Raw genomic sequence first — 57,671 nt, 5'->3', positions numbered from 1 at the left:
GACGTGACGCAGCCGCGACCGGTCATCGACACTCTCACCGGCGCGGGACACAAGCGCCTCGTCGAGATCACCGTCGCCGACCCCGGTGACGGCAGCCAGGGCTCGATCACCGCGACCGACAACCACCCGTTCTGGGTCCCGGACCTCAGGCAGTGGGTCGCCGCGGGCGAGCTGCACGCCGGCCAGTGGCTGCGTACCAGCTCGGGCACGTGGGCGCAGGTCAGCGCCGTCGAGGCGCGGACCGAGCGGGCCAGGGTCCACAACCTCACCGTCGCCGACGATCACACGTACTACGTCAAGGCGGGCTCCTCGCCCGTCCTGGTGCACAACACGACCTGTCCGACGTTCGTCATAACGGCGCTGACCTCGCTGCTGTCCAAGCGTGCGACCACCGGTCACCTCTTCAAGCCCGACGGCACCCGCGTCGGGCCGGAGATCTCCAGCGGCGACAACGATCCGGCCCGGCTCGCCATCGAGGAGTACCTGCGGGGCAGGCCCGGCTGGCCGAGCAACGGCGGATTCTGGTCGGCTGGGCACGCCGACACCAAGTTCGCCTGGTGGGCGCGGAACAATGTGGCGTACGACCCCGACACGCCGGTCGAGTTCGTCCTGGTGATCAACAATCCGGCCGGGCCGTGCCCGGGGACCTACAACTGTCCGGCTGCCATGGCGCAGATCCTGCCGGTGGGCTGGACGATGAAGATCTGGTGGCCGGGCACGACGGTTCCCAAGACCGTCATCGGAGCCGGCCCGCCGCCGCTGCCGTGAACTTCCGTGGAGCCGCAGTGACACTCAATGTTTGGATCCGCCGAAACTGGCATCACGCGGACACCTGGCCGCAGATGCAGGCCCTCATCAGCGAGGTGATGCACAACCTGAGGCCCGAAGGCGTCATCGACATCGGCGGGGTCGGCTACCCGACCGCAGGCGAGACCGCGCACTTCGCGTTCTCGGACAGGCGGCTGCTCGACGACGCCGACTGGCCCGCCAGTGACCTCTGCGTAGCCGTCAACACCGTGACGGGCTACGGCGGGCTCATCTGGCAGGCGGTCAGCACCGACCCCGAAAGCGGCGACATCGACCACCAGGTCTGGTTCTCGAGCAATCCCGAACCGCCGCCCTTCGATCCACGGGTGGTCGCCGACCCGCACATGCCCACGTTCCACCGTCCGAGCAACGTACTTCCCGCCGCGCTGATCCGGGCCGCCCTGGAGCAGTACTGCAGGACCGGCACCGGCGACCGCCCGACCTGCGTCGACTGGGTCCGTGCCGGGCACGGGCAGCGCCTGGACGATGGACCCTAGGGGGTAGCGAAACCTCATCGCGGATGTGCCGGCCTGGTGCGTCCGGTCGGCGGCCGTACCGCTACCGGACGCACCAGGCTTTTCGCGGCCCTGCCACCGGGCTGAGCCGTACGCGCAGCTCGCGGCCGCCCCGCCCCGCCGGCCGGGAGTCAGGCACCGGCGGTGGCGGTCAGCGCGTCGCCGAGCGGGGTCCGCCGGTAGAGCACCGACCGGCCGGAGCGGGCACGGTCGACCAGGCCCGCACGCAGCAGCACCGCCAGATGGTCTCCCACCGCGCCGGCAGCCAGGCCGAGCGAGCGCGCGAGCTGCGTCGTGCTGGCCGGATCGGCGAGCGCCTCCAGCAGCCGCGCCCGCGCCCTGCCGACCAGCGCGGCCAGGGCCTCGGCCGGTGGCGGGTCCGGCTCCCACAGCGCCGCCACGCCACGCGCAGCGTAGATGATCGAGGGATGCCAGGGCTGCTCGCTGTGGGCGGCCACGCCCGGCCAGATGAACACCGACGGCACCAGCAGCAGGCCCCGGCCCGCCACGTCGACGCGGGCGTCGAGCAGCTGCGGGATCTCGATGCCGCCCTCGTGCCAGCGCACCCGCGGCAGGCCGTCGAACGCGGCTGCCCAGCCGGACCGGCCGAGGTCGGCTGAGCGGCGCATTACATCGCGTTCGCAGATCACCCGCAGCCGCAGCCAGTCGGCGGCCAGCAGGTGATGCCAGGCCCGTTCCAGTACACCGGCGAGCAGGCTGGTGACGTCCGGGTCGTGCAGGACCGCCAGTGCGCCGGGATCGTGGCAGGCCCGCCAGGCGAGGCAGTCCCGGATGTCGCGGCGGGCCAGGGCCAGTGGGGTCGCGCGGACGGTGGCGAGGTCGTCGTCGATGGTCTGCGCCAGGCCTGCCGGGGGAGGGGCCAGGAAACCCGGTCCGCGGCGCAAGGAGTGCAGCGCCACCACGGCCCGCATCGCCGGGTCCGCCGACAGCTGCTCGTACGCCGGTCGCAGCCGCGCCGCCCAGCCGGGTGGCAGGCGCTGCTCGCGTGACAGGCCCGCCAGGATGCGGATGAGGCTGTCGAGCTCGAACAGCGGCGAGATCGCGAACCGGCTGTGCAGCAGGTCGTCGGCGGTGACCTCGAACCGGAGCATGTCCCGACCTTACGTCGCTGCACGAAACATTCGCCGGTCGACGCCCCGGTCCGCAACGCTCGCCCGGTGACGCAGACGAAGCAGGCCACGTACCGGGACGTGCTGGCCGAGCCGGTTTACCGCACCCTGTTCCTGACCCGGACGCTGTCGATCGCGGCCGGGTCGCTGCGGATCCTGGCCCTGTCCGTGCTCGTCTTCGACCGCACCGGCTCGCCCGTACTCACCGCGCTGACGTTCGCGATCGGGTTCGTGCCGCAGGTCGTCGGCGGGACACTGCTCGCCGCGCTCGCCGACCGGCTGCGGCCCAGGCCGCTGATCGTGACCGGATTCCTGCTCGACGCCGCCGCCGCGGCCGCCCTGGCACTGCTGCCGCTGCCGGTCGGCGCGAGCCTGGCACTGCTCGCCGCGGTGGCGGTGTTCGGCCCGGTGTTCAACGGGGCGTCCAACCGGCTGATCGCCGAGCAGCTCACCGGCGACGCGTACGTACTCGGCCGGGCCCTGTCCAGCGTGGCCTCCGGCGGCGCGCAACTGCTCGGGCTCGCGTTCGGCGGCGCGATCGTCGCCGCCCTGTCACCCGGCTGGGCGCTGCTCGCGGCGTCGGCCGGCGGCCTGGTCTCGGCGATCTGGGTGCGGCTGGCGCTGCCCGACTTCGCGGCGCCGCCCGCCGCGACCGGCTCGGCGGTCGGGCAGAGCTGGCAGGTCACCGCCTCGCTGCTGCGGGATCGTCCGGTACGCCGGCTGCTGCTGGTGCAGTGGCTGCCGCCGGCGTTCATCGTCGGGGCCGAGGCGCTGGTGGTGCCGTACGCCGCCGAGCGCGGCCACGGCTCCGCCACGGCGGGCGTGATCCTGGCGTGCGCGCCGCTGGGCATGGTCGCCGGCAACCTCGTCTACAGCCGCCTGCTGCGACCGGCGATGCGCGAACGGCTGGTCGCCGTGATGATCGCCGGGCTCGGCGGGCCGCTGGTGCTGCTGGCGGCCCCGGTGCCGGCGGCCGTGGCCATGGCCGTCATGTTCGCGGCCGGGGCGGCGTTCTGCTACTCGCTGGGTGTGCAGCGCCCGTTCCTGGACGCGTTGGCGCCGCAGGTGCGCGGGCAGGCGTTCGCGCTGCAGTTCACCGGCCTGATGACGTTGCAGGGCGTCGGGCCGGTGCTGCTCGGGGTGCTGGCCGAACGCACCTCGACCAGCACGGCGATGGTCGTCGCCGGAGCCGGGGCGGCGGCCGTCGGCGGCTGGTGGTGGCTCACCCGCGAGCCCACGCCCCCTCTTCCATGATCAAGACCCGGTCCTGTCGTCACGGGCGGCGGTGGCGGACGGGCGACACAGCCTGCCGGACGAAAACCTTTTCGGCAATCCTTCCGTGCAGATGGTGGGTCCGTTCAGATGTTCTGGCCGCTGCCGACCGATACATCGGTGTCGGGAGGAAGCCTGATCCCCTGGACCGAAATGATTTCGGCCGAGATTGGCACTGATTTTCTTCCGCCGGGTCCGCACACCCCTGACCACGCAACACTGCGCACGCGGACCCCACCGAAGCGCGATTGATCGATGATGGTGTATTGCCAACGGGTGTGTCGGTGGGTTTAATCGCTGGCGGGTAGGCGATCGTTCACACCTCGAAGGATGTGACCATGCAAAAGCCCGGACGTGTCCGCGCTCTCGCCTGCACCCTCGCCACGGCAGCCGCCTCGTTCGCCGTCGTCGTGTTGGCCGGAGCCCAACCCGCCCAAGCCGCCACGACCTTCACCTCGACCGCGGTGAACCAGAACGGCGGCAACTGCGCGACCCTGCCCAACAACAGCACCGCCAACGGAACCCAGCTCACCCAGTCGGCCTGCAACGGAGCAGGCAGCCAGAACTTCACGTTCACCCCGGTGAGCGGGACCACCGACCAGTTCGCGGTCGCGACCGCGGCCGCCGGCAGATGCGTGGACGTCAACGGGGCCTCCACAGCCGACAACGCCACGATCATCCAGTGGACGTGTCACAGCGGCACCAACCAGCGGATCCGCCTGGTGCCCGTCGGCATCGCCGGCACCGACAAGACGTTCAACCTGCAAACCGTGCACTCGGGCAAGTGCCTCGTACCCTCGGCCGGATCGGCGAGCGCCGGCGTCGGCCTCGTCCAACTGCCGTGCAGCTCCGCGACCTCGCGCGTATGGCGGCTGCCCAACCACACCAACGGCGGCGGCAACCCGACCACACCGCCGGAGAAGACCGTCCGCGTGTACTGGCTCAAGCCCTCGGACGTGGCCTACGACCAGCGCTGGCCCGACGGCATCGCCAACGTGATGCGCGAGGCCCAGCGCTACTACCGGCAGGAGCTGGGCAAGACGTTCACGCTGAACACCCAGGTGGTCGAGGTCGTCAACGGCGATCACGTGAAGTCCTGGTACGAGAACACGCCGAACGGCAGCGACCGCTACTGGTGGTCGGTGTTCAACATGCAAGAGGAGCTGCGGCGCAAGCTGTCCCTTCGCGCACCGGACACCCGCTGGATCAACGTCGGCCTCATCAGCGCGGAGGGCCCCGGAGCGGGCGGCGGCGGCGGTGGCGGCTGGGTGATCCTGTGCCAGCACGACGCCGACGGCGCAGCAGGCGTGAACGGTCCCATGAACCGCTGGTACGGCGGGATGGTCCACGAACTCGGCCACGCTTTCGGCCTGCCCGACTCGTCGTCGACCGATGGCACACCCATGTCGGCATCGTTCTACAGCTACCCGAACACCCACTTCAGCCAGGCGCAGAAGACCCAGATCCTCAACGGTCCGTACGGCACGTTCCTGTCGTGACCACCCAAGCGGTCGTGCGGAAGCCGGCAACGGCCGACTTCCGCACGGTCGTTTTCGTCTCTCGCTGAAGCCCGGCAGCTGCGCGTCCTCAGCGGCTTGGACGAAAGCGCGAACCGGCGTGGTTCCACCGGCGCTGCGCCACACCGGCGCGAACCGCATACGTCCGCAGGCGGGTGGCTCTTCGAACTTGATGGGGTCCGAAGGCGCCCGAGGTTGTCGGCGCGGGCACGGACAATCCGGTGGCTGGGCCCGCATCCGGCCGCTATTGTCCGCCGAATGCGACTGGAGAAGATCACCCCGAAGAACTATGAGACGGCTCTTGCGCTGTCTGTGCGCCCCGATCAGGAGGATCTGGTCGCGCCGGTGGTCAAGTCGCTGGCCGAGGCGTACGTCTTCGCTGACCGCGCCTGGCCGAGGCTGATCTTTGACGGCGACCGGCTGGTCGGCTTTGTGATGGCCTTCCTCGACATCCCATGGGGCAGCAATCCCGACGACCTGCGCTCCGGCCTCTGGCGGCTGAACATCGCGGCCGACGCCCAGGGAAACGGCTACGGTCGGTTCGCCGTCGAGGCCGTGTCTGAGGAGATCCGCGTACGCGGCGGCACCCGGGCATACGTCACCTGGGCGCCTCGCGCCGGAGGTCCAGAAGAGTTCTATCTCAAGCTGGGCTTCCAGGCGACCGGCGAGCAGAGCGGTAGCCAGACCGTCGGCGTCCTGGACCTTTGAAGATCCGGATCGAACCGCTGACATTGCATCGATCGCGGCTCGGCCTGTGTCTGCGGCGTTCACGCGAACGCGGCGACGATGTTGTTCCATCAGCCGCAACCGGTCGAGTGCCCATCTGGTTGTGATCCGGGTCACTCTCATGAACTTTCGTCCGCCGGCCACGTCTAGATCACCCGAGATACCCCTCGCGTTGATCTAGGAGAATGATGCGGTCAGTTCGCACGATATCGGCGCTGGCACTGCTGGTGCTGGGCGTCTCGGCGGTGGCCCCGGTCGGGTCGCCGGCCGCGGCGCAATCCCAGGCGCCGAAGCCCGCGACCACACCCCCGGTCGCGTCCAGCCCTCGGACGGTCACTCTGCTCACCGGCGACACCGTCCACGTCAGCACCGTCGACGGGCAGACCGCCGTCAACGTCGTGCCGGGCAAGGGACGGGAACGGATGCCGTTCCTCACCCACAGTGTCGGCCGGCACGTGCGGGTCATCCCCGCCGACGCCGTCGGCCTGCTCAACCGGGGCAAGCTCGACGAGCGGCTGTTCGACATCTCGACACTGATCGGCTTCGGTTACGACGACACCCGGGCCACCCTGCCGCTCATCGTCCAGCACACCGGCACCGCCCCCGCCGGCCTCGCCGGAGCCCGGACCACCCGGGAGCTGTCCGGGGTGAGCGCCGTCGCGCAGAACCGCACGGACGCGGTGTCCTTCTGGAACAGCATCACCTCCGCCATTGGCAGCGAACGGCGGCTGCGGGCCGGGTTCGACAAGATCTGGCTCGACGGGCTGCGCCGGCCGACCCTCGACGTCAGCGTCCCCATGACCGGCGCGCCGCAGGCCTGGCAGGCCGGCTGGACCGGAACGGGCGTGAAGGTCGCCGTGATCGACACCGGCGTCGACCAGGCCCACCCCGACCTGGCCGGCCGGGTCGCCGCCGCGGAGAACTTCACCGCCGAGACCGACGCCCTCGACCGGGTCGGCCACGGCACCCACGTCGCCTCCACCATCGCCGGCAGCGGGGCCGCGTCGCAGGGCCGCTACCAGGGCATGGCACCCGGCGCGACCCTGTACAGCGCCAAGGTCTGCACCGTGGACGGCTGCCCGGAGTCGGCGATCCTGGCCGGCATGACCTGGGCGGCACAGCAGGGCGTCAAGGTCGCCAACATGAGCCTCGGCGGCCCGGACAGCCCGGCGACCGACCCGATCGAGGCGGCCCTGGCTGACCTCACCCACCGCTACGGCATCCTGTTCGTCGTCGCCGCGGGCAACTCCGGCCTGGCCGGCGAATCCACCGTGAACTCGCCCGGCAGCGTGACCGAAGCCCTGACCGTCGGTGCCGTCACCAAGACCGGTGAGCTGGCCGAATTCTCCAGCCGCGGTCCGCGCGCAGGCGACGCCGGCATCAAGCCCGACATCACCGCGCCCGGCGTCGGCATCGTCGCCGCCCGCAGCTCGATCTCCGACATGTGGCCTGACGACGCCAACCCGCAGTACGCGAGCCTGTCCGGGACCTCGATGGCGACCCCGCACGTGGCCGGCGCGGCCGCGATGCTGTTCCAGCAGCACCCGGACTGGGCCCCTGAGCGGATCAAGTCCACGCTGATGGCGGCCGCGCGGCCGAACGCCGCGATCGGCGTCTACGAGCAGGGCGCGGGCTTCCTCGACGTCGCCCGCGCGATCGGGCAGACCGTCACCGCGAGCCCGGTCAGCATCGCGTTCGAGCGGACCACTGCCGCGCAGACGCGCACCGTCACCTACGCCAACAGCGGCTCTGCCGCACTGACCCTGGCCGTGTCCCTCGACGCCAAGGACGCCGACGGCGCCCCGGCACCGGCCGGGCTGTTCAGCCTCAGCGCCTCCTCGGTGACCGTCCCGGCCGGCGGCACCGCCACGGTGACGGTCACCGTGCAGGCCGGCACCGGCCTGCCCGACCGCTACTACGGCGGTGAGGTGACCGCCACCGGTGGCGGCGCGCAGGTGCAGACCCCGGTCGCACTCGACGTCGTCCGCCACCAGCTGAGCCTCACGCTCATCGGACCCGACGGCGGGGCGCCCAAGGCCGACCAGGGCTGGGTGACCGTCCTGATGGACCTGGACCGGCAGACCCTGCTGGTGCTCGACGACCCGACGGCCACCAGCCACCGGGTCCGCGCGGGCCGCTACCTGGTCCAGACGTACATGTTGAGCGGCGACCCGTTCATGCCGGACATCACCTCGCTGGTGCGCCCGACCCTCGACCTGACCAGGGACCAGGCGCTCACCATGGACACCCGCACGGCGAAGCCGATCGCGGTGTCGGTGCCGAACCCGAACGCCACCCTGGTCTTCCCGGACTCCGGCTGGACGATCCGGACCGAGCAGCCGCAGATCTGGGGCAGCAACGACCCGTTCGGCACGCTGATGAACGTCCCGTTCGAGCACGTGCGCACGGCGCAGGCCGGGGGCGGCAAGACGCCCGGCTTCGTCTCCTACGTCCACGGGATCTGGGGCCAGGTCAACCCCGACGGCGGCCTGCACAACAGCCCCTACGTCTACCGGGCCTACTTCTACGAGCCGCAGCAGATGATGACCGGCCTGACCCGCAAGCTGCGCGCGGGCGACTTCGCCACCGTCCGTTCCCAGATCGGCGCGGACGTCGCCGGCGTCCCAGTCGCGCGGACCGCGGTCGCGCACGCGCCCGGCAACTCACCGGTCTACCGCGACGAGCGCAACATCCAGCCGAGTTTCACCTACGACGTGCCGAGCACCATCACCGAGTACTACAACCAGGACAAGCAGACGGTCTGGCAGTCCGTCTCGGCGCAGACGAGGTACACCTACTACCAGTCGGACTGGACCAGCTTCAAGCCCGGACGTACCTACGACGTGAAGTGGGCCAACGCGGTGTCCGGGCCGGTCTTCCCACAGCCGAACTTCGGCCAGCAGTTCGCCACCCGCTACTGGGGCGACCAGATCGGCGGGCCGGGGCCGCTGCACGGCGACGGCACCGGGCACATGGGCTTCCGGCACGTCCGCGGCGGCAGCGCACAGGTGACCCTCTACCGCAACGGCGTCGAGATCGGCGCCGCGAGCGAGGTGCCCTACGCGTGGCAGGTGCCTGCGCAGACCGGTGACTACCGGCTCGCCGCGACGTTCCGCAGCGACCCCGAGTTCACCCTGTCGACCGTGGTCGAAGCAGAGTGGACGTTCAAGTCCGGCCACGTGGCCGACGGCGACCTGGTGAAGCTGCCGATGACCGCGATCCGGTACACCCCGGCCCTCGACATCGACAACCGGGCCCCGGCCGGCCGCCTGCTCTCTATCCCGGTCTCCCTCGACCGCCAGGTCGGGGCGGCACCGGGCCGAACCAAGGACCTGACCGTCGAGGCGTCCTTCGACGACGGCAAGTCCTGGAACAAGCTGCCCGTGCTGCGCTTCGGCGAGAACGCGGTCGCTCTGGCGTACCACCCGACCGGCGCAGGCTTCGTCTCGCTGCGCGCCGCCGCGACCGACACCAGCGGAAACACGGTCAAGCAGACCATCATCCGCGCCTACCGGTACTGAGCACATGACCCGGACGCGGCCTGCGCCGCGTCCGGGTCACCGCAGCCGCGCCAGCCGGTCGCGGATCCGGCGCGCCATCGGCGAGTCCGTACCGTGGAGCTCGGCGAGCGCCTCCCGCCACGCCTGCCCGGCCCGGACCGCATCGCCGCGGCCCGCGTGGAAGTCGCCGACGGCGACCAGCACCTCCGCGGTGTGGTGGGCGGCCCCGGCGCCGCGGAACGTGTCGATCGCCTGCTGCCAGACCGCCAGCGCGTGCGGCAGGTCGTCGATCATCGAGTACGTGTGCGCCAGCCACGCCTGCGTCGTGCCCACCCCGTGCAGGTCGCCGATGGCCTCGAACTGCCGCTGCGCCTGCACGAACATGCCCAGCGCCGCAGCGTGCCGGCCGAGCCAGCCCTGCGCCCGCGCCATGGCCAGCAGCGCGGTCGTCGCGCCCCGCACATTGCCCTCGGCGTGGAACAACGTCCGCGCGGCCTCGGCATGGCGCATCGCCTCGCCGTAGCACCGCTGGTCCAGCCGGATCTCGGCGATGTTGTTCTCCACATGACCCTGCTCGGTGCGCAGCCCGAGCCGGTCGAAGATCGCCCCAGCCTGCTGCAGGTGCGACAAGCCGCCGTCCAGATCGGCCAGGAAGTAGCAGGCGCCGGCAAAGCTGCGGTGTAGCAGCGCCCGGGCGGCCGGATCGTCCCCGGTCGCGGCCAGACCGGCGCCCACCACCGCCGCCCACTGCCGGAACTGCGCCGTGTCCTGGAAGAAGTTCTGCATGGCCAGCGCGATGCGCCACGCCGCACGAGGCCGGCCACGTCCCTGCGCCCGCGCGACGACGTCGGTCAGCACCCGCTGCTCGGCCGCGAACCAGGCCATCGCATCGTCGCGGCCGGTGAATTCGCGCCCGATCACCCCGCGTCCAGACGGCTCCGGCTCCGGCAGCGGCACCTGCGGCAGCAGAAGCAGGTGCGCCGCGTACGCACTCAGCTCGTAAAAGTCGTAGACCCGCTCGACGGCGGCGTCACGCTCGGCCGCGGCGTCAAGATCCTCCCCGAGTTCGGTCGCATACGCGCGCAGCAGATCATGCATCCGCCACCGGCCCTCACCGGGCCGCACCAGCATCTGCGCCCCGAGCTCGGCGAGCAGCCCACGGGCGGAGCGCGCCGGCACACCGGCCAGCGCGGCCGCCGCTTGCGTGCTCAGCTCCCCGGCAGGGTGCAGCGGCAGCAACCGGAACAGCCGGGCAGCCTCGGGCGTCAGCGCCCGATACGACCAGGAGAAGATCGCCTCCAGATCGGCGTGCGCATCCCCGAACCCGGCCAGCCGGCCGTCGGCCGCAGCCAGCTCACCGACGACCGCAGGCAGGCTCAGCCCGGGCCGGCCCACGCTACGGGTCGCGACCAGCGCCAAAGCCAGCGGCAGCCGACCACACCGCGCGATGATCTCACCGACGGCAGCCGGGTCCGCGGCCACCACGTCACCGAGCCGGCGGGCGAGCAGCTCGCGGGCCTCGGCGTCGGTCAGCAGGTCAAGATGCAGTGGATGCGCGCCGGCCGAACCGGCCACACCGGTGATCCGGCGGCGACTGGTCGCGATGACCAGACTGCCGCCCGTACCCGGCAGCAGATGCCGGATCTGGTCCCAGTCCCGGCAGTTGTCGAGCAGGATCAGCATCCGCCGCTCCGCCAGGATGCTGCGATACAGGCCGGCCTGGGCATGCAACTCGGCCGGGATGGCGGCCGGCGCCACCCCCAGCGACCACAGGAAACCGCGCAGCGCCTCCGCGGGCGTCATCACCGCATTGCCGGAGTCGAAACCGCGCAGGTCCGCGTGCAACTGCCCATCGGGATAGCGGGCGGCCAGCCGATGAGACAGATGCACCGCCAGGGTGGTCTTGCCGACGCCGGGCATCCCGTCGATGACCAGCGCGGTGGTCCGCTGGTCGCCGGCCAGCAGCGCCTGCGCGGCGGCCATGACATCAGCGCGGCCGGTGAAGTACGGATGGTCGGCCGGTAGCTGCGCCGGCGGCTCGGCCCCGGCCGGCACCGGCGCGTCATGGTCGAGCAGGCTGTCCCGGGCCGCACGCAGCACGGCGCCCGGCTGGATGCCCAGCTCGTCGGAGAGCCGGTGCTCGATGTCGGCATACGCCGCCAGCGCCTCGGCCCGCCTGCCGTCCGCGGCGAGCGCCCGCAGCAACCGCGCCTGCAGCGCCTCGTCCAGCGGCTCGTACTCGGCGGCCAGCCGGATCGCCGGCAGCACCACATGCACGCACCCGGCCCGCAACGCGGCATCGGTCGCCGCCCGCACGGCCGCGAACCGCTCGCCGTCGACGGCGACGAACTCCGGGTGGGTCCGGCCGCCGGCATGCAAACCCGAGGCACACCGGTCGCGCCACAACGCCAGCGCCTGCCGGTAGAGCTCGACGGCCCGCTCACCGGAGCAGGCACCGGCGTCGGCGACCAGGCCCCGGAAACGCAGCAGGTCGAGCGACTCCTGCTCGACCCGCAGCCGGTATTGGCCGCCGTCGCGGATCAGCACCGAGCCCGCTGCCCGCGTCGGCAGGCCAGGTTCGAAGCGCCGCCGCAGCGTCCCGATGTGCCGGTGCACGACGTTGACCGCGCTCGGCGGGGGATCGGACTCCCACAGCAAGTCGACGAACTCGGCGACGCTGACCGCGGCGCCGGCACGGGCCAGCAGCAACGCGATGATCAGCCGCTGCTGCCGGGTGCCGAGGTCGATCTCGGACCGGCCGCGCCAGGCCCGCACCGGGCCGAGGACGGCGAAAGAGAGCGGGCTGGTCATCCTGGTGCGATCCACGTGGGGCTGGGTGTCACGATCGCCGTAGCCTGGCAGTGCCCGTACGACGTGAGCAGCGGGCCTGGCGGCCCTGTGAACTTGACCGCAGCGTCGGAACCGCAGCCCGGCGGAATGCGTCTCAGGCCGCCTTGAGGCTCGTGCGCAGCGCACACAGCGCATAGTGGGTCCGGGACTTCACCGTGCCGACCGGCATTCCCAGCCGACCCGCGACCTCCTTCGGCGACCGCCCGACCAGGTACACCTCACAGAGCAGTCGGCGCTGCGCCGGACTCAACCGGCCGAGCGCCTGCCGCATGGCGTACGACGCCAACGCGGTGCCGGTAGTGTCGTCACCGGCGGGAATCCAGGTCATGTCGACGAGATGAACCTCGGCCGGGCGGTTGCCCCGCAGCCTGACATTGTCGATGACCAGCCGCCGCGCGACGGTGAGCAGCCACCTGCGGGCGGCATCGGCCTCCGCCGGCACCGACTCGAGATGCCGCCAGGCCCGCAGCATCGTCTCCTGGAGCAGGTCCTCGGCAGTCTGCCGCTGGCCGTGCGTCAGCACCAGCAGCAGACGCAGCACGGCACGGGCGTGGTCCGCATGCAGCGTGGTCAGGCGCTCGGCCGCAGTGGCCGCAGGTTGTGCAGGTGCCGACAGCACGGTATTCCTCCCACAGGCAGGAACAACGGGTGAATGAGGCACGAGCCTAGGGATGATCGATGCGATTGGACTGACGTACAAGTGCTGATTCAGTGCCGTCACCGTCCGCAGTCGCTCACGGATGCGGCGTAATGAACCGAGCGGGCCCGACGCCGCCCCTTCCGCATTCGACAGGATCACGGCCGGTGCGTCCCGGCCCAGCCGCGCGGCGGTGTCCAGGTCGCCGGCACCACGGCCGCACGGCATCGCGACCGGCGCCAGACCCGGCGTCGCCGGTTGGTGTCCCTGCTACCTGGTCGGCTGATGGAACTGCAGGCAGCGCGACCGCGCCGCCGCGCGCTCGGACGGGCTGTCGGTCTCCTCGCCGAGCTCCGTGGCATACGCCAGCAGCAGGTCGTGGGTGCGGTAGCGGCCCGGCAGGTCCTCGCTGATCAAGTGTGCGCGGCTCAGCTCGCCGATCAGCGCCCGCCCGCTGCGCAGCGTGACGCCGGCCAGGGCCGCCGCACCGGCGACCGAGATGTCGGGGCCGGGATGGATCGGCAGTAGCCGGAACAGCCGGGCGGCAGGGGCGGACAGTATCCGGTAGGACCAGGAGAAGACGGCACGCAGGCCCGTCTGCGGGTCGTCGCCGTCGAATCCGTCCAGGCTGCCCTGTGTTCGGGCCAGCTCGGCGGCGATCTGCGCGAGCGGTGTGCGCGGCAGACTCACCGCGCGGGCGGCCACCACGGCCAACGCGAGCGGCAGCCGCCCGCAGCCGGCGACGACGGCGTCGACCGCGGCCGGGTCCGCCGCGACGCGGCCCGCGCCGAGCATTGCCGGCAGCACCGCCCGGGCCTCGCCGACGCTCGGCAGGCCGACCGGCAACGGGTGGGCGCCGGCCGTGGTCAGCAGGGTGCTCAGTCGGCTGCGGCTGGTGACGATCACCAGGCAGCCAGGGCTGCCCGGCAGCAGGTGCCGGACCTGCTCGGCGTCGCGGCAGTTGTCGAGCACGACCAGCACGCGCCGGCCCGCGAGCCTGCTGCGGTACATGCCCGCCTGGGCGTGCAGTTCGGCGGGAACGCCGTGTTGGGGCACCCCGAGCGAGCCGAGGAAGCCGCGCAGCGCCTCGGCCGGGCTCATCGCCGGCTCCCGCCCGTCGTATCCGCGAAGGTCGACATACAGCTGCCCATCCGGGTAGCCGGCAGCGAACTCGTGGGCGAGGCGGACGGCCAGGGCGGTCTTGCCGGTCCCGGGCATGCCGTCGATCGCGAGCACCGAGGGCCCGTCCGAGCGCGCGACCGCCGCGCGGGCCTCGGCGATGAGATCGTCACGGCCGCTGAAGGACGGCAGGTCCGGCGGCAGCTGCGCGGGCCGGGGGAGCAGCGACGGCGACTCGGCATGCGCTGGCGGGGTGCGTTGGTGCAGCAGCCGGTCGTACGCCTCCCGCAGTTCCTCGCCCGGGTCGACGCCCAACTCGTCGGCCAGCCTGCGCCGCACCTCCCGGTACATCTCGACGGCTTCGGCCTGCCGGCCGTCGGCGGCCAGCGTCAGCAGCAACCGGCTCTGCAGCGACTCGTCGAGCGGGTGCTGTTCGGCGGCCTGCCGCAATGGCGCCAGCACGGTGCTCAGCCGACCACAGCGCTCGGCGGCGTCGGCGGCCTCGCGCACGGCCTGAGCACGTTCGGCCTCAACGGCCAGGAACGCAGAATGCCGGCGGGAGGCCGGCTCCAGGCCCGCGGCGCACCTGCCGCGCCACAGCCGCAGCCCGTCGAGCAGATGCCGCAGCGCCGACTCCGGGTCGCCGTCCTGCAGGCTCCGGCCGGCCAGTTGGCTCAGTGATCGGAACTTCAGCAGGTCAAGGGACTGTTCGTCGGCGCGTAGCCGATAGCTCGACAGCTCCCGGACGATGTGCCGGCCCCCCGACCGTGTCGGCAGGCCGGGTTCGAGCAGCCGCCGCAACTCCCCGACGTGCCGGTGTACGACGTTTGCGGAGCTGGCCGGGGCCTGCTCGTCCCAGAGTAGGTCGACCAGCTCGTTCAGGGAGACCGGTGAACCGGCACGGGCCAGCAGCAACGCGAGCACCATGCGCTGCTGGCGGGCGCCTAGCTGCAGCTCGGAGCCAGCGCGTACGACCCGGATCGAGCCGAGCACCGAGAACCCGATCATCTCGCCCGTCTCCGCTCGCACACCGGCAACGGTAACCGGACGATCCGCAACCCGGTGTCGGCGGCCGAAGCCCGGGTGCTGCGCCTGGGCGACACGACCATCGACCCCGAGCTGGAAATGCGCGTTCAGCGGACTGGCGTCGCGGCGTAGAAGGCTCGGCGAAACCCTTCGCGATGCCTTGGGCCCCTCACGCCTCGCGCAGACCAGTGCCGCAGCCGCCCACAGGGCCTCGTAGATGTGGATGGGTCGAGTGCCGATCAGTGACCTTGAACTCCCGCCCACCGAATCTGCAGAAGCGGCTACACCAGCGCAGGGCCCGTACTCGGCATCAGCCAGCTGTCGGGTCCCGCATTGCGGTAGAAGGCGAGCTGCTCAAAACACAGGTACCAATCATCGATCTCGTTTACGCTCGGCAGTTCGTCGAACGTTCCGAGGCCGTTCGGCTCGAGTGGCGACAGCGTTCGTAGGGCGTGGAAGATTTCTCGCCCCGAGAGGATCTGCGAAACGTGGACGGTGGGTTCAAGTCCGCCGAGGGTTAAGGCCGCAATGGCCTCAACGGCTTCGTCGCTGGAGCCAGCCAACAGGAGGTGGAGCGTACGCCGGCGGACGTCCGCAGTCTGGGGCGTCATGCTCAGCAAGCTGACCAACTGTAGGTGCGCGGCACCGTCAAAAGCATCGGGATCGGCGGTCGCCGCTGCGTAGTAGGCGATTTCCGTGAGCCGGTAGCGCTCGGCGATGTCCTGAACTGCTCGGGCGATTTCGGGACGAGATTCGAAGGCGAGATGTGTCGCGGCGACGCGCCGGATGAGCGACGAAGGCTCGCGAACGATGAGGTCGACGATCTCGGTGTCCATCCGCGCGCGAGCGGCGCACAATACGCCCGCGTATCGCACATGCGGGTCGGGATCTGCGAGCATGGCAGACACCGACCGATGGCTGACCCGAGGGAGTCGCTGCACCGCTGCCTGCGCGGTGAGGTGCAGTCGCTGCAGGGAGTCGGTGGGCCCTCTCAACAATCTGCGGGAACCTATCAGAAGATCGCCCGAGACATCGAGTAATGCGATAGCTACAACGACGAACGCCACGGCGATCAGGCTGACCGTGGTCGCTGCAATAAGGTTTGCAAAACTAGTGCCGTACGAGCTGTAGGAACTTGAGGAGTTGCTAAACAGTGCGGTGCCGACCGCTATCACCGAGATGCCTGAAATCGGGATGGCCAGTCGTTGGGTCGGCGTGCCCGCGGCGCGTCGATAACGGGTGTACCACGGGATCGACAATACGCTTACCAAACCGACGCCGATCAGCACGGTTCCGATCACGAAGGCACCTTGTCGATTCACGAGTGTCAGAAGCCACGCCACGAGAAGAACGAAGGTTACTGCGAGCCCGCCGAACGTGGCCGTTTGCACGCGGCGGTCTCGGATCGCAGTGTCATGCAGCATCCGCAGCTCGCCGAGCTCTTTTGCTCTACGTAGCTCCCGTTCCACGCGAATCCGCTCCACCAACTGCAGCCGGCGCTCAGCCCACCGGCTGCGGATCGTCCCGCCGCCGTCCGCTCGGACTTGTCCGGCGCTCAACCGGGCGACCTCTCGTCGCAGCTGAGACACCTCTTCGTCGCGGCTCGCGGCCAGCGCCCTGAGCGTTTGCTGAATTTCATGAAGCTGGCTGGTGTCGACAGGCGATGCGGCCATCGTCCGGAGGTTCGCTACCACAGGGCGCAAGATCTCGACCGAAGGTGCCCCGGTGAACACGATGACGTCGTGTGCGACCTGACTCAGACTGGTGAACACATCCGGACTGACGTAACCGACGACCAGGACGACAACGCGCGCCGACCAACGGTTGCGGTGTACGTGCTCGACCAGCGCAAGGCTGTGCAGGGCGTTGGCGACCTCGTCGTCGGAGAAGAGCGCCTCCGTGACGTGAATGAGCAGCCTAGGGGTCCCCTCTGCCTCGACGGCGTAGGCCGCTTTAGCTCTGCCTCTATGCCAGTCCTTGATGAAAGGCACGTTCACATTGAGTAGCAGGTGTTCGACGGCTTGCTCGGCGTCGCCCCTGCCCAGCAGTGCGCGCTTCCCCTCGGCGACGCGCCGGATGGTCGAAGCATCAACGAGATCGCGCTCGAGGGCGGCATCTTCGAACGCCTCAAAGCTGACTTGCAACAGCCTCCGTATGTTGCCTCCGCTCGCCGCCAGCAGCGCCCGGACCGCTTCGAGGGTGAACGGGTGGCAGCCGGCGTTGCCGGTGACCGCGTTTATGTACAGCTCGAGCAACTGGCTGGCGTTGCCTACGGTGAGCAATCCGGTGGCGATGTGGTTCACGCCGATCCGCTGACGCAGATCGACCGGAAGTTGCCCCCACAGCGTCGTGCTGCCGACGAGCACCAGCATGCCGCCGGCCTGTGGAACGGCCTCGACGAGTGAGTGCAGCAGCCCGACGTTCGGCATCCTGAGGTGGTGTTGCTCGTCCAGAAGGAGCCGCTCACACTGATCGAACACCACGACGATGGGCCGCCCGGTCCGAACACACATTTGCACGAGCAGTTGGATTCCATATCGACACATCTCCGGCTCCGTGATCGGGCCGTGTACACCGAGCCGTCTCGCATCGAGTTGGTTGACCGCATTGCCGACCAGCCAGTCATATGCGGCGCCAGCGAGTTGATCATCGAGAAGGAATGTCAGGGCACGTTGAAAGTCCTCACGTCCTCCGGCGACGGTCGAGAGTTCGGCCGCCTGAGCTTCCAGTACTGCTCCGCGTTCGACGAGATAGCCGTCGAGCAGTGCGTAGACAAGATCTGGGTCTCGGCGGAGATCCTGAGCTGAGATCCTGGGGCTGGCTTGTTCGGCAGCGATCGCGGCCAGGAAGCCCAGGCTGAGTTCTCGTAGGTCGGCTCGGCTGAGCTGGCCCATGAGCCGACGGTAGGTGCCTGGAAAATCCTGGTCCTGTGCTTTGACGTAACAGCGCAGCGGCTGAGGCCCGTCCGGGCTCGTGGAGAACTGACTCAGTGCATAGCGGACCGCGTGAGTCTTGCCGGAGCCGTGTTCGCCGTACAAGAAGACGACTTGCCCCCGCGCATCGGGGCTCGCGAACTCGGAAACGTACCTCGTCATCAACGAGTTCAACGCCGTTACCGCGGGCAACGCCAAGGTCGGCACGGTAGCCCGCCAGTCGGTCATCGAGTCGTCGCTGAGCCGTTCCTCCATGCTCGTCGTCCCCCGCGGAGGGAACGGGTTGCGATCCGGGTACGGTGCGGACACGTAATCCCTCTATCTGACCTGTTGCTGGTCGAGTAGCGTCATTGTCGCGATGAGCCATTCCTCGGGCATTCCAAGGTGACGGTTCTCGGGCCACGGTTCATCCACGACGTTCGTGCGAAGCCGGTAGTCGAGCAATCGGGCCAGCTGGTGCAGGACCGCCTTGATCGGCATAGGTTCATTGCGGTATACCCGGTCGAGTCCCGCCCGATCGTAGGGACAATCGTGCGGCGATGCGGCGTTCCAGCGACGTGCTGCGAGCTCGTTGATCTGCGGGGAAGCGAGCGGCCGCAAGTGGACGAGGTGAACGGAGTCGTCGAGGGTCGCAGAGTTGATCTGGTCGGCCATGGTCGTCTGTGAGTGGTCGTAGCTGGAATGGGTGAAAACGATCACGCTGGGCGCACGCTGGAAAACTGCTTGGGCGGACGCGATCAGACCGCCGGTGCGGATGCCTTCGAAAAGCAATCCGAACCCGTGCGGCGTTTTCAACCTGGCCAGATCCCTGGCGATCATGTAAGCGACCGCCTGGAGGCGTTGTTCGTATCGGGAGGTGGCGATGTCCTCAAGTTCGTTGAGTAGGCGCAGCGTACGGTGATCAAGATCCAATGCCGCGAAGTCCACCTCGTTCTGCAACTGGGCGAGCGCGCGACCCAGCGACTCTTGATCATTGTGATTCGCGACCGTAACCCGGCCGGGTAGGAAATGGTCCCCCAGGCCACGCAACTGTTGGTACATATGCAATATGCAGTTGGCGACGGATGTCCTGCCCGTGCGATCGCGGCCGCTGACAACGAAGAACGACGGTCGATCTTGATCGATTGCGGTCTGAATATGCTTCGTGATCGCCTCGATCCGCACGAACCCGTCCAAGCCGAGTAGCTCGCTGAAGTCGTCCGGATCTTCGAATGGGTCAAGTACGCGAGGCTCGAACGGATTCTTGCCGTTCAGGCCGTACAGTGCATACTGCAACGGCTGCTCATTGACCGGCAGCAAGATGAGTCCTTCGCGCAAGTGGTCGGCGGTCTGTGCCTCGAAGTCTTCAGCACCGTTCGATGAACCACCTCCGTCGATCAGGCACTAAGTTCTGGCTGCTTTGGTTTTGGAGCTTCGGCCGATGCGGCGCGTACGGTGTAGCAGTGGAAAAGGCTCGTATCCTCCTTGACTCGCCGGCGCAGGCGCCGGTTCTCGGCTTCGACCAGACTGCAATCGCACTCGCCACGCTGATTGAGCAGAGCGAACCGCGATTTGCGGTCGGCATCTTCGGCGGTTGGGGATCTGGCAAGACGACGCTGATGGACGCGATCGGGCGTGAGCTGAATCGCGAAGACACACTCAAAGTCGCGTTCAACGCTTGGCGTTACGAACGGGAGCATCACCTGATCGTGCCGCTGTTGGACACGATCCGAGGTGAGCTGGTCGAGTATGCGGCTGGCCGCCCGGCCGATACCCGCGAGAAGGTCGTTGCCGTCGCATCGAAGGTCGGTCGGGTCGTGCGTGCGCTCTCCATGGGAATGTCCGCGGAGGTCTCCGTCGGTGTGGCAAAAGTGGTGTTCGACGCGGCCAAGTTCGCCGAAGCGGTGAAGGACGCACCGCCGACGGAACCGCAATCGCTGTACTACGCATGCTTCGAGCAGCTCAAGGAGGCGTTCCAAGAGCTGCGGTGTGCCGGCGTCGAACGTGTCGTGGTGTTCGTTGACGATCTGGACCGGTGTCTACCCGGCAACGCGCTGGCGGTCATCGAATCCATGAAGCTCTTCTTCGATCTGATCGGTTTCGTCTTCGTCGTGGGTATCGACCGGGTGGTGCTGGAGCAGGCGGTCCGCGAAAGGGTCTCAGGCCAGATCCGCGGTTCCGGAGAGCCATTGCCGGCGATGGTCAACCGGCGCACCAGACTGGCAGAGCGGGAGTACATAAAGAAGATCTTCCAGGTGCCATACGAGGTCCCACCGATGGCGGCCGAGCAGCTTGACGAACTGCTTGAGTCGATCTCCCGCACCGGGCAGCTCGAGGGCGAACAGCTCGACGACCTCCGCAGTAGGGTACGGCCATACCTGAGCCACATAGCCGTTGAGGGGCAGGTCAATCCCCGCGAGGTGAAACGGTTCATCAACGCTTACACGCTGCAGATGCTTGTGCGCCCCCACCTCCAGGCGGCCACCGTGCTGGCTGTGCAGACGCTGGTGTTCCGTGATGACTGGACGCTTTACGAGATCCTCCGTGCGGAAACCGATGCCGTAGCGGAGGCGATCCGGCGCTACCGGGACGCTGACAGCTCCGCCCTGCTCGACCTGTGGCCCGAGATCGGCACGCTGCCCGCGGACATGGCGAGATTCCTGCGCTCGCCCGAGGCGAGACCCTTGCAACAACCGAACCTGCGTTCCTACCTGACCAGCGTCGAAGCGACGGTGCAAAAGGAACGCTGGGCGGCCGAGGCATATGGACTTGTTGCGCAACTACGCCGCGGCATGCGCGAACTGGTGAGTTCGCTGCAGCAAGGAGTGGGGGCCAACAACCTGGATGAGATAAGCCGTGACCTGGCGACACTGGTCGCGGCACTCCGCGCGTCGGTCCCGAAAGTAGATGACGGTGACCGGCTTGGGGAGAGACTGACGGCGTTTACTGACCAGATCCGCCGCCTGCACGGCGCCATGAACGCGGACGCGACGGGGAGCTGGGCGACCCAGGCTGAGTCAACGCTCTCCGACATCCAACTCGAGCTCCGCCTGCTTCGCAGCAGCTCCTTCAGCATGACGGATCCAGGCTAATGCGGCAGTCACGTTAGACTGCTGAGCTGCTGTAACTCGCGTCGGCGGTAGTGGCTGGTTCGTGCGAGGGCTTGGTGTCGACGTCGCCAATAAGACCAGCGCAGCAGGTGGGTGATGTCGGGCGGCCTGTGGTGTAGTGAGGCGACCAGGCGCCTGGTCTCGGCGAGGCCCTCTCGCCAGGTCGAGTCAAAGTCGGTTGTTCCAGATGCCCCGTAAGGGGCCGCACCGGCGATACGTTGTCCGGCGTCGATGCACAATGCAAAGCGGCTTCTCGCCGTCCAATGAGTCTCTTGACCGCTGCCGTGAGCGAACGCTACGGTCCCCGGCGGGATGGCGTGTCCGCCATCCGTTTCACAACGGGGAGCTTTGCCATGGCGTGGAAAAGACGTCGGGTGGCGTATGTCGCTGCCACTTCGCTGATCGCATCAGTCCTGTCCGCGGTCGGACCTGCACCGGCCCATGCGTCACCGATCGCGCTGCCGTCCCTCGTGGACGACGGCGTCTACCCCTACCCTGACGCGGCGGCGATCCTGGCCGAGCAGAACGTAGAGCTGATCTCCGGGGACGGGCACATCGTCCTGGCCGATTGCACGACGCCGCCGGTGGGTGACATCGGTTTGGTGAAGGTGTACACCACCGACGAGGCGATCGGCGCCGGCGAGATCGGCCGGGTGTGCTTCAAGGTGCTCGCCTCCTCCGGCACGCTGAACCTGCGGGTGCCCGGCGTGTACGAGATCCGCGGCGACGGCCAGCGGACCGGCACCGGCCACGAGGTGACCGCCGAACTCGAGGACGGGACCGGCGAGGAGATCACGGTAGAGGTCGACCCGGACGGCAGCACCCCGGTCGGTCTGGGCGGGGACCCGACGGCTTCGCCCACCATGCTGCTGCAGCTGCGGGTGGGTCCGGCTGCGGCGCCGGTCACCGGCAGCCAGACTCCGGTCGGCAAGATCGCCTCAGCGGACCGGATGTGCACGGCGACTCTGGTCACGCCGAGTTGGGTGCTCAGCGCGGCGAGCTGCTTCGCCGCCGATCCGAACCAGCCGCAGCTGGCCGAATCGGCCCCGGCCGGCCCTACACACGTGGCGTTTCCCGGGCACGCCGCGGTAGCGGTGAACCTGCTGATCCCGCGGTGGGGTCGCGATGTCATGCTGGCCCGCCTGGCCACACCGATCACCGGCATCACCCCGCTGGCGCTGGCCGACACGGCGGCGCCGACAGGCACCGCGCTGACCGCGGTGGGCTACGGGCGTGACACCGAATGGACGACCGACCAGCAGCAGAGCCCGCAGATCACGTTCACCGGCAGTACGCCGAACACGCTGACCGCCGGCAGCGGACCGCTGGTGTGCGCCGGGATGGCCGGCGCGCCGGTCCTCGACGCGGGCAAGGTCGCCGCGGTCCTCAGCCAGGCCGGTCAGGCGGGCTGCCTCGGCGTCACCGCCACCGACACCTCGGTGACGGCAGCGCGCATCGACGACCTGGCCGCCTGGTTCAGCGCCATCACCACCAACACCGCCGACCACAGCTGGACGCTGGCCGGCATGCCCAACGGAGCCATCTCGGGCAGCCCCGTCACCACCACCGTCGCCGACACCGGCAACGCCCCCACCGCAGTGCCCATGACCGCCACCTCCGGCGCCACCTGGACCACCGGCGGCACCTACAGCCCCGCAATCGAGTTCAACGGCACGAACGGATTGTTGAAGGCGAATGGACCGGCGGTCTCGACGAACGCCGACTTCACCCTGTCCGCGTGGGTCAAGCCGAACGCCGGCGGTGGCACTGTCCTGTCACAGGACGGCAGCGCGATCAGAGGCGTCAATGCGTCACCCGGCTTCAGGCTGGCCGTCAACGGCAGCGACAACTCCTGGTCCTTCTCCATGGCGCACGGCCCTCAGCTCAGCACCGGATGGGATTTTGCCCACACTGCTCCGGGTACAGCACCAACGGGCGTGTGGAGCCACGTGGTGGTCACCTACAACGCCGCTCGACGGGTGGCGATCGTGTACGTCGACGGCGTGAACCTGGGCTCGCTGACTCACGCCACCCCGTGGAACGCCTCCGGCCCCTTCCGCGTCGGCGCCTGGTTCATGGGGGAGACGGTCACCGCCGGCTTCTTCAATGGTCAGGTCTCACAGGTTCAGACCTGGAACAGCGTGACCACCCAACCCACGAAGGTCGAGCACGACCTCAACGGTGACGGCTGGCCGGACCTCGCTGCGGCCGACACCTCGGGCAACCTGTGGCTCTACCCGGGCACCAGCGGCACCGGTTTGGACACCCTCGCCAGCGGCCCCGGGACCGGGGGCCCAGGCGGCGACACCGCAACTCGCGTGCAGATCAAGACCGGGTTCACGGGGTACCGGTGGTCGATCAGCGACTGGGACGTCGACGGCCTGGCCGATCTGCTGACCATCGACGCCAGCGGCAACCTCGACTTCCACAAGAACCTCGGCCTGTTCGGCACCGCCACCCTCGCCGCGCCCGTGCGCCTCAGCGCCGGCTGGACCAACTACCTCTTCGGTGTCGGCAACGCCGACACCGATCCGCACCCGGACCACGTCGGCATCGCCACCGCGACGGGCAAGATGTACTTCTACCCGCAGGGCACCGGCAAGATCGAAGTCAAGGCCGCAGGCTTCGGGGCCAACTACCGGGTCTATGTCGCCGACTTCAACGACGACAGCCGCGGCGACGTCATCACGATCAACCCGAGCGGCATCATGCACCTGCACGCCAACACCGGCGGAACCGGCTTGGCCATGTTCGGCACCGCCGCGCAGATCGGCACCGGCTGGAGCCCCTTCAAAGCGACGGTCTTCGACCTGAGCCACGACGGCAAGCCGGACGTCATCGCTCAGGGCTCTGACGGAAACGTGTGGCTGTACGGCCACACCGCTTCCGGCTGGGTCGGCCCCACGAAGATCGCAACCGGATGGAACACCGCGAACATCACGTCCATCGGATAGGTCCCGACGGTGCCCCGACCCGACCGGGTCGGGGCACCGCCATGTCCACGGCCGCCGCCGGTGACCCAGCCGGGCGTCCGCCGCCGCGGACAGATGAAACTCCCGGTCCGCGACGGCGGGCACCCGGCGGCATACCTACGCCAGGCCCTGGAGGTACCCGGCCGGATAAGAGATGATCTCCGCCATGAGCGAGTTCGACTTCTGCCCGTGGATGTTCGCCGACCACGCCACCCAGGACGAACGCGGCGAGCAGCTCGCCTACCAGCGCGGGCTGGCCGGGCTGCGGTCCGCGGGCGACAGGTCGTTCATATCCCCACTCGCCGCGATCCACCAGGCCGACCTCACGCTCGGCACCGACTCCTACATCGCCGCGCACGTCTACCTCACCGACGAGGTCCAGCTCGGCGACAACACCAGCCTCAACCCCTACGCCGTCGTCCGCGGGCCGGTGCGACTCGGATCCGGCGTACGCATCGGCGCGCACGCCTCCCTCGTGGGCTTCAACCACTCCGCCGACCCCGACACGCCGATACACCAGCAGCCCATCGTGTCCAAAGGCATAGCCGTCGGCGACGACGTGTGGATCGGATCGAACGCCATCATCCTCGACGGCGTCACCATCGGCGAGCACAGCATCATCGGCGCAGGCGCGGTCGTCACCAAAGACGTCCCCGCCTGGTCGGTGATGGTCGGCAACCCCGCCCGCCGCGTGCGCGACCGCCGCGACCAGGCCCGCACCGCCGGCCTGACCACGAAACTCGCCGACTTCGCCGCACAAGCCCGTGACCAGGCCCCACAGCTGCTGGACCGTTACCGGACCGGCGACACGTTCGCCGATCAGCCCGCGACCGCACCCACCGTGCGAGCCGTCTGCGACGCGGTCGAGATCGCAGACCTGCTGCTGAACGCGCCCCCACCCCGGTCCGACCGCGACGACCTCGTCCACCGGCTCGCCGCCCTGCAGGATCCGGCCACCGGACTCATCCCCGAACTCGGCGAGACCGGCCCACCGAGCCTCGACAGCGGCTCGGCGTACCACATCCTGTCCGTGGGTCATGCCCTGGACCTGCTCGGTGCCGGACTGCCGCACCCGATCCAAGCCGTCCGCAAAGACCCGGCACAGCTCGTGGCTGACCTGGACGGGCTGCCGTGGGCGAAGCGGGCCTGGAGCGCCGGCGCCTGGGTCGACATCCTCGCCACCGGGCTGCACTGGAACCGCACGCTGTTCGACGCCCACGAACCGACGGAGACGCTGTTCGGCTGGCTGCTCACCCGGCAGGACGCCTTCACCGGGCTGTGGGGCAGCCCGAGCGCGGGGGAGGGCTGGCGACAGCCGGTCAACGGCTACTACCGGCTCACCCGGGGCACGTTCGCCCAGTTCGGCCTGCCCGTGCCACGGCCCGAGCAGACGATCGACACCGTGCTCGCCCACACCCGCGACAGCCGGTTCTTCGCCGACGGACGCGGCACCGCCTGCGACGTGCTCGACGTGATCCACCCGCTGTGGCTGTGCGGCCGGCAAACCCGTCACCGGAGTGCCGACGTGCAGGCGTGGGCACGCGACCGGCTCACCGCGACCCTCACGCACTGGCACCCCGAAGCCGGCTTCGCCTTCAGCCCCGCGCCCACCACCGGGGCCGAACACCTGCCCAGCCTCAAGGGGACGGAGATGTGGCTCGCAATCATCTGGCTGCTCGCGGACGTGCTCGGCGACAGCGGAGCATTGGGCTACCGCCCCCGAGGCGTCCATCGGCCAGAACCCGCGTGATCCGAGCGCGCACACCCGCGGAGCCGAACGCCTCACCGCATCGACCGACCGCAGGTCAGGCGAGCCCGTCGAGCACTGCGGCCAGCGGCCCCGGCAGGGCATCCCGGCTCATGGCAGCCTCGGTGAGCAGCCGGGCGTAGCGCAGGTTGCGGCGCGAGCCGGCGCGCAGGAACCGCCACATCTGCCGCTCGGGCTCCTGACCACGCCACGCGGGCTGGCCTTGCAGCGTCTGGAACGATCCCAGGTCGCCCTGCGAGTCGAACAGGGCTTCGACCCCTGCGGCGCCCACGGCACGGATCAGTTCCCCTTCGAGGTCGTCGACGCAGACGTGGAACCCGAGACTGGCCATCTCGGCGCGGGTACAGGGCGCGCCGACCCGGGCGGCGACCAGCGCACGCCGGAAGATCTCCTCCTCGCGCACGTCGCACAGGCCGGCCAGGCGCACCCGGGCCGTCAGCGGGCCGAGCTCGGTCAGGTAGCGGCCGATGGCGTGCGCTCCGCCGATCGGCACGACCACGACGCGTTCCGCTTCGAGATCGCGGCCACGGCCTGCCGCGGCCGTCTCCAGCGCGATCTGGTCGCTGAGTCCCTCGACCAGGATCAGGGCCGCGGCGTCGTCGATCTTCGCTTGGGCGTCGGCCAACGCGCGGGTCGTGGCGTCCGGGCCGCTGTCGTAGCCGTCGAGCGCCCTGCGGGCCAGCTCGCGGCGATGGGCGAGATCCATGATGGGTTCCGTCGGTCGGCGATGTCGGGCGGGTCGGCGGCCCACTCGCGTCTGCCGTCGCCACACCGATCAGCTTCGAGCTTGGCGAAACATGCCGGCAGGCGGGTGGTGGCCATCGTCGCCATCATCGTCCAGGCGTATGGCGGCGACAACCGAATAACGGATGAATCGGGGTGGCGGAGCGCCCAACGCCATTGACGATCGTCACATCGAGTCGATAGCCTTCCGGCGCCAAGCAGCAATCCGGTCAGGCTTCACCATGGGGGAATCGGAAATGCGAACAAGGTATCTGGGCGCCGCCGTGAGCATCGTCCTCGCCGGATCGATCGGTTCACTGGCGGTTTCACATCCGACCTACGCCGACCCGTCCGGGGTCACGTCGCTCGTGGAGGACGGCAGCTATCCGGATGCGGCAGCCATTCTCGCGTCGCAGAACGTCAGGCTCATCTCCGGCGACGGCCGCATCGTACTGGCCGACTGCGCCACCGCACCCACCGGAGACATCGGCCTTCTCAAGGTCTACACCACCGACGAGACCATCGGCTCCGACGGCATCGGCCGCGTCTGCTTCAAAGTGAACGCCACTATCGGCCGGCTCGACCTCGAAGTTCCGGGCGTATACGAGATCCGCGGCGACGGCCAGCGCACCGGTACCGGTCATGAGGTGACCGCCGAACTCACCACCGACGACGGCGACCACCTGACCGTCGATGTCGACCCCGACGGCAGCACCCAGGTCGGCCTGGGAGCCGACCCAGACGGCGCACCCACCACGCTGCTGCAACTGCGCACCGGCCAGGGCACGGCCCCGGTCACCGGAGCCTCGGTCAACATCGGCAGGCTCAGCACCGGGAACTTCCGTTGCACCGCGACACTCATCGATCCCCAGTGGGTGCTCACCTCCGCGGGCTGCCTGTCCGCCGAGGCGGGACCCCCGCCCCACCCGGCGCAGGTGGTCTTTCCCGGCCACGCCCCGATCGCGATCACCCACGTGGCACCGCGAGCAGATCGCGATCTCGCGCTCGGCAGGCTCGACAGGTCGATCACGAACATCATTCCTGCGCGTCTGGCCGGCGGCGTCCCGGCGGTCGGCGCCGCGGTGCAGGCGATCGGCTTCGGGCGTACGGGCACCGACTGGGCCGGTGACACGCAGCGTGCGGCGACGTTGACCGTCGACGCGGTCGCGGCGACCAGCCTCACGACGACAACCACCGCCGGTCAGGTGTGCACGGGCTACGCGGGAGGTCCGGCAGTCAACGCGCAGGGCGAGATCGTGGCCGTACACAGCCTCGGCGGCCAGGCCGGCTGCATCGGTTCGGCGTCGGTGAGCACGGTGACCGTGGAAGCCCGCACGGACGACATCCGCACCTGGATCGGCGATCGCCGGTCGGTCGACAGCGGTGTGGCGATGAAGGCGGGGACGAGTCCGGCGGTCGCGGTGTTGCCCGATGGCAGCTACCGCACCGCGTTCCAGGCGGCGAACGGGGTGTTGCATGTCCGGCACTCGTCGGGCACGGTCACCAACACCGGGTTCGGTATGGCCGCTGGGTCCAGTCCCGCCATCGCGGTGCTGCCCGACGGGAGCTATGAGGTCGTGTTCCAGGCCAACACCGGCACCCTGCACGCGTGGCGCAACACGGTCTTCGCGCCCGTGGACACCGGCCTGGCGGTACGGCCTGGGACCAGCCCCAGCATCGCGACGCTGCCGTCCGGGGCCTGGCGTGCGGCTTTCCAGGCTGGCAACGCCAACCTGGGCACGTACGACTCCAGCGGTGCCGCGAACAACTACAACCTTGGCATGAAGGACGCCACCAGCCCCGCGATCACCGCGCTGACAGACGGCACCTACCGCATCGCGTTGCAGGCCAACACGGGCACGCTGTGGACGTTCAACCCTTCCGGGGCATCAGCCGACACCGGCCTGGGCATGAAGCCCGGTACCAGTCCCGCCATCGCCGCGCTGCCCTCCGGTGCCTGGCGCGTCGCATTCCAGGCAGCGAATGGAAACGTGGCGACCCACGACTCCACGGGCAGCGCCAACAACTACAGCCTGGGCATGGAGGACGGGACCAGCCCTGTCATGACCGTGCTCTCCGATGGCAGCTACCGGATCGCCTTCCAGGCCAACACGGGCACGCTGTGGACGTTCAGTCCGTCGGGCACCTCGGCGAACACCGGCCTGGGGATGGCGGCCGGCACCAGCCCGGCGATCGCCGCCGCGTCCGGCGGCAGCCACGAGATCGCCTTCCAGGCCGCCACCACCGGCAACCTCTGGACGCGGCATGAGCCGCATACTTCCCTGGACACGAGCCTGGCGATGAAGGCGGGGACGAGTCCGGCGGTCGCGGTGTTGCCCGATGGCAGCTACCGCACCGCGTTCCAGGCGGCGAACGGGGTGTTGCATGTCCGGCACTCGTCGGGCACGGTCACCAACACCGGGTTCGGTATGGCCGCTGGGTCCAGTCCCGCCATCGCGGTGCTGCCCGACGGGAGCTATGAGGTCGTGTTCCAGGCCAACACCGGCACCCTGCACGCGTGGCGCAACACGGTCTTCGCGCCCGTGGACACCGGCCTGGCGGTACGGCCTGGGACCAGCCCCAGCATCGCGACGCTGCCGTCCGGGGCCTGGCGTGCGGCTTTCCAGGCTGGCAACGCCAACCTGGGCACGTACGACTCCAGCGGTGCCGCGAACAACTACAACCTTGGCATGAAGGACGCCACCAGCCCCGCGATCACCGCGCTGACAGACGGCACCTACCGCATCGCGTTGCAGGCCAACACGGGCACGCTGTGGACGTTCAACCCTTCCGGGGCATCAGCCAACACCGGCCTGGGCATGAAGCCCGGTACCAGTCCCGCCATCGCCGCGCTGCCCTCCGGTGCCTGGCGCGTCGCATTCCAGGCCGACAACGGCGACCTGTGGACATACCACTCATCCGGCAGCGCCGCGAACATCGGGCTGGGCATGGAGGCCGGCACGAGCCCGGCGATCGCGGTGCTGGCGGACGGCAGCTACCAGATCGCGTTCCAGGCCAACACCGGATACCTGTACAGCTGGCACTCGACGGTCATTCCCGCAGTCGGCACCGGTTTGGGGATGGCGGCCGGCAGCAGCCCGGCGATCGCCGCCGCATCTGCCGGAAGCCACGAGATCGCCTTCCAGGCCGCCACCACCGGCAACCTCTGGACCCGTCTGACGTCCACCGCTCAGAACGACCTCGGCCTCGCATGAGGGGAGGCATCGCCGGCCGCGCGCATGTCAACGCGCGGCCGGCGGCGCCTTCGCAGCTCTGTGCCCACGTCCCGGCTGCCCAAGGCGAACCTGAGCCACCCGATCGGCGATCGTGCCCGCGAGCAGGATGTTCAGAGGTAGTCGAAGAACCTGATGAACCAGGTCGCGTCGGTCTTGCCGTAAGGGTTCGGCCCGAAGATCCACCCGTTCGGGCCGTCATCAAGGTTCGTCGAGCAACTGCATGGGCACGGTCAGATAGCCGAGTCAGTCGAGAAGCCGTCAAGAGTTATGAATGTGTACATCTTGTCGCCTAGTCGCATCGTCCTGTGCGGATGTTGCCGGTCGGTGCGGGTGTGCCTCGGTGCGCGCCTGGTAGGCCGCGATCTCGTCGCCCGGCGGAATCCGCTCGTCGACTTCCGACCCGCGTTCCAGGGTCACCTCGACCCGATCGCGCCGTGGAGAGGAGGACCCGGGCCGCGTGGGGTGCGTCGAGCCGAGGCGGCCAGGGGACGTCAGGGCCCTGTGCCGGACACCCATGGTGTCCGGCACAGGGGTGAGGCCAACCGAAATGGTGATCAGGTAGGACGCTTGAACGAGGCGATCGACCGGTTCTCCTCCTGATAGAGCCATTCAGGGTTGAGGTGCTGGTCAGAGGACGTTGAATCCGCCGTTGACGGCGAGGGACTTGTGCACGTCGACGGCGTCGATGATCACGGATCCGGTGTTGGGGTGCGGGTAGAACTGCACGCGCAGCCTGTTGTATGTGGTCGTCGCTGTGATACAGGTGGTGACGGGGGTCCAGTTGTCACCGCCAGGCAGGTTCTCGAGAGCGAAGACCGCGTTCTGCTCGGATGCGCCGATCAGCCAGATCACGAAGTTGCCACTGGCACCTCCTGTGGTCCCTTGCGTGGCGACCTGAGCGCTGCCGCAGTAGGTGTCCCCAGGATTGATGGCCAGATTGACGTCCTGGAAGATGCCATCGCTCGTCACGTTGGTGCTGGTGGCAGCGAATCCTGTGCCCTCGTAGGGATCGTTGCCCGTGACACCGGGGCCATATGTGGCGTAGTACGAGTTGGCGCCGACCGTCCAGTTGCTGAAACCGTTGTTGAATCCGCCGTTGACGGCGATGGACTTGTGCACATCGACGGCGTCGATGATTACGGTTCCGGTGTTGGCGTGCGGGTAGAACTGCACGCGCAACTTGTTGTATGTGGTCGTCGCTGTGACACAGGTGGTGACGGGGGTCCAGTTGTCACCGCCAGGCAGGTTCTCGAGAGCGAAGAGCGAGTTCTGGTGCGATGCGCCGATCAGCCAGATCACGAAGTTGCCACTGGCACCTCCTGTGGCGCCTTGCGTGGCGACCTGGGCGCTGCCGCAGTAGGTGTCCCCTGGATTGATGGCCAGGTTGACATCCTGGTAGATGCCACCGCCACCATTCACGGCTGTGTTGGTGGCGGCAAATCCTGTGCCCTCATAAGGATTGTTGCCGACGACGCCGGAACCATATGCGGCGAAGTTCGAGTCGGGGAAGACCGTCCAGTTGCTGGACCCCTTGTTGAATCCACCGTTGACGGCGATGGACTTGTGTACATCGACAGCGTCGATGCCGATCGCCGGACCGCCGACCATGGGCCAGAACTGGACGCGCACGGCCGTGTGTCCGCTAGCGGCAGTGACGCACGTGCTCAGCGGTGTCCAGTTGTTGCCGCCTGCCAGATTGACGACGCTCTTGGCCGAGCTTTCGGCGGCGCCCCCCATGAGGTGGAGGGCGAAGGAACCCCCGCCGCCTGCTGCGGTGCCTTCGGTGACCACGTGGGCGTTCGCGCAGAAGGTATCGCCGGGATTGACGGTCAGGCTGATGTCCTGATAAATACTTGCGTTTTCCTGGGCGGCACTGACAGACGTGTACGTCGACCCTTCGTAAGGGTCCGTTCCGGGTACGCCCGGCTGCCCTGCCACGTGCTGGGAGGCTGATGCTCCCGAGAGGATGGACCAATTCTCACCGGCGCCGACGCCGGCGAGGGTGGTGTGCCACCTGATCCACCCGGCAAGATCGTCGACCCGGGCGAGTACCACATCGGTGCCGCCAGAGGAGACATCGAGACAGCCGCCCTGTCCGGCACGGCTGAGCACGGCCGCGATCTTGCCGTTGGCGTTGCTCGCCGGGCCACCGGCGTTGCCCTTGCACACCAGGCCCGACGAGGTCGCCGCCTGGAGAGTCGTACCGGTCACCGCGGACAGTGCCGTCACGGCAGTGTGCTGGGTGTCGGCGACCCACTGGGTGTCGGTGCGCCCGTAGCCGACCGTCTGCAGAGTCGCGCCGACTGCCGGTGGAGTGCTCGCCGGCAAGGAGGCAGCGATGCCGGAGATGGGCGTGGCGAGTCTGGCCAGGACCAGATCTCTGTCGGCCCGCGGTGCCAGATGGTCGACGGCGACGGACGCATGGCCTGGGAAAGTGATCTGCGTCGGAGTGGCCGGTGCGCCTGCGGCGACAATCGGCTGGTCGGGGTTGTCGGCGAAGCAGCTGGCTGCGGTGAGGACCCATTGGGGTGCGATGAGGGTGGCGGTGCAGCTGTGCTGTCCGGTGGCGAGTTTGCCGACGGCGGCGTTGGTGCCGGTGACGGGGGCGGGGCCTGCGCCGGTGCGTAGCTGCAGCAGGATCGTGGGCGGGTTGTCGGGGTCGGCGCCGAGGCCGACCTGGGTGCTGCCGTCGGGGTCGACGGCGACGGTGATCTCGTCGCCGGTCTCGGTGGTCAGTTCGGCGGTGACGGCGTGTCCGGTGCCGGTGCGCTGGCCGTCGCCGCGGATCTCGTACACGCCGGGGACTTCGAGGTTGAGCCAGCCGGCGGCGGCGTTGACTTTGAAGCAGACCCGGCCGATGCCGTCGGCGCCGATGGTCTCGTCGGTGGTGTAGACCTTCAGCAGACCGAAGTCGCCTGAGGGCGGCGTGGCGCAGTCGGCGATGACGATGTGCCCGTCGCCTGCGAGCAGCCGTACGTTCTGTGCGGCGAGGATCGCCGCCGCCCCCGGGTACGCGCCGTCGTCCACGAGCGATGGCAGAAGCGGATCGGCGTGGGCGGGGCTGGTCACCGCCATGGCGCTTATCGAAATTCCGAGAATGATGCCGCAGGCACCCGCGCGGCGATGCCGTGATCGCATGTTTTCCCCCGTGTGTTCGTCTGATCCAGAACGTTGGCGACGGGACGCTAACGGCTGGCTTCGGCGAGCGTCAATGAATGGCGCGACGGTTGCACGAATGTGCAACCAGGACACGCACCGTCGATGTGATCAGGCGCGGGTTCGACTTCTGCGTTCCAGGCCAGGGGGCAGCTGCTTCGCGGGCAACCCTGACCTCGCAACGTCGAAGACGCCATACGAATGATCTAGACATGTAGATGTCGAAATCAGTCAACGGTTGTAAGTGTCGACGGGTTGTGTGATGATCCAGCCCTGTCGTTGGACCGGGTCTGGTTCAGCAGGTCGAGCGGTTACGGGGGTGACTGCCATGCGGTCGTTTGCGCGTGGAGTGGTTTCGGTCAGGGCTGGTTCACTGCTGACGGACAGGTGGCGCCGACGATCAATGATCGCAGCGCTGACCGCGTTGGTGCTGCTGACGAGCTTTGTCAAGGCACCGGCGGCCGAGGCGGCCGAGGACCAGGTTTTCGCCGATCGTTCGCTGGTGGTCTCAGCGTGGCGTGCCGGTGGTCCGCAGGTGCGTGCGGCGGCCGAGAAGGCACTGCTCGGCTCGGACTCTCAGATCTCGGCGTTCCTCACCGACAGTTGGCTGCAGGCAGAGCGTCTCGATCGACGCGACGGCATCGCCAACGCGATGAATGACAGTGGACCGTCGCTGCGTGCGACGGCCCGAGCTGCGCTGGCAGCCGATGCCGCCGGCGATCCCGATGCGCTGTCGACGTTTCTGACAAGTGGCTGGCAGGGCCCGGCGGACATCGACACGCGGGTGTCGGTGAACCAGTTGATGGCCGCGGGCGGCGACCAGGTGCGCCAGGTGGCGCAGACCGCGCTGGACGCCGGGAATCCACAAGGGTTGCGGACGTTCCTGGAGTCTGGTTGGCAGGTGCAGTGGAACACCGACCAGAGGTTGCGGATCAACCAGGCCATGGCCACCGGTGGTCCGCAGGTGCGCGCCGCAGGCCAGAAGGCACTGGACGCCGGCACGCCTGAGGCCTTGGAGGCGTTCCTGGCCTACGAGTGGGCGGTGACCTCGGCTCGCGATGACGAAACCGCCACCATCGCCAACTTGTTGGCACAGGCGCAGGCGGCCGGTGAACTCGCCGCCGTCGAGACCCGCCAGGCGACCGCCCAGGCTGAAAAGGCCCGCGAGGCAGCCGACGCCGCCCGGGCATCGGCGGATGAGGCGGCCGCAGCAACCGAAGCAGCGCAAGGCAATGCCGAGGAAGCTGAAGTGCAGGCGCAGCGGGCCGCCACTGCTGCCGAGCATGCGGCCGCCGCGGCGGAGGTGGCGATCGAATCGGCTGCGGCGGCCACCCGTGCGGCTCGTACCGCAGCGACTGCCGCTGCACGCGCGGCGTCGTTGGCGGCCAAAGCCGGCAGAGCGGCGGCGATCGCGCACCGGGCCGCCGCCTGGGCGTCCACGGATGCCTCGAAGGCAGCTGACGCGCGCCGAGCTGCGGATGAGGCCAACGCGCTCGCCGCTCAAGCACGCGACATCTCCGCGAAGGCAGATCAGGCAGGGAAGGCGATCCAGGCAGGGTTGCAGGCGGTGCAAGCGGCAAAGGCGGCCGCCAGCTACGCGAAACTCGCCGCCGTTGCCAATGACCTTGCGGTCCGCCACGCCAACGCCGCTGGTGCCCAGGCCAAAGCAGCTATCGCCGCAGCGGCCAGGGCACGGGCCCTGGCCGATCGAGCCCTGGCCGCGGCGCAGGCGGCCGAGGCCTACCTGAACGTCGCGATCGACGCGGCCTTCAAGGCCCGCGATGCGGCACTGCGGGCCGCAGCCAATGCCGAGGCCGCTGCACGAGCCGCGATCGAGGCCGCTGAGCATGCCGGTGAGGCAGGGCAGGCCGCACAACGCGCGACCGAGAACGCCAACGCCGCGACCGTGGCAGCCCAGGCCGCTGTGGACGCCGCCATCCAAGCCACCGGAGTGTTCCAGGCCGCCCGCACCGCCGATGCCGCACGTCTGGCGGCAGCCCGCGATTCCGTCCTGGACAACGTACGGGCCGCGAATGTCGAGTACGAGGCGCAGCTGCGCCAAGCCGACTGGGACGCTGATCAGGCGGCGAAACGTGATGCCGCGACGAACCAGCTCCTAGCCGTCGCGCAGAACCCGGCCACCCCGCGGCCAGACGCTGTCGTCGCTGCCCGGCAGGTCGCGCTGAACCTTGCTGTCGTCCAGAGCGCATGGACACAGCAGGCCGGCCTGGCCGCGTTGAGCGGCACAGACGATCAGGTTCTGCAGTTCGCCCGCACCGGCGTCGCGGTCGCTGCCGCTCTGGACAACCGACAGGCGGTGGCGAACCTGGCCGTCACCGAGAACGCCGCACTGAGCACCGCTGCGATCACCGCCCTGACCGGCAGCGACACCGCGGTGGCGACGTTCCTGCGAACGCAGAACTATCCGGGCCGGTACACCCAGGACCGGATGAAGGTCAACCAGATCCTGGCCTCGGCGCACACCGCCGGCGATGTCGTCCTGGCGCAGAAAGCACAAGAGGCGCTGAATGCCGAAACGCTGCCGGCCCTACGCGACTTCCTCGACACCGGGCAGTACACCGCGGCCGCGATCGGGCAACGGGTCATGGTCAACCAGATCTTCGCCCACCCCGACAGCGGGCCCGAGGTCAAAGCCGCTGCACAGATCGCTCTGGACGGGCCACCGCCCGGGCTGCGCCTGTTCTTGAGCACCGGCCGGTACACGGCAGCCGCCCGTGACCACGAGGCGTCGGTCCACCTCGCGATCGTCGGTGGGTTGCTGCAGAAGACCAACGAGGTCGCCGAGCTCGCCGTACAAAACGCGCTTGAAGCACAAGCCATGGCCGCCCAGGCCCGTGATGACGCCCAAGCCGCCGGCGCTTATGCCCAGCAGGCTCTGGATTCGGCCAACCGGGCTGCGGGCTATGCCGCCGAAGCGGCCCTCCACGCCAACAGCGCGGCGACCTCGGTCGACAAGGCGGCAGCGGCGGTGCAGACCGCACGCACCGCAGCGACGCGAGCCAACGCGTCCGCCAACGCCGCAGTGCGCTCGGCAGTCTGGGCGATCTCGTCACACGGCAAAGCCGTCGACGCGGCCAAGGAAGCCCATGCGTCCGCCACCCTCGCATACGAATCCGCAATCGCCGCCGGCCAGAATGCCGAAGCCGCCATGGCGGCAGCCACGCAGGCCTATGGGTTGTATGAGGCTGCGCGTGTGCAGCAACTTTATTCCTGCGCCAATGGGTACGTTGAGCCTCCCACCGCCGGGTGGGAAGAGTTGCTGGGCACTCAAAGTGAGTGGAGCAAGGTCTGCGCGGCCAATTACATCGCCGACCCGGCGGAGCTGGCCACCCGTGCCTACACCAACGCGGCCTATTGCACCCCGTTCCCCGTAGGCAGCCAGTTCTACCAGAACTGCATCCACTCCGTGCTGGACCCCAACTTCCTCGGCATGCAGAAGATGACGCTGATCACCGAGGGGGTCAAGGCCGCCACCGCCTTGCTGCTCGTGGCCGGGGCCGGGGCCGGGATAGCATGCGTGCTCACCGTTGTCTGCGGCACGGTTGCCGGCATCCTGTTGACCATCGGCGAGGTCAGCATCGAGGTGTTCAGCTTCGTCCAAGGTGACCAGACGCTTGCCCAGACCCTGCTCAACCTCGGCACCATCGCCCTCGAGGCACTCGTTCTGGCAGGCATCGGCAAGCTGCTCAGTGTGGGTTTCACGGCGGTGAAAGCGGCCTACCTGTCAGCCCAAGCCGGAAAGAAGGCCCAGGCTCAGCTCGAGGCACTCAACCTGGTGCGGATGCGGCTCAACGGGCTGTCGCTCTGTGACCACAGTTTCGATCCCACCACTCTGGTGGTGATGGCGGATGAAAGCCGCCGCTCCATCAGTGAGGTGCGAGTCGGCGATCTGGTGCGTACGACCGACCCTGCCACCGGGCACACCACCAGCAAGCCCGTGACGCATGTCTGGCGCAACATCGACACCGACCTGGCAGAGGTGGACGTGAGCAACGGTGCTGGCGACGTGAGCACGGTGCGCACGACCAGCACGCACCCGTTCCTGGATGTCACCAGCAACGAGTGGACCGATGCCGCTGATCTGGGGACCGGTCACCGTCTGCACGCATTGGACGGAGCCACGGCCACTGTCACGGCAGTGCGTGCATATGGCGGGACGGCGGTGATGCACGACCTCTCCGTCGCCGACACCCACACTTACTACGTCGTGGCCGGTCGCACCCCGATCCTGGTGCACAACACCGGCCCTGGTTGCGGCTCGCTCTGGATGAGCGCATCAGCGCTCCCGCATCACTACATGAGGCCGAGCGATGCGGGGATCATGCATGCCGAGGACTTCGGCGTCATCGGTCCTTTCAACAAAGCCAATGGCGAACTCTTCATCCGAGCCATCGAGCATCTCGTCAAGCACCCGGACACCATCCGGATCACCGGAAGGTGGCGCAATTCCATCGACGCGGTCCATTACGTGAATCCGCACACCGGGCTGCACGCGTCCTTCGTGGCGCACGGCCCGAACGTAGGGGAGTACCTTGGAGGATGGAAATCAGAGGGTGCCCAGCTCCACTACCTGCTAACCTATGGCGTACTTTAGCGCGGGGAGTAGCCGATGGCTGACGGCGACATATCCATCACACTCTCTCGAGACCAGGCCATCGTTCTATCCGATTGGCTTGACCGTCGGATGGTCTCAGCGGAGTTTGCGGCGGTGGTCGACGATCGTGCGGCCTGGTCGCCACTGCTGCGGATCGCAGGAAGCCTGGAAACCCAGCTGGTCGAGATATTCCAAGACTCGTATGGGCAAAGGTTGGACGAGGCGCGGGCTCGGCTGATCCCGTTGCTCGGCGACTTCGGGGCTTGAGAAAAGGTCGGGATGGCCGAATGGGCCATCCCGACCTTTGTCCCAGTCAAGTCCTTGGTGATTGCCGGTTCAGCCGTAGGTCCTCAGCCCGGTCTTGCACGAGATCGATGCTCTGGTCCGGCTCGATGGGCGATCAGGCCAGGTCGGCCGGGCGGGATGCGCCGCGCCGCGGGGGCCAGGGGACGATCGGCGAGGTGGACGCCCGGTAGTCGGCGTACTCCGGGTAGCGGGACAGGGTGATGCTCTCGGTGAACATCGTCGAGCCGATGAACAGCGCGGTCAGCAGCGCCGGGCCGACGGCCGTCCACTGCAGCAGCGAACCGGCCGCGGCGGCGCCGAAGCCGAACACGACCCACCACTGGGCCTGCTCGAAGAAGTAGTTGGGGTGGCGCGAGTACCGGAACAGCCCGGTGCGCAGGAACCGCGACTGCGGCTGCCGGCCCGCGGCCAGGTCGGCGTGCTTGCGCCGGTGGAAGTTCCACTGCTGCTGGTCGGCGACGGTCTCCCCGGCGAGCAGCCCCAGGAAGACCACCGTGAGCGCGGCGTCGACCGCGCCGAACGGGCGTGGGCGGGTCAGCGCCGTGTACGCCGGCAGGGTGATCAGCAGCAGGATGATGTTCTGATACACGGTGATGAACAGCAGGTTGAACAGCTGGAACTGCCACCGGGACAGCCGTTTGCGCAGGATGGGCCAGCGGTAGTCCTCACCGCCGGGGGCGTACCCGCCGCGCCGGGCGAAGTTGAACGTCAGCCGGGTGCCCCACAGCAGCACCAGCGCCGCGAGCACGTTCAGCCGGAGGTCGGCGAAGTCGGCGGCGGCGGCGAAGACGCCGACGTACACCACCGGGATGATCGACCAGATCCGGTCCACCCACGAATGCTCGCCGGTGACCAGGGAGGCGAGCCAGGTCGCGGCGCACGCGGCGACGCAGATCCATACGCAGACGATGAGGGCGTCCATGATCGGGCACTGTAGCGGGCCGCGTTCGGCCTGGGTACCGGCCGGGAAGTTGGTAGATGCAGACCGTCGTGGGCAGGGCACCTCCCGGCGGTGTGGCTCAGCCGGTCTGCCAGCGGATGTCGCCGCCGACGACCGTGGTCAGGACACGGGTCCGTAGGACCGCCTGCGGCGACTGTCGGTAGGGATCGGTGTCGACCGCGATGAAGTCGGCGAGCATGCCCGGCGCGAGGACTCCTTTGCGGGTCTCCTCTCCGGCGGCGTACGCGGCGCCGACGGTGTGCGCCCTGATCGCCTCGGTCATGCTGATGCGCTGTTCGGGCTGCCATCCGCCGGTCGGGCGCCCGTCGGGCCGGGTCCGGGTCACCGCGGCGTACAGGGCCGGGAACGGGTTGGGGTCCTCCACCGGGGCGTCGGAGCCGAAGGCCAGCGCGACTCCCGCGTCGAGCATCCCCCGCCAGGCATAGGAGGCCAGCTCGTGTCCGGCGAGCAGGGTGTCGACGAGATCGAGGTCGCTGGTGCAGTGGACGGGTTGCATCGATGCCATCACGCCCAGCCGGGCCATGCGCGCCAGATCCCGCGGCTGCAGATGCTGGGCGTGCTCGATCCGGTGCCGCAGGCCCGGGGTGGGGCCGATGGCCTCGTACGCGTCGAGCACGAGATGGTTGGCCTGGTCGCCGATGGCGTGGGTGGCGATCGCGACACCCGCCTGTGCCGCGGTCCGGAACAGGCGGACCATCTCCTCGTAGGGCACGACCGCGATCCCCTGATCGCCGCCGGTCATCGGCCGGCTCATGTGGCAGGTGTGCGAACCCAGCGCCCCGTCGCTGAAGACCTTGACCGGGCCGGTGCGGAACCAGTCGTCGCCCTGTCCCGTGCGGCGGCCCTGTTCGATCGCCTCTTCCAGGTGCTCCAGCCGGATCGCCTTGTGGACCCGCAGCTTCAGGTCCCCGGCCGCGGCCATCTGCTGGTATGCCGCGCGGCAGTCCTCGCCGTCGATGTCGTGCACGCTGGTGATGCCGAGCGCCAGCAGCCTTTCCTGACCGGCACGCAGGAGGCTGCCCAGGTCTTCGGCGGCCGTGTACGGTCTGAGCGGATGCGCGGCGGTTTCCCGCAGGATCCCGGTGGGTTCTCCGCGGTCGTCGCGGACGATGTGCCCGCCGATCGGGTCGACGGTCGTGGCGTCGATCCCGGCCAGCCGCAGCGCGGCCGAGTTCACCCAGGTCGTGTGGCCGTCGACGGTCGGCAGTGCCACCGGGTTGGCGGGGCACACCGCATCGAGCGAGTGCCGGTCGGGTTGGACCGGCACATCCCACACGTTGCTGTTCCAGCGTCCGCCCAGCAGCCATTGGCCCGGGCGCAGCCGAGCGGCGTGGTCGGCGATCCTCGTCAGCGCCTCGGCCAGCGACCGGGTCCCGGCCAGGTCGACCGTGGTCAGGCTGTGCGCGTACTGGGCGGTGTGGATGTGCGCGTCGTAGAGGCCGGGGATGACCGCGGCGCCGTCGAGGTCGACGAGTTCCGCCGCCGCCCCGGTGGCCGCCCGCACGTCCGCCTCGGAGCCGACCGCCAGGACGAGCCCGTCGCGGACGGCCAGGGCCTGGGCAGGGGGACGGCGATCGTCGCCGGTGTGGATGACGGCATGGCGGTAGACCCGGATGCTCATGGGACGGCACTGTAGCCGCTCCATCCGCCGCCAAGCGCACAGATCCTGGCGCTATCGTGCGCGCATGACCCACGAGCCCGAGCTGACCGCCCCCGTCGAGCTGTGCCTGCCGGACGGGCGGCTCAACCCGGCCGCGGTCGGCTGGACCCGCCGTCCGCTGCACACCGCCAACCTGCGGGGCTGGGGCCGGACCAAGCGCTGGGAGTACTGGGGCATCGTCACTCCGGAGCACATCGTCGGCCTGGTCGCGTCGTCGCTCGACTACGCGGGCGTACACGGTGTCTACGTGCTGGACCGGGCGACGGGCCGGGAGACCGTCACCGACGCGGTGGTGCCACTGGCCCGCGCGGTGCAGCTGCCCCCGCGCAGCGGCGACGGCGAGGCGTCGGTCCGCGGCGGCGGGCTGGAGATCAGGATCGGGCAGCGCCCCGACGGCACCACGATCCACGCGACCGCACGCGACGTACAGCTGGACGTGCAGGTGCCGATGCCGGACGGGCACGAGTCGCTCGGCGTGGTCGTGCCGTGGAGCAGCACGCGGTTCCAGTACACCGTCAAGGACGTCGGCCGGCCGGTCCACGGCACGCTGGTGCTGCACGGGCGCACCTACGACATCGGCGGGCCTGACGCGTTCGCGGTCCTGGACCACGGCCGCGGCAGGTGGCCGTACGCGATCACGTGGAACTGGGCGGCGGGAGCGGCCCCAGGCCGGGCGATCCAGCTGGGCGGCAGGTGGACCGACGGCACCGGAGTCACCGAGAACGGGCTGTTCGTCGACGGCCGCCTGCACAAGATCGGCGAGGAGCTGCGGTGGAGCTACGACCGGTCGGACTGGCTGCGCCCGTGGCGGATCAGCGGCGAACGCGTCGACGCGCAGTTCCATCCCTTCCACGAGAAGGTCGCCCGGACCAACCTGGGCATCGTCGCGAACGAGACGCACCAGTGCTTCGGCCGATTTACCGGCTGGGCCAGGACCGACGACGGCACCAAGACGAGCCTCGACGGGCTGGTCGGCTGGGCCGAAGAAGCCCGCAACCGCTGGTAGCGGCTCAGCGACGGATTGATCCGAGACGGGCAGGGCCTCCGGTCACGCCTGCGGCGACCGCCGCACACGTGACCGAAGGCCCTGCCCCAGCGGAGGCTACGGCGTGACCACCGAGCCGCCCAGCGTCACCACCAGCCGGCCGTCGGAAGCAAACGACCAGCCCAGGGCACCGCTCAGGCCGGCGCACCGCGATCCGTTCGTGCCGGACCAGAACTGGTTCGAGCTGTCGGAGTTGCCGATGATGCGGTCGTTCGTGCCACTGCTTGAACGGCACGAGGTGTTGTTGCGGAACACCGAGGTGCCCGCGTCGAACGAGAAGTTGCGCTCGGCGTTGTCGATGCTGACGTTGTTCGACACCGTCATCGAGCCCGGGTTGCTGTTGTAGGTGAACCCGTGCTTGCCGTTCTTGAAGGCGATGTTGCGCCGCACGATGTGGTTGACGCCGATGTCCTCGCCACCCAGCTTGTAGCCGTTGCGGTCGCCCGCGCCGGCCTGGCCGCCGTTGCTGAGCGTGCCGTTGTTGAACGCGATGGAGTCCTCGATGGTCACCACACCGATCGGGCCGGTGTCGGTCTTGGTGTACAGGTCCCAGCCGTCGTCGATGTTGTGGTGCGACACCGCGTAGCGGAACACGTTGCCGGAACCGACGGTGAGCTTCGCGGCGAACCCGTCGGCGTCCTCACCGTCGGAGTCGGCGTTGTCGTGCGACTCCGCGCTCAGGATGAGGTTGTTGGCCGGCCACTGGCTCTGCGGCGTCGTCGACAGGGTCCGCGACAGCTGCAGGCCCGTGTCGCGGTTGAACCGCGTGATCGTGCGCTCGAAGATGTTGTTGCTGCCACCGACGAAGATCCCGTTGTCACCGGCCCGCTCGACGACGACGCCGTAGACATGCCAGTAGTTGCCGTTCACGGCCAGCCCGCGGTTGGCCGGGTCCTCCGCCTGGGCGGAGAAGTTCAGCACCGGAGTCTCGCCCTGGTACGCGGAGATCTTCTTCCGGGCACTCGAGGTGCCGTTGTTGCCGGTCTCGACGGTGACCGTGGCGGAGAAGTTGTACGTCCCACCGCGCATGAAGATCGTCCCACCGGCGGTCACGCGGGTGATCGCCGAGGCGAGCGTCGTCGGGCTCGCCAGGGTGCCGGCCGCGCTCGCGCTGCCGTTGGGCGCCACATACAGCGTGCCGGACGGCGGCTGGCTGACGCTGGGGGAGGGGGATGCGCTCGACGGCGACGGGGACGCGCTCGACGGCGACGGCGACGCGCTGCTCGGCGACGGCGAGACGCTGCTGGCCGAGGGCGCCGGGGTGCTGGGCGGGGTGGTGACGCTGTCGGTCACGCTGACGTCGTCGAAGCGAGCGCTGGCGTAGCCGGTGAACAGGCAGATCCGACCGGCGGCGATCGCGGTGCTGGTGGCGGTGCCGACGAGGGTGCCGTCGATGTAGCCGCTGATCGTGGAACCGCTGGTGGTGATCTTCAGGGTGTACCAGGTGCCGGTCGACACGGTCCGGGACACGCCCGCCAGGACCGTGATGGTGCTGCCGTTCATGTACTGCAACTCGACGCGGTTGCCGCCGGTCAGCGCGAGCCGGTACATGACGGTGGCACCGCTGGACCGCGCGGCCAGTGCGGCGACACCGCCGGAACCGAACGCCAGCGGCTTCACCCGCGCCTGGACGGTGTAGTTCGTCCAGCTGGTGGAACCGGCGAACTGGCGGGACCGGTCGGTGGTCGTGCTGGCCTGCTGGAAGACCTGGGATCCGTCGGCGACGACGGTCCAGTCGCCGCCGGACTTCGACCAGCCGCTCGCGCCGGTTTCGAAATCGGCGCTGAACAGCGTCGCGGCGCTGGCGGGTGTCGTGAGTACGGTGCCTGCGATGACGGTCAGCGCGGCCGCGGCCGCTGCGGTGACCAGTGCGGCGAGGCGGCCGCGCCGACGGGAGAGCACGAGCAGTTTCATCGGGTGGGTCCTTCGGGCTGGGAGCGGACCATGTCGTTGGGCGACGGCATGGGACGTGCCTGGCACCGGGTGCCGCATGCTGCGGTCACCCGGCTGGGCCGCGCTGGAAAGCGCATTCCGAGGCGACGGTAGACGAGCCCGCGGAACGCAGTCAACCGGTGAAGTTCGATGTCGCGGCCGATCGCGCCCGCATTTGCAGCGAAGAACATCGATATCTTGTGGATGCGGGGTTGGCGCGCACTCCAAGGCAGCCCTCGATGTTGCAGGATTGCTCCGAGCGCCCAAGGGGCAGACGAACAAGCGAAGTGCGGATGCGGCAGTCAGAGACCGTAGCTCGGCGGTCGGACAGATCTGCGGTGGATCCGGGCCTACGAAGTCAGCCGGGCCAACGGGCCCTGGCTGTGCGTCCAGAGTGGAAATCCGCCGGCACCCCGGCTGGCGGCCATACGGCACGATGGGCGCCATGACCGCCCCGCCCTCGACGCCATCGGCCGACGCGGTCCCGCCCGGCACGGCCGCGCGGGCGCTGCAGACGGTCCGCGCCGCCCCGCTCACCATCGCCGTCGCCGCACTGACCACGCTGGTCTTCGCCGCACAGCTCGCGGCACCGGAGGTGGTCGACGCGCTGCAGCGCGGCCCCGGCATCATGCGCGACGGGCAGTGGTGGCGACTGCTGGGAACGCTGCTGGTCCAGCCGTCGGGGTGGGGCCAGTTCGCCTACAACACCCTCGGCCTCGTACTGGTCGGCATGGCCGTGGAACGCCGACTCGGCCGGATCCGCTGGCTCGCGCTGTACCTTGCGGCAGGCCTCGCCGGTGTGGTCCTGATGCTGGTACTGCACCCGCTCGACACCGGCGGCGGCTCCTCCGACGCGGTCGCCGGCCTGATCGGTGCACTCGCCGTCATGACGTGGCGCGGCTGGACGCCGCCCCTGCCCGCCTTCCTGTACGCCGCCCACTTCGCGCTCTACCTGGCAACTTTCGCAGCGGCCGGGGTGATCGCGGCGACCATCGCCGGCGCGGCGGCGGTCGCGCTGGGGATGGCCACGCATCGGTCGGGCGACACCCGCCTGGCGCGCGGCGTCGTCGTCGCGCTCGTGGTGGCCGGCGCCATCCTGATGGCCACGCTAGGCGACTCCCACGGTGCCGGCCTGGTGACCGGCTTGGTCCTCGCAGCGCTGCTGAAAGCAGGTTCCAGCTCGGAACCTATGCGTGCCAGGCAATAGAGGCTCACCTGCCATCGCGCCGCCGATGCTAGCTTCGCCGGCATGACTGAGCAGATCACGGCCGGGCAGTTCCACGCGGCCGACGATGTCGAGGACTGGCGCTGCCTCTACCACCTGGTCTCGGCCCACTTCCGGACCGGATCGCTGGCCGAGGGCATCGCGCTGGTCGATGAGATCGGCCGGCTCGCCGACGGAGCCGAGCAGCAGTACCTCAACGTCGACCTGCGCCACGCCGGCGTCACGGTGACCCTGAAACTGCGCGACATCGCGCTGGCCCGGCGGATCTCGGCCGCCGCCAGGGAACTGGGCATCCCCGCCGACCCGAGCGCCGTGCAACTCGTCAATGTCACCCTCGACGCACTCGTCGGCGCGGACGTGCTGCCGTTCTGGCGGGCGCTGCTGGGCTACCGCCAGATCGGCGACGACTACCTGTCCGACCCGTCGAACCGCGGCCCGGGCTTCGGGTTGCAGCAAATGAAAGCCGCGCGCCCACAGCGCAACCGCATGCACCTCGACGTCGCCGTCCCACACGATCAGGCCGCGGCCCGCATCGCCGCCGCGCTGGCCGCGGGCGGCCACCTGGTCTCCGACGCGCACGCACCGAAGTGGTGGGTCCTGGCCGACGCCGAGGGCAACGAGGCATGCGTCGCCACCTGGGTCGGCCGCGAATAGCGCGCGTATCGGGTCACGTCGGGTCATCCATCACCTGCGCTCGCTGATGTCGATGAGCTCCTCGGCTGCGATCCCGGTGCCGATGCCACGCCGATCCGCCGTCGCTGACCCCGGCACGCCGCCTCGGTGATGACATCGTCGGCCGACATCGGCGACGTGATCGTGACAGCGGTGTCACGGACCGACCGGTTCGGCGGTGGAAGAGGAACTCGCCGTTCTGTGTGACGCTCCGAAAAGTGAAGCGAAAACTGCTTCACAACTTCGGCCCCGGAGGTTCAACACGATGAGGAAGCTCACCATCTCCGCTGTCGCCGGCGCAGTCGGCGCGGCGATGGTAGTCGCTGCCCTGCAATGGCCGGCCGGTGCGGCACCTGCCGCGAGCGGCGACGCCGGCAGCGCATCGCCGGCCGCTGCGGCCCACCGAGCGGACAACCGGCCCGGCCCGCAGACCAAGCAGTGGCTCGGCAAGCGCAAAGCCGCGCTCGAGATGGTTGCCCGCGGCAAGGCGCGCATCGACGCGAACGGCAACGTCACGGTCGACGCCGAGACGGACAACGTCGTCGAGGTCGCCTTCGAGAAGACCGACAAGATCTTCACGATCCTGTCCGAGTTCGGTACCCAGAGCGCGGGCAAATACGGCACCGCTCCAGGCCCCCTGCACAACGAGATCCCCGCCCCCGACCGGTCGGTGAACAACTCCACGGAATGGGCCGCCGACTTCAACACCGCCCACTACGAGCAGCTGTTCAACGGCTCCGGCGAGTCGATGAAGAGCTTCTACGAGGACCTGTCCTCCGGCAGGTATTCGGTGACCAACACCGTCAGCGACTGGGTCCAGGTGCCCTACAACGCGTCCTACTACGGCGACAACGCCATCGAGGACAACGGCGGCTCCTGGGCGTTCATCCAGGACACCGGCAACGCCTGGTACCAGCAGGCGCTGCAGAACATGCCCGCCGACCAGATCAACGCCTACCTGGCGCAGTTCGACGTCTGGGACCGCTACGACTTCGACAACGACGGCAACTTCGACGAGTCCGACGGGTACATCGACCACTTCCAGGCCGTGCACGCCGGTGAGGGCGAGGACGCCGGCGGCGGCGCGCAGGGCGAGGACGCCATCTGGTCGCACCGCTGGTACGTCAACGCGACCAGCTACGGCGTGTCCGGCCCCACCGTCGGCGGCCAGCAGAACCTGTCCGGCGGCGCGCGGATCGGCAACTCGAACTACTGGTTCGGCGACTACACCACCGAGCCGGAGAACGGCGGCCTGGGCGTGTTCGCCCACGAGTTCGGCCACGACCTCGGCCTGCCGGACTACTACGACACCGCCGGCGGCGAGAACACCACCGCGTTCTGGACGCTGATGAGCTCCGGCTCGTGGCTCGGCCACGGCGCGGAGGCCGACAAGGGCATCGGCACGACCCCCGGCCTGATGGGCCCGGAGGAGAAGCTGTTCCTCGGCTGGCTCGACTACCGCGAGGTCGGCCTCGGCCAGAGCGGCACCATCCTGCTGGACCCGGCACAGGACGCCGACGCCGCCAACGCCCAGGCGATCAAGGTCAACCTGCCGGTGGCGAACACGTCGACGACGTACACGACGCCCGCCTCCGGGCAGTACGCCTGGTGGACCGGCAGCGCCGACCAGCTCAACGAGTCGCTGTCGCACGCCGTACCCGCCGCATCAAAGATCACCGTGACGGCCAAGGCGTGGTACGACATCGAGGACGGCTTCGACAACCTGTACGCCGAATACTCCACCAACGGTGGCACGACCTGGTCGCAGATCGGCCAGCCGACCACCGGCTCGTCCAACGGCAAGTGGACCACGCTGCGCTACTCCTACACCGCCGGCGGCGCGGCGACGCAGTTCCGGTTCCGCTACCAGACCGACGGCGGCGTGCACTTCGCCGGCGCGTTCATCGACGACATCGTCGTCAAGGCCGGCAACACGACGGTGCTCACCGACGACGTCGAGCAGCCGGGCGCCTGGACCGCGACGGGCCAGTGGCAGCGCTCGACCGGCACGGCGTCGACCACGGCCGACCGCTACTACCTGCTGGAGAACCGGCAGCACGTCGGCTACGACGACACCCTGCGCACCGGCCCCTACCAGTTCAGCTACAACCTGAGTGCGCCGGACAAGGTCGAGTTCTTCTCGTACCGGCCCGGCATGCTGGTCTGGTACGTCAACCACTCGGTGGAGGACAACAACACCTCTGAGCACCTCGGCGCGGGTCTGGCGCTGCCGGTCGACGCCCGGCCCGCGCCGTTCGCCTACCCCGACGGCACCAGGCCCAGCAACCGCCGCCAGCCGTTCGACGCGACGTTCGGCATCCAGCCGGTGCCGGAGCTGTGCCTGCACAAGGAGGTGCTGGTCGGCAGCGGCAAGACGCAGACCGTCCAGACCGTGGCGGCGTGCGCCGCGGCCAACGCAGGCATCCCCACGTTCGACGACACCAACCCGGACGCCTACTACAGCACCGCCAACCCGCAGGGCAGCGTCAAGGTGGCAGGCCACGGCGTGACCGCCACGGTCACCGGACAGGCGGGCAACGTCCTGACCGTCAGCGTCGTCAACCCGTAGCCGGGTCGATCGGATGGATCTGCGGTAGAACATGAAGAGGGGGATGCGGTCGAACCGCATCCCCCTCTTCATACTATGGCCGGTCAGAAACAACCGAGAACGGCGGACAGCTTCGTCTGAGTCCAACCTGCAGGGTCGTTGACAGTGCCGTAGGTGGTGAGGTCGGCTCCCGAACCGTCCTCGATGTTCGCGTCGAAGTGCATCGTGACGACGCCGGAGGAGGCGTTGCGGCTGTAGTAGATGCCACCGCCGGGCGAGACGAGGTGGCTCAGGCCGGGCCAGGTGGCCAGGGTGTCCGTGTAGAAGTACCCCGAGCCGCTCGAATCGAGCGAGAGCAGGGCACCGTCGCTGATCTGCGTGCCGACGAGCGTCATGAACCCGCTCGCGGCCAGCGTGTTCAGTGAGAATCCGCTGGCGATCGTGTAGGTGTGCGTGATGTCGGTCAGGACCGGCTTGGCCGTGTAGAAGTCGTAGATGCGCATCGCGCCGGTGCTGTAGACCCCGTACAGATGGCTGCTGTCATAGGTGAGCTGGGCGAAGTTCCAGCCGGTGCCACCGAGGTTCACCTTGGTGAAGGTCAGTTCGGTGGTGTTGGCGGTGATGTCCACCCTGTACAGGTTCCCGGTCGTGCTGGGTACGAGCAGGGTGTTCTTGTTGATCGTGGCCATCGTGGACGGGGTGAAGCCCAACGTCGCGGTCGAGGTGAGGCGACGGATCAACGTGCCGGTGAGGCGTTCGATCAGGGTGTAGGTCAGTTTGCCGTCGGCCGTGATGCCGTAGACCGCGGCGTTGGAGCCGCAGCTGGTCGCCGGTCCAGCGGGAAGTGACGCGCTGCTCCACGTCTGCACATTGGCGACCGTGCCGTCGAGGTAGTTGCCGAACGTGCTCGGGCCGGTCCGGGCGCTGCCGATCCGGAACGGGCCGCTGGCGACCTGGTTGAAGAAGACCTGGCCGCCGATCTGGTTCCAGTTGTGGGCTCTGCTGGCCGCCGCAACGTCATTGATCTTCAGGAGGATCGCGTTCCTGCCGCCGGACGTCTGGTACTGCACGGTGATCTTGGTCCAGGCGCCGAGCTGAGCCGTCTCCGGGGCGGTTGACACGTTGTCCCAGCTGGGGATCTGTTGAGAGGTCATGAACGACTTGAGGATGGAGAACCGCCACGACCGGTCGCTGGCTTCCGCCCACAGCTTGAACTTGGGTACCTTCGAGTTGTTGCCGTCCTGGGAGACGACCACGCCGCCATAGGCGTCGAGCTTGACCCACACACTCACGCCCCAGTCCAAATGCGTCTGGACCGGATTTGTAGCGGTGGCGAGGGACCCGGTCGTGCCGTTGAGCTCGATGGCGGGGCTGAAGGTGTCGCCGGTCTTCCACGTCGCACCGGCGGTGGCGGTCATCGGCAGTGGTGTGCCGGTGAAAGCGTGGTCGCCGGTCGTGGTGACCGGGGTGCCGGCGGCAGCGCCGACCGGCATGTCGGCCAGCGGCCAGGTGTGGTCGGCGGTGCTGGAGACCACGGCGTTGATCCAGTTGGTGAGACCGTCGAGGCGTGCCGCGACGACGCTGCTGCCTGTGCCGTTGCCGTCGAAACAACCCTCCTGGCCGGCCTGGCTCAGCACGGCGGCGATCTTGTTGTCGACGATCACGGGCGCGCCGGCCATGCCCTTGCACACCAGCGGCCCTGAGGTCGCCGACAGGGTGGTGGCCGCCGAGGCCGTGAAGGCGATCTGGGCGGTCTGCTGCTGGTCGTTGATCCACTCGGTGGCCGTGCGACCGTAGCCCACGGCCGGCAGGGCCGTGCCGGTCGGTGCCGCCGCGGTGGCGGTCGCCAGCGGCGTGATGTCCGCGATCGGCGCGGCCAGGCGCACCAGGACCGCGTCCCGACCGGCGACCGGGGTCAGCCAGTTGGCCGCGACGGCGGCGTGCCCGGGGAACACCACGTGGACGGGTTCGGCCGGCGCGCCTTCGGTCAGCTGCGGGGTGAGCGGGTCCGCCGCGAAGCATGCGGCTGCGCCCAGCGCCCAGCGCGGCGCGACCAGGGAGACCGTGCACATGCGGTCGACCATGTTGGCCTTGCCCACCGCCGCGTTCGCGCCGGTCACCGGCGCCAAGCCGGTGCCTGCGCGCAGTTCCAGCAGCATGGTCGGCGACGCGGTCGGGTCGGCGCCCAGGCCGACCTGGGTGCTGCCGTCCGGGTCGACCTCGACCGTGATCTCTTCGCCCTCGTCGTCGACGAGCTCCGCGGTGACCTCGTGGCCGAACCCGGTGCTCATGCCGTCGCCGCGGATCTCGTACACACCGGGCACCCGCAGGCTCAGCCAGCCGGCCCCGGCGGTCACCTTGAAGCACACCCGGCCGATGCCGTCGGCGCCGATACCTTCGTCGGTCGTGTAGACCTTCAGCAGGCCGATGTTGTTCTCCGGCGGCGTCGCGCAGTCGGCCAGCAGGATGTGCCCGTCGCCGGAGACCAGCATGACGTTCTGCTCGGCGAGGATCTGCGCGGCTCCGGGATAGACGCCGTCGTCCACAAGGGAAGGCGCGGCGATCGGCTCGGCGTGAGCCGGTAATGCGGTTCCGGCGGCGAACGTGGCTGCGATGGTCGACGCGGTCAGACCGTACGCGAGCAGACGTCTCCTCAAACTCATATCGATGCTCCCCCGTATTCGCGGATCTCGAATTGAGAGCCGCGTGCGGACGTTAACGGCCGCCGGATTTCGGGTCAAGGGGTAGCCCGCATCATGCAGGTGATCGGACCGGATCGGATCGTCGCCGCGAGTGCATGAATGCGTCGGTATTGGAGCAGACCTGCCTACAAGGATCTCGCCATATGAATCCGCTGTTTGTGGCCGGCTTCACGCGCTGGCGTGCCCGCGGTCGTGCCAGGCCACGTCGCCGAACGGACCGGTGGAGGTCATTCGGAGGTTGCGGAGTGTCTCCGGCGGGCACGTAGCGCGACGAAGGTGGCGAGCGCGCCGGCCCCTTCCCATGCCGCCACCGCGATAAAGCCGGCGGGGGCGGTGTCGGTCAGCACCAGGGCGGTGAACACCGTGAACGTCACCAGCCGGAAGGCCACCGTGAAGGCGAAGAAGGCGGTCCAGTCCTTGGCGGCCGCGAGCAGGTAGTACACGCCCATGTTGAACGAGGCCATCGCCGATGTGCGTACGAACACGAGCGTGTAGTCGTCTGCTGCGCGAGCCGTGGCGCCGTCGTGGGTGAATCCCATCGAGGCCAGCAGCGTGGCCGGGCTGATCAGGCCGACGGCGCCGAGCAGCAGCGCCGCGAGTCCGAAGGCCGCGATCGTCCATCCGGCAGGCGACAGGCGGGGCAGGGTCATGGCGTTGTCCTCCGGGGTGGCGTGCTCGGCTCGGCCGGTCGCCCTGCCGCCGTTGGGCCGATGGGGACGGCAGGGCTGCGCGGTGGGCGCAGTGTGGCGATCATCGGATCTCCGGCCGATGCCGTCAAACGAGGTATTCTCGGGCTGTTGTATTGATCATGATCGGAGTGTCGCCCGTGACCGGATACCCGCCACCCGAGCTGCGGCCGACCGTCACCTACGCCGACTGCACGGTGGCCGTGGTGCCGGGTTTCCGGCCGCTGCACCTGGACCTGCACGTGCCACCGGGGGAGGGGCCGTTCCCGGTGCTGCTCTGGGTGCACGGCGGCGGCTGGATGGAGGGCAGTCGGGTGGGTCTGCCGCCGCCGGTCGCGCCGCACCGGTTCCACCAGCGTTTCCTCGATCGGGGCTGGGCGGTGGCCGACGTCGACTACCGGCTGGCGATGGAAGCGCCGTACCCGGCCCAGCTGGTCGACGTCCAGTCGGCTGTGCGCTGGTTGCGGCTCTACGCCGACCAGCTGAAACTCGACCCGGCCCGGTTCGCCGCGCTGGGTGAGTCGGCGGGCGGTCACCTGGCCGCGATGGCCGGGCTGACCGGCACCGGCGAGACGGCGATCCAGGCTGTCGTCAACTGGTACGGTGCGGTCGACTTCTTCGCCTTCGACGACGCCGATGATCCGTCCACATCGCGCGCCCTGCTGTTCGGCGGCCCGGCCGGCGACCGGCGTGAGTTCGTCGCCTTCGGCAACGCGATCAGCCGGGTGCATGCCGGGGCTCCGCCGTTTTTCACCGTGCACGGCGACGCCGACCAGATCGTCGCGCCCGGCCAGGGGCAGGCCTTCACCGAGGCGCTGCGTGCGGTCGGGGTGCGGGCCGATCTGTTGCTCGTACCCGGGGCCGACCACTGCTTCGAGGGCTACGACGACATCGGCGGCCTGATCGAGCGGGGCATCGACTTCCTGGACGAGGTGCTGCCGGGCAAGTGACCACGGCTCACCGGAAGCGGCTGGCCGTCCGGCTGTGTGATCGATTCGGGACTTGCTGTCGCGTAGATACTTGCCGATGCTGGTCTGGTGCAGTCGAACTCGCCGCGTCGTGATTGGACCATGCCTGTCGTAGTGGGTGTGGTGGTGCTCGTGGTGTTCCTGGTGGTCTGCCTGGCCGGCGGCGCCGCGGCCTACTTCGCCCTGCGCGGCGAGCCGGCCGCGGCGCCGAGCCCGTCGCCTGTGGCCGCCGTGTCACCGTCGACGCCGCCACCGCCGCCGCCCAGTGCGGCTCCCGCCGCCTGCCTGGTCGGCAGCTGGCGCGAGACCTCGTACACGGCCAACTGGGAGATGTACGGCAACAAGATCCAGTTCACGGGCGCGGGCACGCTGATGCAGGTCAACGCCGACGGCACGATGACCACCGTCGACAAGGTGACCAGGCGCGGCGCGGGCTACGGCGACCGGTACGAGATGATCCACAACGGCACTACCAAGCTCAACTACGTCGCCGACGACAAGACCATCAACTACAGCAGTCCGCGTGCGACCGGCACGACCACCTTGAAGGTGAACGGACGCCAGCGCGCGCGCGAGCCGCTCAAAGCCACGATCACCCCCGAGACGTACAGCTGCAAGGGCGACGAGCTGCGGCTGTTCGGCGAGGTCTACTCCAGTGAATGGGAACGGATCCGGCCGCCGGGTCGGCCTGTCTGATGCCGTGACCACTCGTTACGTTGTTGACAGGTCAGTCGGGTGATCGCTGGTCAGGCCCGATGGACTGGCAGGTGTCGTGGCGAGGTGCTGGAACAGGTCACGTGCCGCTCGGCCACTGTCTTTGATCAGTTGCGGTAGGTGCTCGGCAATCTCTTCGGGCTGCCGGCCTGCGATGTGTCGGTTCCAGCGGTTTATGAGCTGCTTTAGCTGTTCCGGGACTTCGCGGTCCTTGAGCAGGGTGACCCACAGGCGCGACATCTGGTCCGAGAGCTGGTCGAAGGTCGACCGCAACCAGCGGTTCGCGCTCGCGACGGCCAGGATCTGGAAGACGCGCATCGACAGCTCAGAGAAGCGCAGGACCGCTTCCAAGCGGTACTCGCCGTCGGTGTCGGGTGGGGACCACTCGGCCAGCAGTCGGGCAAGCTCTTGCGCCTCGACGTCGGAAAGGCGCTGCAAGCCCAGACGGACGAGCTCGGGACCGATGAGATCCCACGCCTCTACCAGCTCCGACACATCCTGGGTGTCGAGAGGGCTCACGACGTAACCAGCCCGGGGCAGCGTGATGATCAACCCCTCGCGGTCCAGGCGGGCGAGCGCCCGGCGAATCGGAGTCAGCCCGTAGGGAGTCGAGCGGGCCAGTTCCCGCTCGGTGAGCGACGACCCCGGCGGGAGCTCACAGGCCACGATGCGGGTGCGCAGAGCTGCGTAGGCCTGCTGCGTCAGCGAAGCCTCCCCCGTCGCACCCTGGTCGGTCACAAGAGGAAAGCCTAGCCCGCCCGCCACTCCGGTCCCAGGCGACATCGCACACACTCCGCAGGCCGGACTTGACCATCCCGGCCACGACAGTCATGATCGGTACTGAAATTTCAGCCAGGTCAGAGAGCGGACGGGCCGGTCTCGGAGGTCCTCGGGACGCGGTCGGGCAGAGGGGATCCCAGCAGGATGAAGGCATTCGTGCTCGCGTTCGGGACGCGCGGCGACGTACAGCCGTTCGTCGCCCTAGGGCGCGCGCTGTCCGACGCCGGCCACGAGGTACTGGTGGCCGGGCCGGCGTGTTACGAGTCGCTCGCCGCTGCCGACGGCGTTCCGTTCGCGCCCGTCGACGACCAGTGGAACCGGCTCACCGACGAGCCCCACATCCAAGAGGCACTCGCGACGAACTACCGCGGGCTGAAGGCGAAACGGACAGCCACCGAGGTGGTGCGCCGGACCCGGCAGCACCTCGCCGCCGTGCTCGACGACATCACCGCAGCCGTTCCCGCCCGAACCGACGTCGTCGTGCACCACACCATGCTCCCCGGCCAGCATCTCGCCGAGGCCCTCGGCGTCCCCGCAGTCCCGGTGGCACTGCAGCCGAACTGGGTTGCGACCGGCGCCTTTCCGTGCCCGATGTGGGCCCCGCCGTGGCTGCCCAGACCCTTCAACCGTCTGAGCTACCGACCGGCCGCGCTCGCACCTCAGATGCTCCTCGGAGCGGTAGGGAAGCGCTGGCGTGCACGACTCGGGCTGGGGTCTCGGCGTGGATCCGGTGACCCGTTCCGCCGCCCCGACGGAGGCCCCGCCTTCGTACTGCAGGCGTTCAGCCGCCACGTCCTGCCGCAGCCGGCCGACTGGCCCGGCTATGCGCCCGTCACGGGATACTGGACCGTCGCCGGCCAGGACCAGGGCCCGTCGCCCGCCCTGGCCAGGTTCCTCGACAGCGGAGCACCGCCGATCTACGTCGGCTTCGGCAGCATGCGAGGCCAGAACCCCGAGGCGATCGGCGAGATGGTCCAACAGATGGTCCAGGCAACCGGACTGCGAGCCGTCGTGGCAACCGGCGCCGGCGGGATCGCCATGGCCGGCTCGAACAACGACTCCGTCCACGTCGTCGACGAAGCCCCGCACGACTGGCTTTTGCCCCGCACCGCAGCGGTCATCCACCACGGCGGAGCAGGAACGACAGCTGCCGCGCTGCTCGCCGGACGCCCACAGGTGATCTGCCCCTTCACCGGTGACCAGCCGTTCTGGTCCGAGCGAATGCGATCCATCGGCGTTGCCCCAGACCCCATCCCACAGCGGCAGATGACCGCCGAACGCCTCATCGAGGCAGTCGAAGCGACGAGATCCGCCACCACAATGCCCCGTAGGGCCGCCGAGATCGGAGAGCTGGTGCGCTCCGAAGGCGGAACACATCATGCGGTCGAACTTCTACTCGAGCTTGTCGGCGACCGGTGACAGCTCCGCCGTCGGGAGCGCAGCGGCGGCACGGGCGGTGAGCCCGAAGCGCGGGGCGGGCCGGGTGCCGGCCCACCCCGCGACTGTCGCTCGGGTCAGTACAGCAGGTAGGGGCGCCGCCGCCGTTCGAATTCCGCCAGCTCCTGCGACCAGGCACCCACCACGTCGTCCACGTCCGCGCCCGCATCGATCATCGTGCGCAGCCGGGGCGAGCCGGTGAGCTTGTCGACCCAGTAGGGCCGGACCGGGTCGTAGGAGTCGGCCCGCCACGCGAACGCCGGATACTTCCGTGCCTCGACCAGCATCGCGACCGCGGTCCGGATCGGGTCGAACGCCGCCCGGTCCGTCACCTTGACCTCCACCCCCGCGCACAGCTTGTTGAGCAGCGGCGGGTGGTGCCCGGCGATCGTCGGCACGAAGTACGCCTCCCGGAACCGCACGCCGGGCAGGTCGCGGCCGTTGAGCCGGTCGGACCAGTGGTAGTCGAAGTCGGTGGCCAGGCCGCCGACCAGCTCGAACGGCCGGGTGGTCCCCCGGCCTTCGCTGATCGAGGAGACGCCTTCGAACAGGCCGGTGCCCGGGTAGGTCAGCGCGGTGTCCGGGGTGGGCATGTTGGGGCTGGGCATCACCCACGGCACGTCGGTGTCGGCGGCGAACATGTCCCGCTTCCAGTGGCGGCAGGCCACCACCTCCAGGTCGACCTGGCGTCCGGCTGCCTCGGGCAGGAACTCGGCGTTGAAGAACCGGGCGAGCTCGCCGACCGTCATGCCGTGCTGCTGGATGATCTCCTTCAGGCCGACGCCGGAGGTGAACTCCGGGGTCATCATCGGTCCGTAGGCCCGCCCGCCGATCGGGTTGGGCCGGTCGAGCACCACGTAGCGCAGGCCCAGCCGGGCTGCGGCGACCATCGAGGTGTACATGGTCCAGATGTAGGTGTAGAAGCGGACGCCGACGTCCTGGATGTCGAACACGACGGTCTCGACGCCGGCCCGGGTCATCAGCTCCTCCCACTTGGCCTGCGAGGCGCCGTAGGCGTCGTACACGGTGACGCCGGTGCGGGCGTCGATGCCGGTTCCTTCGCTGCCGCCGGCCTGCGCGGAGCCGCGGAAGCCGTGCTCGGGGCCGAACGCCGCGACCAGGTTCACCCGCCCGGACTCGTGGATGAGGTCGACCAGGTGGCGGTAGTCGGCGTCGACGCCGGTCGGGTTCGACACGACGCCGACCTTCTGCCCGGCGAGGGCGGCGAAGCGGTCGGCGACGAGCCGGTCCAGTCCGGTCTGGACGCGGCGCGGTTTCGGTGCGGCCTGGGCGGGCAGCGCGAGCGCGGTCGCGCCCAGTGCGCCGGCCGCGGCGGCGCCGGTGATGAGGTTTCTGCGTTGCAAGGTTTTCTCCTACCAGGTGAGGCCGTGGCCGGTGGGGTAGAGCGTGGTGGCGGGGTCGTTGGCGGCGACGATCGTGACCGGGAGCCGTCCGTGCGGCGAGAGGTCGCCGTGTAGTGCGCGGACCAGGGTGTTCATGGCGGCCGGGGTGAAGGTGTAGGTCGCCAGGTAGGTGGTCACGCCGGGCAGGTGGGCGATGTCGTACGGGTCGCGGACGGCGACGACGATCACGGGCTTGCCGGTGGCGACCAGTGCGGCGACGAGCTGCTGCTGGCTGGCGCGGGGGTCGCCGACGGCGGTGTCCCAGGCCTTGTTGACCAGTACGACGGTGAGGTCGTGCTGGGCTGCCTGGGTGGCGGCCGCCGCTATGGCCTGGGTCGCGGGCAGTGTCGCGGGCAGCGCGGTCGTGCGCGAGCCGCGGCCGGTGAAGCCGTCGGCGAGTCTGCCGATCGGGTTGAACGCGGCGTTGTTCCAGCCGGTGACCAGCACGGACCGGTCGGTGCCGGACAGCGGCAGCAGCCCGGTGTCGTTGCGGACGGCGGTGAGCGTCTGGTCGGTGACCTGCGTGACCGCTGCCAGGTGGGCGGCGGCGCCGACCGACGCGACGGCTGCGTCGACGTCGACGTACGGCGACCCGGACAGGCCCTGGCGGTATTTGACGGACAGGATCCGGCGCACCGATTCGTCGATGCGGCGCTCGGTCAGCTCGCCGCCGCGGACGGCCTGGAGCACGGCGTCGTAGGCCAGGGCGAGGTTCGGCGGCATCAGCAGCTGGTCGGCGCCGGCCTTCAGGGCGAGGACCGGCACTCGGGCGTCGCCGTACTTGGCCCGGACGCCGGCCATGTTGAGCGCGTCGGTGACGACCACGCCTGTGAAGCCGAACTCCTGGCGCAGCACTCCGGTGAGGATGGTCGGCGACAGGGTGGCGGGATCGCCGGAGGGGTCGAGCGCGGGCACGACGATGTGCGCCGTCATGATCGAGTCGATGCCGGCGGCGATCGCCGCGCGGAAGGCGGGTGCGTCGATGCGCTCCCACTGCTCCCGGGTGTGGCTGATGACCGGCAGGCCGGTGTGGCTGTCGGT

The 57,671-nt window shown here is 69.2% G+C and carries 35 protein-coding genes and 1 pseudogene (2 of these 36 running past the window's edge); 19 read left to right on the top strand and 17 right to left on the bottom strand.

Annotated features, from left to right (window positions below; all coding sequences use genetic code 11):
• Together FLL47_RS35240 and FLL47_RS35235 are read left to right on the top strand one after the other, a co-directional pair.
• On the top strand, positions 1-768 hold part of the coding region annotated (locus FLL47_RS35240; protein ID WP_144126983.1) for a polymorphic toxin-type HINT domain-containing protein (this coding region is incomplete at its 5' end). The annotated region extends 2,590 nt beyond the left edge of the window; 768 of 3,358 annotated nt are visible.
• Positions 769-785: 17 nt separating this feature from the next.
• Complete coding sequence (locus FLL47_RS35235; RefSeq protein ID WP_144126982.1) at positions 786-1,304, top strand: Imm1 family immunity protein; 519 nt, start codon at positions 786-788, stop codon at positions 1,302-1,304.
• A 149-nt stretch (positions 1,305-1,453) separates the two neighbouring features.
• Here the strand turns inward: FLL47_RS35235 and FLL47_RS35230 are convergent, their stop codons facing one another.
• Entirely contained in the window at positions 1,454-2,434 is a 981-nt protein-coding gene (locus FLL47_RS35230) for an ArsR/SmtB family transcription factor (protein ID WP_144126981.1), read from the bottom strand.
• Between the two features lie 66 nt (positions 2,435-2,500).
• On the opposite strand from FLL47_RS35230, the gene FLL47_RS35225 reads away from it, so the two are divergent.
• The 4 genes from FLL47_RS35225 (at position 2,501) to FLL47_RS35210 (ending at position 9,488) form a co-directional block, all read left to right on the top strand.
• The gene (locus tag FLL47_RS35225; protein ID WP_144126980.1) at positions 2,501-3,706 is read left to right on the top strand and encodes an MFS transporter; all 1,206 of its coding nucleotides are present in this window, start codon (positions 2,501-2,503) and stop codon (positions 3,704-3,706) included.
• A 356-nt stretch (positions 3,707-4,062) separates the two neighbouring features.
• A complete protein-coding gene (locus tag FLL47_RS35220) occupies positions 4,063-5,223 on the top strand; it encodes an RICIN domain-containing protein (protein ID WP_222106341.1) in 1,161 nt (386 codons plus the stop codon).
• A 276-nt stretch (positions 5,224-5,499) separates the two neighbouring features.
• On the top strand, positions 5,500-5,949 hold the full coding sequence (locus tag FLL47_RS35215; protein ID WP_144126979.1) for a GNAT family N-acetyltransferase: 450 nt from the start codon (positions 5,500-5,502) through the stop codon (positions 5,947-5,949).
• Between the two features lie 206 nt (positions 5,950-6,155).
• Positions 6,156-9,488, top strand: coding sequence for a S8 family peptidase (locus FLL47_RS35210; RefSeq protein WP_144126978.1), 3,333 nt, complete (start codon positions 6,156-6,158; stop codon positions 9,486-9,488).
• Between the two features lie 36 nt (positions 9,489-9,524).
• Here FLL47_RS35210 and FLL47_RS35205 read toward each other — a convergent pair whose 3' ends face one another.
• The 5 genes from FLL47_RS35205 to FLL47_RS35185 all read right to left on the bottom strand — a co-directional run bounded on the left by FLL47_RS35205 (position 9,525) and on the right by FLL47_RS35185 (position 19,331).
• Entirely contained in the window at positions 9,525-12,278 is a 2,754-nt protein-coding gene (locus FLL47_RS35205) for an AfsR/SARP family transcriptional regulator (RefSeq protein ID WP_186316092.1), read from the bottom strand.
• Between the two features lie 133 nt (positions 12,279-12,411).
• On the bottom strand, positions 12,412-12,936 hold the full coding sequence (locus FLL47_RS35200; protein ID WP_186316091.1) for a sigma-70 family RNA polymerase sigma factor: 525 nt from the start codon (positions 12,934-12,936) through the stop codon (positions 12,412-12,414).
• A gap of 288 nt (positions 12,937-13,224) precedes the next feature.
• On the bottom strand, positions 13,225-15,102 hold the full coding sequence (locus FLL47_RS35195) for an AfsR/SARP family transcriptional regulator (RefSeq protein WP_144126975.1): 1,878 nt from the start codon (positions 15,100-15,102) through the stop codon (positions 13,225-13,227).
• A 278-nt stretch (positions 15,103-15,380) separates the two neighbouring features.
• Positions 15,381-18,287, bottom strand: coding sequence for a hypothetical protein (locus tag FLL47_RS35190; protein ID WP_144126974.1), 2,907 nt, complete (start codon positions 18,285-18,287; stop codon positions 15,381-15,383).
• A gap of 63 nt (positions 18,288-18,350) precedes the next feature.
• Positions 18,351-19,331 carry a hypothetical protein gene (locus FLL47_RS35185; RefSeq protein ID WP_144126973.1) on the bottom strand — a complete coding sequence of 327 codons (981 nt, stop codon included), beginning with the start codon at positions 19,329-19,331 and terminating at the stop codon, positions 18,351-18,353.
• A 143-nt stretch (positions 19,332-19,474) separates the two neighbouring features.
• Here FLL47_RS35185 and FLL47_RS35180 point away from each other — a divergent pair, with 143 nt between their 5' ends.
• On the top strand, positions 19,475-21,103 hold the full coding sequence (locus FLL47_RS35180) for a KAP family P-loop NTPase fold protein (protein WP_186316090.1): 1,629 nt from the start codon (positions 19,475-19,477) through the stop codon (positions 21,101-21,103).
• A gap of 8 nt (positions 21,104-21,111) precedes the next feature.
• Here FLL47_RS35180 and FLL47_RS45365 read toward each other — a convergent pair.
• Positions 21,112-21,270, bottom strand: a pseudogene (locus FLL47_RS45365) (IS701 family transposase); the annotation flags it as partial.
• 225 nt (positions 21,271-21,495) lie between these two features.
• On the opposite strand from FLL47_RS45365, the gene FLL47_RS35170 reads away from it, so the two are divergent.
• Positions 21,496-24,075 (top strand): LamG-like jellyroll fold domain-containing protein, encoded by a 2,580-nt coding sequence (locus FLL47_RS35170; RefSeq protein ID WP_246159069.1) that lies wholly within the window; start codon positions 21,496-21,498, stop codon positions 24,073-24,075.
• A 184-nt stretch (positions 24,076-24,259) separates the two neighbouring features.
• Positions 24,260-25,843, top strand: coding sequence for an acyltransferase (locus tag FLL47_RS44850; protein WP_281286766.1), 1,584 nt, complete (start codon positions 24,260-24,262; stop codon positions 25,841-25,843).
• Positions 25,844-25,898: 55 nt separating this feature from the next.
• Here the strand turns inward: FLL47_RS44850 and FLL47_RS35160 are convergent, their stop codons facing one another.
• Positions 25,899-26,567 carry a TOPRIM nucleotidyl transferase/hydrolase domain-containing protein gene (locus FLL47_RS35160; protein ID WP_246159068.1) on the bottom strand — a complete coding sequence of 223 codons (669 nt, stop codon included), beginning with the start codon at positions 26,565-26,567 and terminating at the stop codon, positions 25,899-25,901.
• Between the two features lie 274 nt (positions 26,568-26,841).
• Between FLL47_RS35160 and FLL47_RS35155 the strand changes: the two genes are divergently transcribed.
• Positions 26,842-29,799: a S1 family peptidase gene (locus FLL47_RS35155; protein WP_186316089.1), complete on the top strand. Its 2,958-nt coding sequence runs from the start codon at positions 26,842-26,844 to the stop codon at positions 29,797-29,799.
• A 648-nt stretch (positions 29,800-30,447) separates the two neighbouring features.
• Here FLL47_RS35155 and FLL47_RS35150 read toward each other — a convergent pair.
• A complete protein-coding gene (locus tag FLL47_RS35150; protein ID WP_186316088.1) occupies positions 30,448-32,895 on the bottom strand; it encodes a S1 family peptidase in 2,448 nt (815 codons plus the stop codon).
• A 484-nt stretch (positions 32,896-33,379) separates the two neighbouring features.
• Between FLL47_RS35150 and FLL47_RS35145 the strand changes: the two genes are divergently transcribed.
• Positions 33,380-37,591, top strand: a complete 4,212-nt coding sequence (locus FLL47_RS35145) for a polymorphic toxin-type HINT domain-containing protein (protein WP_186316087.1) — start codon at positions 33,380-33,382, stop codon at positions 37,589-37,591.
• Between the two features lie 15 nt (positions 37,592-37,606).
• Positions 37,607-37,858 (top strand): hypothetical protein, encoded by a 252-nt coding sequence (locus tag FLL47_RS35140; protein ID WP_222106340.1) that lies wholly within the window; start codon positions 37,607-37,609, stop codon positions 37,856-37,858.
• A gap of 133 nt (positions 37,859-37,991) precedes the next feature.
• Here FLL47_RS35140 and FLL47_RS35135 read toward each other — a convergent pair whose 3' ends face one another.
• Together FLL47_RS35135 and FLL47_RS35130 are read right to left on the bottom strand one after the other, a co-directional pair.
• The gene (locus FLL47_RS35135; protein ID WP_144126965.1) at positions 37,992-38,819 is read right to left on the bottom strand and encodes a DUF1295 domain-containing protein; all 828 of its coding nucleotides are present in this window, start codon (positions 38,817-38,819) and stop codon (positions 37,992-37,994) included.
• A gap of 97 nt (positions 38,820-38,916) precedes the next feature.
• Positions 38,917-40,479: an amidohydrolase gene (locus FLL47_RS35130; RefSeq protein WP_144126964.1), complete on the bottom strand. Its 1,563-nt coding sequence runs from the start codon at positions 40,477-40,479 to the stop codon at positions 38,917-38,919.
• Positions 40,480-40,543: 64 nt separating this feature from the next.
• Between FLL47_RS35130 and FLL47_RS35125 the strand changes: the two genes are divergently transcribed.
• Positions 40,544-41,524, top strand: a complete 981-nt coding sequence (locus FLL47_RS35125) for a DUF2804 domain-containing protein (RefSeq protein WP_144126963.1) — start codon at positions 40,544-40,546, stop codon at positions 41,522-41,524.
• A 96-nt stretch (positions 41,525-41,620) separates the two neighbouring features.
• Here the strand turns inward: FLL47_RS35125 and FLL47_RS35120 are convergent, their stop codons facing one another.
• The gene (locus FLL47_RS35120; RefSeq protein ID WP_144126962.1) at positions 41,621-43,477 is read right to left on the bottom strand and encodes a LamG-like jellyroll fold domain-containing protein; all 1,857 of its coding nucleotides are present in this window, start codon (positions 43,475-43,477) and stop codon (positions 41,621-41,623) included.
• Positions 43,478-43,940: 463 nt separating this feature from the next.
• On the opposite strand from FLL47_RS35120, the gene FLL47_RS43300 reads away from it, so the two are divergent.
• The 3 genes from FLL47_RS43300 to FLL47_RS35105 all read left to right on the top strand — a co-directional run bounded on the left by FLL47_RS43300 (position 43,941) and on the right by FLL47_RS35105 (position 47,961).
• Positions 43,941-44,702, top strand: a complete 762-nt coding sequence (locus tag FLL47_RS43300) for a rhomboid family intramembrane serine protease (RefSeq protein WP_186316086.1) — start codon at positions 43,941-43,943, stop codon at positions 44,700-44,702.
• Positions 44,703-44,744: 42 nt separating this feature from the next.
• Positions 44,745-45,374, top strand: a complete 630-nt coding sequence (locus FLL47_RS35110) for a VOC family protein (protein WP_144126960.1) — start codon at positions 44,745-44,747, stop codon at positions 45,372-45,374.
• A 283-nt stretch (positions 45,375-45,657) separates the two neighbouring features.
• Positions 45,658-47,961 carry an immune inhibitor A domain-containing protein gene (locus tag FLL47_RS35105; RefSeq protein ID WP_144126959.1) on the top strand — a complete coding sequence of 768 codons (2,304 nt, stop codon included), beginning with the start codon at positions 45,658-45,660 and terminating at the stop codon, positions 47,959-47,961.
• A gap of 83 nt (positions 47,962-48,044) precedes the next feature.
• On the opposite strand, the gene FLL47_RS35100 is transcribed toward FLL47_RS35105, so the two are convergent.
• On the bottom strand, positions 48,045-50,603 hold the full coding sequence (locus FLL47_RS35100) for a trypsin-like serine protease (protein ID WP_144126958.1): 2,559 nt from the start codon (positions 50,601-50,603) through the stop codon (positions 48,045-48,047).
• 266 nt (positions 50,604-50,869) lie between these two features.
• Positions 50,870-51,292 carry a hypothetical protein gene (locus FLL47_RS35095; protein ID WP_144126957.1) on the bottom strand — a complete coding sequence of 141 codons (423 nt, stop codon included), beginning with the start codon at positions 51,290-51,292 and terminating at the stop codon, positions 50,870-50,872.
• A gap of 167 nt (positions 51,293-51,459) precedes the next feature.
• On the opposite strand from FLL47_RS35095, the gene FLL47_RS35090 reads away from it, so the two are divergent.
• The gene (locus tag FLL47_RS35090; protein ID WP_246159067.1) at positions 51,460-52,278 is read left to right on the top strand and encodes an alpha/beta hydrolase; all 819 of its coding nucleotides are present in this window, start codon (positions 51,460-51,462) and stop codon (positions 52,276-52,278) included.
• 120 nt (positions 52,279-52,398) lie between these two features.
• Positions 52,399-52,992 carry a hypothetical protein gene (locus FLL47_RS35085; protein ID WP_144126955.1) on the top strand — a complete coding sequence of 198 codons (594 nt, stop codon included), beginning with the start codon at positions 52,399-52,401 and terminating at the stop codon, positions 52,990-52,992.
• Positions 52,993-53,007: 15 nt separating this feature from the next.
• Here the strand turns inward: FLL47_RS35085 and FLL47_RS35080 are convergent, their stop codons facing one another.
• Complete coding sequence (locus FLL47_RS35080; RefSeq protein WP_186316085.1) at positions 53,008-53,748, bottom strand: GntR family transcriptional regulator; 741 nt, start codon at positions 53,746-53,748, stop codon at positions 53,008-53,010.
• Positions 53,749-53,934: 186 nt separating this feature from the next.
• Between FLL47_RS35080 and FLL47_RS35075 the strand changes: the two genes are divergently transcribed.
• Complete coding sequence (locus tag FLL47_RS35075; protein WP_144126953.1) at positions 53,935-55,209, top strand: glycosyltransferase; 1,275 nt, start codon at positions 53,935-53,937, stop codon at positions 55,207-55,209.
• Between the two features lie 95 nt (positions 55,210-55,304).
• Here FLL47_RS35075 and FLL47_RS35070 read toward each other — a convergent pair whose 3' ends face one another.
• Together FLL47_RS35070 and FLL47_RS35065 are read right to left on the bottom strand one after the other, a co-directional pair.
• The gene (locus FLL47_RS35070; RefSeq protein ID WP_144126952.1) at positions 55,305-56,591 is read right to left on the bottom strand and encodes an exo-beta-N-acetylmuramidase NamZ family protein; all 1,287 of its coding nucleotides are present in this window, start codon (positions 56,589-56,591) and stop codon (positions 55,305-55,307) included.
• 9 nt (positions 56,592-56,600) lie between these two features.
• Positions 56,601-57,671: the 3' portion of a glycoside hydrolase family 3 protein gene (locus tag FLL47_RS35065; protein WP_144126951.1), read on the bottom strand. The gene runs 729 nt beyond the window's last position; the window shows 1,071 of its 1,800 coding nt (coding positions 730-1,800); its start codon lies off the right edge, out of view; it ends in the stop codon at positions 56,601-56,603.

Origin of the sequence: Catellatospora sichuanensis, assembly GCF_007483665.1 — a bacterium.
In the GTDB taxonomy this organism is placed as follows: Bacteria; Actinomycetota; Actinomycetes; order Mycobacteriales; family Micromonosporaceae; genus Catellatospora; species Catellatospora sichuanensis.
Note: the sequence above shows the minus strand (reverse complement) of the source record. Positions and strands in the feature narration are given on the sequence as shown.

What these genes read in the sequence shown, in the direction of transcription:
- FLL47_RS35145 (WP_186316087.1), top strand. Translation starts at nt 33,380, where the DNA reads ATGATCGCAGCGCTGACCGCGTTGGTGCTGCTGACGAGCTTTGTCAAG.
- FLL47_RS35125 (WP_144126963.1), top strand. Translation starts at nt 40,544, where the DNA reads ATGACCCACGAGCCCGAGCTGACCGCCCCCGTCGAGCTGTGCCTGCCG.
- FLL47_RS35075 (WP_144126953.1), top strand. Translation starts at nt 53,935, where the DNA reads ATGAAGGCATTCGTGCTCGCGTTCGGGACGCGCGGCGACGTACAGCCG.
- FLL47_RS35155 (WP_186316089.1), top strand. Translation starts at nt 26,842, where the DNA reads ATGCGAACAAGGTATCTGGGCGCCGCCGTGAGCATCGTCCTCGCCGGA.
- FLL47_RS35215 (WP_144126979.1), top strand. Translation starts at nt 5,500, where the DNA reads ATGCGACTGGAGAAGATCACCCCGAAGAACTATGAGACGGCTCTTGCG.
- FLL47_RS35085 (WP_144126955.1), top strand. Translation starts at nt 52,399, where the DNA reads ATGCCTGTCGTAGTGGGTGTGGTGGTGCTCGTGGTGTTCCTGGTGGTC.
- FLL47_RS35220 (WP_222106341.1), top strand. Translation starts at nt 4,063, where the DNA reads ATGCAAAAGCCCGGACGTGTCCGCGCTCTCGCCTGCACCCTCGCCACG.
- FLL47_RS35100 (WP_144126958.1), bottom strand. Translation starts at nt 50,603, where the DNA reads ATGAGTTTGAGGAGACGTCTGCTCGCGTACGGTCTGACCGCGTCGACC.
- FLL47_RS44850 (WP_281286766.1), top strand. Translation starts at nt 24,260, where the DNA reads ATGAGCGAGTTCGACTTCTGCCCGTGGATGTTCGCCGACCACGCCACC.
- FLL47_RS35150 (WP_186316088.1), bottom strand. Translation starts at nt 32,895, where the DNA reads ATGGCGGTGACCAGCCCCGCCCACGCCGATCCGCTTCTGCCATCGCTC.
- FLL47_RS35095 (WP_144126957.1), bottom strand. Translation starts at nt 51,292, where the DNA reads ATGACCCTGCCCCGCCTGTCGCCTGCCGGATGGACGATCGCGGCCTTC.
- FLL47_RS35130 (WP_144126964.1), bottom strand. Translation starts at nt 40,479, where the DNA reads ATGAGCATCCGGGTCTACCGCCATGCCGTCATCCACACCGGCGACGAT.
- FLL47_RS35140 (WP_222106340.1), top strand. Translation starts at nt 37,607, where the DNA reads ATGGCTGACGGCGACATATCCATCACACTCTCTCGAGACCAGGCCATC.
- FLL47_RS35210 (WP_144126978.1), top strand. Translation starts at nt 6,156, where the DNA reads ATGCGGTCAGTTCGCACGATATCGGCGCTGGCACTGCTGGTGCTGGGC.
- FLL47_RS35190 (WP_144126974.1), bottom strand. Translation starts at nt 18,287, where the DNA reads ATGGAGGAACGGCTCAGCGACGACTCGATGACCGACTGGCGGGCTACC.
- FLL47_RS43300 (WP_186316086.1), top strand. Translation starts at nt 43,941, where the DNA reads ATGACCGCCCCGCCCTCGACGCCATCGGCCGACGCGGTCCCGCCCGGC.
- FLL47_RS35160 (WP_246159068.1), bottom strand. Translation starts at nt 26,567, where the DNA reads ATGGATCTCGCCCATCGCCGCGAGCTGGCCCGCAGGGCGCTCGACGGC.
- FLL47_RS35105 (WP_144126959.1), top strand. Translation starts at nt 45,658, where the DNA reads ATGAGGAAGCTCACCATCTCCGCTGTCGCCGGCGCAGTCGGCGCGGCG.
- FLL47_RS35230 (WP_144126981.1), bottom strand. Translation starts at nt 2,434, where the DNA reads ATGCTCCGGTTCGAGGTCACCGCCGACGACCTGCTGCACAGCCGGTTC.
- FLL47_RS35135 (WP_144126965.1), bottom strand. Translation starts at nt 38,819, where the DNA reads ATGGACGCCCTCATCGTCTGCGTATGGATCTGCGTCGCCGCGTGCGCC.
- FLL47_RS35205 (WP_186316092.1), bottom strand. Translation starts at nt 12,278, where the DNA reads ATGACCAGCCCGCTCTCTTTCGCCGTCCTCGGCCCGGTGCGGGCCTGG.
- FLL47_RS35120 (WP_144126962.1), bottom strand. Translation starts at nt 43,477, where the DNA reads ATGAAACTGCTCGTGCTCTCCCGTCGGCGCGGCCGCCTCGCCGCACTG.
- FLL47_RS35110 (WP_144126960.1), top strand. Translation starts at nt 44,745, where the DNA reads ATGACTGAGCAGATCACGGCCGGGCAGTTCCACGCGGCCGACGATGTC.